Annotated in this window: 49 protein-coding genes and 1 pseudogene (1 of these 50 only partly in view); 16 read left to right on the forward strand and 34 right to left on the reverse strand. The window is 73.5% G+C overall.

Features of this window, described 5'->3' with window-relative positions; translation table 11 throughout:
- Positions 1-93: 93 nt before the first annotated feature.
- From IG64_RS34165 to IG64_RS34180, 4 genes are all read right to left on the reverse strand, one after another.
- Complete coding sequence (locus tag IG64_RS34165; protein ID WP_051813658.1) at positions 94-1,416, reverse strand: aminotransferase class V-fold PLP-dependent enzyme; 1,323 nt, start codon at positions 1,414-1,416, stop codon at positions 94-96.
- Between the two features lie 880 nt (positions 1,417-2,296).
- Positions 2,297-3,130: an NAD(P)H-binding protein gene (locus tag IG64_RS34170; protein ID WP_037863575.1), complete on the reverse strand. Its 834-nt coding sequence runs from the start codon at positions 3,128-3,130 to the stop codon at positions 2,297-2,299.
- A 211-nt stretch (positions 3,131-3,341) separates the two neighbouring features.
- Positions 3,342-5,888: an aminopeptidase N gene (pepN, locus tag IG64_RS34175; protein ID WP_051813660.1), complete on the reverse strand. Its 2,547-nt coding sequence runs from the start codon at positions 5,886-5,888 to the stop codon at positions 3,342-3,344.
- A 160-nt stretch (positions 5,889-6,048) separates the two neighbouring features.
- Positions 6,049-6,399, reverse strand: a complete 351-nt coding sequence (locus tag IG64_RS34180) for a chorismate mutase (RefSeq protein WP_037863577.1) — start codon at positions 6,397-6,399, stop codon at positions 6,049-6,051.
- A 117-nt stretch (positions 6,400-6,516) separates the two neighbouring features.
- On the opposite strand from IG64_RS34180, the gene IG64_RS34185 reads away from it, so the two are divergent.
- On the forward strand, positions 6,517-7,413 hold the full coding sequence (locus IG64_RS34185; protein WP_037863578.1) for a hypothetical protein: 897 nt from the start codon (positions 6,517-6,519) through the stop codon (positions 7,411-7,413).
- 82 nt (positions 7,414-7,495) lie between these two features.
- Here the strand turns inward: IG64_RS34185 and IG64_RS34190 are convergent, their stop codons facing one another.
- The 3 genes from IG64_RS34190 to gltB form a co-directional block, all read right to left on the reverse strand.
- Positions 7,496-8,215: a VWA domain-containing protein gene (locus tag IG64_RS34190; protein ID WP_037863580.1), complete on the reverse strand. Its 720-nt coding sequence runs from the start codon at positions 8,213-8,215 to the stop codon at positions 7,496-7,498.
- Positions 8,216-8,412: 197 nt separating this feature from the next.
- Complete coding sequence (locus IG64_RS34195; RefSeq protein ID WP_037863583.1) at positions 8,413-9,876, reverse strand: glutamate synthase subunit beta; 1,464 nt, start codon at positions 9,874-9,876, stop codon at positions 8,413-8,415.
- The gene (gene gltB, locus IG64_RS34200; RefSeq protein WP_037863585.1) at positions 9,869-14,389 is read right to left on the reverse strand and encodes a glutamate synthase large subunit; all 4,521 of its coding nucleotides are present in this window, start codon (positions 14,387-14,389) and stop codon (positions 9,869-9,871) included. Before gltB ends, IG64_RS34195 begins: the two co-directional genes overlap by 8 nt.
- A 25-nt stretch (positions 14,390-14,414) precedes the next feature.
- On the opposite strand from gltB, the gene IG64_RS41355 reads away from it, so the two are divergent.
- On the forward strand, positions 14,415-14,567 hold the full coding sequence (locus IG64_RS41355; RefSeq protein ID WP_158771722.1) for a hypothetical protein: 153 nt from the start codon (positions 14,415-14,417) through the stop codon (positions 14,565-14,567).
- A 303-nt stretch (positions 14,568-14,870) separates the two neighbouring features.
- Here IG64_RS41355 and IG64_RS34205 read toward each other — a convergent pair whose 3' ends face one another.
- A complete protein-coding gene (locus IG64_RS34205) occupies positions 14,871-15,602 on the reverse strand; it encodes a VIT1/CCC1 transporter family protein (protein WP_037863587.1) in 732 nt (243 codons plus the stop codon).
- Between the two features lie 559 nt (positions 15,603-16,161).
- Between IG64_RS34205 and IG64_RS42955 the strand changes: the two genes are divergently transcribed.
- The 6 genes from IG64_RS42955 to IG64_RS39685 are packed head-to-tail and all read left to right on the forward strand — an operon-like array spanning position 16,162 to position 23,962.
- A complete protein-coding gene (locus IG64_RS42955; protein ID WP_063758863.1) occupies positions 16,162-17,748 on the forward strand; it encodes an ADP-ribosylglycohydrolase family protein in 1,587 nt (528 codons plus the stop codon).
- Positions 17,745-18,866 (forward strand): ADP-ribosylglycohydrolase family protein, encoded by a 1,122-nt coding sequence (locus tag IG64_RS34215; RefSeq protein WP_037863589.1) that lies wholly within the window; start codon positions 17,745-17,747, stop codon positions 18,864-18,866. Before IG64_RS42955 ends, IG64_RS34215 begins: the two co-directional genes overlap by 4 nt.
- An 8-nt stretch (positions 18,867-18,874) precedes the next feature.
- On the forward strand, positions 18,875-20,056 hold the full coding sequence (locus tag IG64_RS34220; RefSeq protein ID WP_037863671.1) for an ADP-ribosylglycohydrolase family protein: 1,182 nt from the start codon (positions 18,875-18,877) through the stop codon (positions 20,054-20,056).
- Positions 20,044-21,492: an ADP-ribosylglycohydrolase family protein gene (locus IG64_RS34225; protein ID WP_037863591.1), complete on the forward strand. Its 1,449-nt coding sequence runs from the start codon at positions 20,044-20,046 to the stop codon at positions 21,490-21,492. The genes IG64_RS34220 and IG64_RS34225 overlap by 13 nt, the downstream gene beginning before the upstream one ends.
- Positions 21,489-22,832 carry a CaiB/BaiF CoA transferase family protein gene (locus IG64_RS34230; RefSeq protein ID WP_234438699.1) on the forward strand — a complete coding sequence of 448 codons (1,344 nt, stop codon included), beginning with the start codon at positions 21,489-21,491 and terminating at the stop codon, positions 22,830-22,832. Before IG64_RS34225 ends, IG64_RS34230 begins: the two co-directional genes overlap by 4 nt.
- A gap of 59 nt (positions 22,833-22,891) precedes the next feature.
- The gene (locus IG64_RS39685; RefSeq protein ID WP_420710033.1) at positions 22,892-23,962 is read left to right on the forward strand and encodes an HpcH/HpaI aldolase/citrate lyase family protein; all 1,071 of its coding nucleotides are present in this window, start codon (positions 22,892-22,894) and stop codon (positions 23,960-23,962) included.
- Positions 23,963-24,028: 66 nt separating this feature from the next.
- Here IG64_RS39685 and lgt read toward each other — a convergent pair whose 3' ends face one another.
- The 11 genes and pseudogenes from lgt to hisI all read right to left on the reverse strand — a co-directional run bounded on the left by lgt (position 24,029) and on the right by hisI (position 33,262).
- Positions 24,029-25,135, reverse strand: a complete 1,107-nt coding sequence (gene lgt, locus IG64_RS34240) for a prolipoprotein diacylglyceryl transferase (protein ID WP_051813654.1) — start codon at positions 25,133-25,135, stop codon at positions 24,029-24,031.
- Positions 25,136-25,302: 167 nt separating this feature from the next.
- Positions 25,303-26,076, reverse strand: coding sequence for a DsbA family protein (locus IG64_RS34245; protein WP_037863595.1), 774 nt, complete (start codon positions 26,074-26,076; stop codon positions 25,303-25,305).
- A 112-nt stretch (positions 26,077-26,188) separates the two neighbouring features.
- On the reverse strand, positions 26,189-27,007 hold the full coding sequence (trpA, locus tag IG64_RS34250) for a tryptophan synthase subunit alpha (protein WP_037863598.1): 819 nt from the start codon (positions 27,005-27,007) through the stop codon (positions 26,189-26,191).
- A complete protein-coding gene (gene trpB, locus IG64_RS34255; protein ID WP_037863601.1) occupies positions 27,004-28,287 on the reverse strand; it encodes a tryptophan synthase subunit beta in 1,284 nt (427 codons plus the stop codon). The genes trpA and trpB overlap by 4 nt, the downstream gene beginning before the upstream one ends.
- A 126-nt stretch (positions 28,288-28,413) precedes the next feature.
- Entirely contained in the window at positions 28,414-28,578 is a 165-nt protein-coding gene (gene trpM, locus IG64_RS41750) for a tryptophan biosynthesis modulator TrpM (protein ID WP_199811710.1), read from the reverse strand.
- Positions 28,579-28,737: 159 nt separating this feature from the next.
- Positions 28,738-29,400: pseudogene (trpC, locus tag IG64_RS34260) on the reverse strand (indole-3-glycerol phosphate synthase TrpC); the annotation flags it as partial.
- Positions 29,401-29,594: 194 nt separating this feature from the next.
- Positions 29,595-30,098 (reverse strand): DUF2752 domain-containing protein, encoded by a 504-nt coding sequence (locus IG64_RS34265; protein ID WP_078884381.1) that lies wholly within the window; start codon positions 30,096-30,098, stop codon positions 29,595-29,597.
- Between the two features lie 110 nt (positions 30,099-30,208).
- Entirely contained in the window at positions 30,209-30,457 is a 249-nt protein-coding gene (locus IG64_RS34270; protein WP_037863604.1) for an HGxxPAAW family protein, read from the reverse strand.
- A gap of 140 nt (positions 30,458-30,597) precedes the next feature.
- The gene (locus tag IG64_RS34275; RefSeq protein WP_037863606.1) at positions 30,598-31,245 is read right to left on the reverse strand and encodes a TIGR02234 family membrane protein; all 648 of its coding nucleotides are present in this window, start codon (positions 31,243-31,245) and stop codon (positions 30,598-30,600) included.
- Between the two features lie 83 nt (positions 31,246-31,328).
- Complete coding sequence (locus IG64_RS34280; RefSeq protein ID WP_037863608.1) at positions 31,329-32,828, reverse strand: anthranilate synthase component I; 1,500 nt, start codon at positions 32,826-32,828, stop codon at positions 31,329-31,331.
- 11 nt (positions 32,829-32,839) lie between these two features.
- Positions 32,840-33,262, reverse strand: a complete 423-nt coding sequence (hisI, locus tag IG64_RS34285; protein WP_037863679.1) for a phosphoribosyl-AMP cyclohydrolase — start codon at positions 33,260-33,262, stop codon at positions 32,840-32,842.
- An 83-nt stretch (positions 33,263-33,345) separates the two neighbouring features.
- Between hisI and IG64_RS34290 the strand changes: the two genes are divergently transcribed.
- Positions 33,346-33,981, forward strand: a complete 636-nt coding sequence (locus tag IG64_RS34290; protein ID WP_037863609.1) for a TIGR03085 family metal-binding protein — start codon at positions 33,346-33,348, stop codon at positions 33,979-33,981.
- 170 nt (positions 33,982-34,151) lie between these two features.
- Here IG64_RS34290 and IG64_RS34295 read toward each other — a convergent pair whose 3' ends face one another.
- From IG64_RS34295 to hisD, 10 genes are all read right to left on the reverse strand, one after another.
- The gene (locus IG64_RS34295; RefSeq protein WP_037863612.1) at positions 34,152-35,393 is read right to left on the reverse strand and encodes an MFS transporter; all 1,242 of its coding nucleotides are present in this window, start codon (positions 35,391-35,393) and stop codon (positions 34,152-34,154) included.
- Between the two features lie 71 nt (positions 35,394-35,464).
- A complete protein-coding gene (locus tag IG64_RS34300) occupies positions 35,465-36,055 on the reverse strand; it encodes an ArsR/SmtB family transcription factor (protein WP_037863615.1) in 591 nt (196 codons plus the stop codon).
- Between the two features lie 181 nt (positions 36,056-36,236).
- Positions 36,237-36,992, reverse strand: a complete 756-nt coding sequence (hisF, locus tag IG64_RS34305) for an imidazole glycerol phosphate synthase subunit HisF (protein WP_037863618.1) — start codon at positions 36,990-36,992, stop codon at positions 36,237-36,239.
- Positions 36,989-37,402 carry a RidA family protein gene (locus tag IG64_RS34310; protein WP_037863621.1) on the reverse strand — a complete coding sequence of 138 codons (414 nt, stop codon included), beginning with the start codon at positions 37,400-37,402 and terminating at the stop codon, positions 36,989-36,991. Before IG64_RS34310 ends, hisF begins: the two co-directional genes overlap by 4 nt.
- The gene (gene priA / locus IG64_RS34315) at positions 37,399-38,127 is read right to left on the reverse strand and encodes a bifunctional 1-(5-phosphoribosyl)-5-((5-phosphoribosylamino)methylideneamino)imidazole-4-carboxamide isomerase/phosphoribosylanthranilate isomerase PriA (protein WP_037863623.1); all 729 of its coding nucleotides are present in this window, start codon (positions 38,125-38,127) and stop codon (positions 37,399-37,401) included. The genes IG64_RS34310 and priA overlap by 4 nt, the downstream gene beginning before the upstream one ends.
- Complete coding sequence (gene hisH, locus IG64_RS34320; RefSeq protein ID WP_037863625.1) at positions 38,127-38,777, reverse strand: imidazole glycerol phosphate synthase subunit HisH; 651 nt, start codon at positions 38,775-38,777, stop codon at positions 38,127-38,129. The genes priA and hisH overlap by 1 nt, the downstream gene beginning before the upstream one ends.
- Complete coding sequence (locus IG64_RS41755) at positions 38,768-38,932, reverse strand: hypothetical protein (RefSeq protein WP_037863634.1); 165 nt, start codon at positions 38,930-38,932, stop codon at positions 38,768-38,770. The genes hisH and IG64_RS41755 overlap by 10 nt, the downstream gene beginning before the upstream one ends.
- A gap of 5 nt (positions 38,933-38,937) precedes the next feature.
- Positions 38,938-39,531, reverse strand: a complete 594-nt coding sequence (hisB, locus tag IG64_RS34330) for an imidazoleglycerol-phosphate dehydratase HisB (RefSeq protein WP_037863635.1) — start codon at positions 39,529-39,531, stop codon at positions 38,938-38,940.
- Complete coding sequence (locus tag IG64_RS34335; protein ID WP_037863638.1) at positions 39,528-40,646, reverse strand: histidinol-phosphate transaminase; 1,119 nt, start codon at positions 40,644-40,646, stop codon at positions 39,528-39,530. The genes hisB and IG64_RS34335 overlap by 4 nt, the downstream gene beginning before the upstream one ends.
- Positions 40,643-41,968, reverse strand: a complete 1,326-nt coding sequence (hisD, locus tag IG64_RS34340) for a histidinol dehydrogenase (RefSeq protein ID WP_037863641.1) — start codon at positions 41,966-41,968, stop codon at positions 40,643-40,645. Before hisD ends, IG64_RS34335 begins: the two co-directional genes overlap by 4 nt.
- A gap of 203 nt (positions 41,969-42,171) precedes the next feature.
- Between hisD and IG64_RS34345 the strand changes: the two genes are divergently transcribed.
- The 4 genes from IG64_RS34345 to ybaK all read left to right on the forward strand — a co-directional run bounded on the left by IG64_RS34345 (position 42,172) and on the right by ybaK (position 46,472).
- The gene (locus IG64_RS34345; RefSeq protein ID WP_037863643.1) at positions 42,172-43,749 is read left to right on the forward strand and encodes a hypothetical protein; all 1,578 of its coding nucleotides are present in this window, start codon (positions 42,172-42,174) and stop codon (positions 43,747-43,749) included.
- Positions 43,750-44,036: 287 nt separating this feature from the next.
- Positions 44,037-45,158, forward strand: coding sequence for a hypothetical protein (locus IG64_RS34350; RefSeq protein ID WP_051813656.1), 1,122 nt, complete (start codon positions 44,037-44,039; stop codon positions 45,156-45,158).
- A gap of 11 nt (positions 45,159-45,169) precedes the next feature.
- The gene (locus IG64_RS34355; RefSeq protein WP_037863644.1) at positions 45,170-45,907 is read left to right on the forward strand and encodes an LON peptidase substrate-binding domain-containing protein; all 738 of its coding nucleotides are present in this window, start codon (positions 45,170-45,172) and stop codon (positions 45,905-45,907) included.
- A 61-nt stretch (positions 45,908-45,968) separates the two neighbouring features.
- A complete protein-coding gene (gene ybaK, locus IG64_RS34360; protein WP_037863647.1) occupies positions 45,969-46,472 on the forward strand; it encodes a Cys-tRNA(Pro) deacylase in 504 nt (167 codons plus the stop codon).
- 193 nt (positions 46,473-46,665) lie between these two features.
- On the opposite strand, the gene IG64_RS34365 is transcribed toward ybaK, so the two are convergent.
- From IG64_RS34365 to IG64_RS34380, 4 genes are all read right to left on the reverse strand, one after another.
- Positions 46,666-47,433: a hypothetical protein gene (locus tag IG64_RS34365; RefSeq protein WP_199811711.1), complete on the reverse strand. Its 768-nt coding sequence runs from the start codon at positions 47,431-47,433 to the stop codon at positions 46,666-46,668.
- A 34-nt stretch (positions 47,434-47,467) separates the two neighbouring features.
- Positions 47,468-48,295, reverse strand: a complete 828-nt coding sequence (locus IG64_RS34370; RefSeq protein ID WP_037863651.1) for an ABC transporter permease — start codon at positions 48,293-48,295, stop codon at positions 47,468-47,470.
- A gap of 65 nt (positions 48,296-48,360) precedes the next feature.
- Entirely contained in the window at positions 48,361-49,335 is a 975-nt protein-coding gene (locus tag IG64_RS34375) for an ABC transporter ATP-binding protein (protein ID WP_037863682.1), read from the reverse strand.
- A gap of 128 nt (positions 49,336-49,463) precedes the next feature.
- On the reverse strand, positions 49,464-50,687 hold the full coding sequence (locus IG64_RS34380; protein ID WP_037863654.1) for an NYN domain-containing protein: 1,224 nt from the start codon (positions 50,685-50,687) through the stop codon (positions 49,464-49,466).
- Positions 50,688-50,923: 236 nt separating this feature from the next.
- Here IG64_RS34380 and IG64_RS41760 point away from each other — a divergent pair, with 236 nt between their 5' ends.
- Positions 50,924-51,097, forward strand: coding sequence for a hypothetical protein (locus tag IG64_RS41760; RefSeq protein WP_199811712.1), 174 nt, complete (start codon positions 50,924-50,926; stop codon positions 51,095-51,097).
- A 209-nt stretch (positions 51,098-51,306) separates the two neighbouring features.
- On the opposite strand, the gene dnaE is transcribed toward IG64_RS41760, so the two are convergent.
- Positions 51,307-54,846: a DNA polymerase III subunit alpha gene (dnaE, locus tag IG64_RS34385; RefSeq protein ID WP_037863656.1), complete on the reverse strand. Its 3,540-nt coding sequence runs from the start codon at positions 54,844-54,846 to the stop codon at positions 51,307-51,309.
- 248 nt (positions 54,847-55,094) lie between these two features.
- Here dnaE and IG64_RS34390 point away from each other — a divergent pair, with 248 nt between their 5' ends.
- Positions 55,095-56,444, forward strand: coding sequence for a DUF2252 domain-containing protein (locus IG64_RS34390; RefSeq protein ID WP_037863657.1), 1,350 nt, complete (start codon positions 55,095-55,097; stop codon positions 56,442-56,444).
- Between the two features lie 69 nt (positions 56,445-56,513).
- Positions 56,514-57,195: the 5' portion of a hypothetical protein gene (locus IG64_RS34395; RefSeq protein ID WP_037863658.1), read on the forward strand. Its footprint extends 41 nt past the window's final position; the window shows 682 of its 723 coding nt (coding positions 1-682); it begins with the start codon at positions 56,514-56,516; the stop codon falls past the right edge of the window.

A 57,195-nucleotide genomic window follows, 5' to 3' on the forward strand; every position in this document is an offset into this window, starting at 1 on the left:
CGAGATGCTCAGGAGTCTCGTGGGCTCGGAGATGTGTATAAGAGACAGTGGCGGGGGTGTGGCGCAGGGGCGGTGCGGGGGTGTCCGGGTGGTTCATCGGGGGGTGGTTCCTTCCACCAGTTCGAGGAGGGTGGCCAGGTCGGCGGGGCGGGTGCGGGGGTTGAGGAGGGTGGCTTTGAGCCAGAGCCGGCCGTCGAGGCGGGCGCGGCCGAGGACGGCCCGGCCGTCGGTGAGGAGCCGGCGGCGCAGGGCGGCGACGGTGTCGTCGGTGGCGTGGGCGGGCCGGAAGAGGACCGTGCTGATGGTGGGTCGGTCGTGGAGTTCGAAGCGGGGGTGGTCCTCGATCAGGTCGGCGAAGGTGCGGGCGAGGGCGCAGACCTGGTCGACGAGGGCGCCGACGCCGCTGCGGCCGAGGGTCTTCAGGGTGACGGCGATCTTGAGGATGTCGGGGCGGCGGGTGGTGCGCAGGGAGCGGCCGAGGAGGTCGGGGAGGCCGGCCTCGGTGTCGTCGCCGGCGTTGAGGTAGTCGGCGTGCTGGTGCAGGGCGGTGAGGTCGGCGGGGTCGCGGACGGCGAGGAGTCCGGCGGCGACGGGCTGCCAGCCCAGTTTGTGCAGGTCGAGGGTGACGGTGTGGGCGGCGTCGAGGCCGGTGAGGCGGTGGCGGTGGCGGTCGCTGAAGAGGAGGCCGCCGCCGTGTGCGGCGTCGATGTGCAGGCGGGCGCCGTGGCCGGCGCAGAGGGCGGCGATCTCGGGGAGCGGGTCGATGAGGCCGGCGTCGGTGGTTCCGGCGGTGGCGGCGACGAGGAGGGGGGTTCGGGGGCCGCCGAGGCCGGTGAGGGCCGCGTGGAGGGCGGCGGGGTCGAGGGTGCCGGCGGGTGCGGGGACGATCACGGGTTCGGGCAGGCCGAGGAGCCAGGCGGCGCGGGGCAGGGAGTGGTGGGCGTTGGCGCCGTACAGGAGCCGGATGCCGCCGGGGTGGGTCTCACGGGCGAGAAGGAGGGCGAGGTGGTTGGACTCGGTGCCGCCGGTGGTGACGAGGGCGTCGGCGAGTCCTGCCTGCCGGGCCAGGGCGTGGGTGACGAGGGTTTCGAGTGCGGAGGCGGCGGGGGCCTGGTCCCAGGAGTCGAGGGAGGGGTTGAGGGCGCTGGCGGCGAGGTCGGCGGCGGTGGCGACGGCGAGGGGCGGGCAGTGCAGGTGGGCGGCGCAGAGCGGGTCGGCGGGGTCGGCGGCGCCTTCGGCGAGGGCGTGCACGAGGACGCGCAGGGCGTCGGGGTCGCCGTGGTCGGGGAGGAGGTCGCCTGCCGCGGCACGGATCCGGGCGGCGACGGCGTCGGGGCCGCCGGCGGGCAGCGGGCCGCCGCGGGCGCGCCGTCCGCTGTCGAGTGCGCCGAGCACGGTGTCGAGCAGGGGCCGCAGGGCGCGGGTGCCGCCGGGACCGGAGGCGAGCGGGGCCGGCGGCGGGGGCGGGCTTTGCGGACGTCGTGAGGCTGGGTCCGGTCGTGGGGCTTGTGGGTCCGGCGAGGCTTGCGAACGTGCCGAGGCCTTTGCCTCCGGTGAGGCTTGCGGGCCTGCCGAGTCATGCGGGACTAGCGGACGTCGTGAGGCTGGATCCGGTCGTGAAGCTTGCGGGTCCGGTGAGACTTGCGAACGCGCCGAGGCCTTTGCCTCCGGTGAGGCTTGCGGGCGTGGCGCCTCTTGGGTGGTCGGCGGGGCCGCGGGTGAGGCTTGCGGGCCTGGCGGGGCTTCTGGGCCGGTCGGGGCTTCCGGGCCTTGCGGGCGTGGCGGGACCTGCGCCTCGTGCGAGCCTTGCGGACCTGCCGAGTATTGGAGGGCCGACGGGGCTTGAGGCTCCGGTGAAGCTTGCGGGCCCGCCGGGTCATGGGAGCGCGGCGGGACTTCCGGGCGTGGCAGGGCCTGTGCCTGCGCCGAGGCTTGCGGACCCGCCGGGTCATGGGGGCGCGGCGGTACTGGGGCTGCGGGCGGGTGCGGAGTACCCATGGGCTGTCCTCCGGGGTGCGCGGGGCGGGGCGCCCGGCTTGTCCGCCTGGAGTCCGTGGTGCCCGGAAAGTCCAACGACCGGAACCCGGAAGGGGTATTGCCGCGCGAGGAGCACGCGGGGCCCGGGCGGCAGGCGCTCGGCCGCGACGGCCGAGCGCCGGGCCCGCGGGGGCGCCGGGCCGTCCCTGGGGAACGCGACCCCCAAGCCCCTGAGTCCCTTACGCCCCCTAGACCCCAGCCACCCAGGCCCCCGGCGCTCCCGTCTCCACTCCCCCGGTCGCGCTCCGCCCCGAGGGGGTCAGGCGCGGAAGTCCGCCGTGTGGTCTTTCGCCCACTGGGCGAAGGTGCGGGCCGGGGTGCCGGTGATCTTCTCCACGGTGTCGGTGATCTCGGGGGTCGCGCCGACGGATTGGCGCAGGGTGTTCAGCAGGCCCTGCAACACGTGCGGCGGGACGTGCGGGAAGAGTTCGGGTCCGGCCTCCTCGGGCGGCACCTCGGTGAAGGTCAGTTCCCGGCCGAGGGCGTGGCCGATGGCCGCGACCTGGTCGGCGTTGCTGATGGCCTCGGGTCCGGTGAGGCGGTGGACAGCGCCCTCGTGGCCACCGTCCAGGAGGGCGCGTTCGGCGACGGCGGCGATGTCGTCCTCGTGGATGGGCGCGCTCCTGCCGTTCCCGAAGACTCCGCGGACGGTGTCCCCGGAGCGGATCTGCGCGGCCCACTGGAAGGCGTTGGTGGCGAAGGCGCCCGGGCGCAGGAACGTCCATTGCAGGCCGCTGTCGCGGACGGCCCGTTCCACGCCGGCGTGCATGACGTGGATGGGGTGGGTCTCGTCCGCGCCCTCGTGGATGATGGCGGAGGACAGGAACACCACGTGCCGCACGCCCGCCTCGCGCGCCGCCGCGAGGAACTCGGCGGTGCGGTCGCCGGCGGCCTGGACGTAGAGGAAGAGTCCGCTCGCCCCGGTGAACAGGGCGGCCGGGTCGTCCGGCTGGAACCGGACCACCTCGGCGTGCCCGGGCAGTCCGGCCCGCTGCGGGTCGCGGGTCAGTGCCCGCACGGGCCGGCCGGCGGCGGCGAGGCGCTCGACGAGGGCACGGCCGACGTTTCCGGTGGCGCCGGTGACTACGATCACGGTTTCCTCCGTGGCTCGGGCTGGTCTCGGGCTGATCGTCCTTCAGGCCTCCGAGCCTAGGAAGGACGATCAGCCTCCGCATCGTCGTCAGGGACCAGGTGCGTCGTACGTCCCGGGTCGTACGCCCCGGTCGTACGCCCCGGTCGTACGCCTCCGTCCGGCGCCGACGCCTGCGCCGGCTGCCGCGCCCACGCCCGCCTCCGCACCTTCCCTACGGCTGCGGCACCTGCGCCGGGGCCTGCGGCTCCCCCGTCTCCTGGGCCTGGCGGACGCGCAGCGCGCGGGCCAGGTCGTCGAGCTGGTCGGCGAGCCTGCGGCGCAGGGAGGGGATCGGGTCGCCGCCGGCCAGGCAGGCCTCGCCCAGGCGGAGGGTCTCGGCGTCGACGGCGTGCGCGGGGAAGGCCCAGCGGGCGGCGGCGTCGGCGATGGCGGGGCCGCGGCGGGCGGCCACGGCGACGGCGTCCTCGTAGTAGCGCGGTACGTACTCCTGTACGAGGTCAGCCTGTTCGGGCTGCCAGAAGCCCCTGGCGGTGGCCGTGAACAGGTAGTTGGACAGGTCGTCGGAGGTGAACATGGCGTGCCAGGCGGCGCGTTTGGCGTCCGGGTCGGGCAGGGCGGCGCGGCAGCGGGCGGCGCCTTCCTGGCCGGTGGCGGAGGGGTCGCGGTCCAGTTCGGCGGCGATGGCGGCCTCGTCGGTGGCGCCGAGGACGGCGAGCCGGGCGAGGATGCGCCAGCGCAGTTCGGGGTCGAGTTCGGGGCCGCCGGGGACGGTGCCGTCGGCGAGCCAGGCGGCGATGGTGTCGGGGTGGGCGGCGACGTCGATGAAGTGGCGTACGGCGATCAGGCGCAGGCCGGGGTTGTCGCCGTCCTCGGTGCGGCGGATGAGGTCGCGGCACAGGCCGGTGAGGGTGGCGAGCGCGGCGGGCCGCCGGCCGGGGGCGAGGTAGCGGTCGGCGATGTGGGTGCGGGCGAAGGCGAGGACGGCTTCGGCGAGGGCGAGGTCGCTCTCGTGGGGCAGGTGGGTGCGCGCGGTGTCGAGGTAGGTGGCGGCGGCCAGTTCGCCGTCGCGGACGGCGTCGCGCAGGGCGTTCCAGACGACGGCGCGGGTGAGCGGGTCGGGCAGTGCGGACAGGCCTTCGCGGACGGCGCGGAAGGATTCGGGCTCGAAGCGGATCTTGGCGTAGGTGAGGTCGCCGTCGTTGAGGACGAGCAGGGCGGGGCGTTTGCCGATGGGGTGGGGCCCGGTGTGCGGGATGTCGAGGGGGAGGCGGGTGCGCAGGGTGAGGCGTCCCTCGTCGGTGAGGTCCTGGTCGTAGAGGCCTGCGGTGATGTGGTGGGGGCGGCTGCCGTGGTGGTCGACGGTGAGGGTGCAGGTGCCGTCGGCGGCCGGGGCGACGCGGGGGGTGAGGGTGTCGACGCCGGTGGTGCGCAGCCAGGCCTGGGCCCAGGCGTGGACGTCGCGGTCGGTGGCGGAGGCGAGGGAGTCGATGAAGTCGGCGAGGGTGGCGTTGGCGAACTTGTGCCGTGCGAAGTGGGTGTTGATGCCGGCGAGGAAGTCCTTCTCGCCGAGCCAGGCGACGAGCTGGCGCAGTGCGGAGGCGCCCTTGGCGTAGGAGATGCCGTCGAAGTTGAGGAGGGCGGAGGCGGTGTCCTCGACGTTCTCGGGGGCGACGGGGTGGGTGGAGGGGCGCTGGTCGGCGTCGTAGCCCCAGGATTTGCGGGAGAGGCCGAACTCGGTCCAGGTGCCGGTGAAGCGGGTGGCTTCGGCGGTGGTCTGGTAGCCCATGTATTCGGCGAAGGACTCGTTCAGCCAGATGTCGTCCCACCACTTGAGGGTGACGAGGTCGCCGAACCACATGTGGGCCATTTCGTGGGCGATGACCATGGCGCGGGTCTGGCGTTCGGTGTCGGTGACGGCGGAGCGGTAGACGAACTCGTCGCGGAAGGTGACGAGTCCGGGGTTCTCCATGGCGCCGGCGTTGAATTCGGGGACGAAGGCCTGGTCGTAGGAGTCGAAGGGGTAGGGCTCGTCGAACTTCTCGTGGTAGCGGTCGAAGCAGGCGCGGGTGATGCCGAGGATCTCGTCGGCGTCGGCGTCGAGGTGGGGGGCGAGGGAGCGGCGGCAGTGGAGGCCGAAGGGCAGGCCGCGGTGTTCGGTGCGTACGGAGTGCCAGGGGCCGGCGGCTACGGCGACGAGGTAGGTGGAGACGGGCGGGGTGGTGGCGGCTTTCCAGGTGCCGTCGCCGGTGTGTTCGGTGATGCCGTTGGCGAGGACGGTCCAGCCGTCGGGGGCGGTGACGGTGAGGTCGAAGACGGCTTTGAGGTCGGGCTGGTCGAAGGCGGCGAAGACGCGCTGGACGTCTTCCATGAACAGCTGGGTGTAGACGTAGGTCTCGCCGTCGGAGGGGTCGGTGAAGCGGTGCATGCCCTCGCCGGTGCGGGAGTAGCGCATGAGGGCGTCGATGCGCAGTGTGTGCGCGCCGGGGGTGAGGCCGGTCAGGGGGAGGCGGTTGCCGGCGAGGGCGGTGGGGTCGAGGGGGTGTCCGTCGAGGGTGGCGGAGCGCAGTTCGGCGGGCTTCAGCTCGACGAAGGTGTCCGTGCTGCCTGTGCCGTCCGGACCGGTGCGTACGGTGAACCGGATCTCGGTGCGGGAGTCGAAGGTGTCCTCCCCGCCGGTCAGGTCGAGGTCGACGGTGTAGTGGTGGACGTCGAGGAGCTGGGCACGGGTCTGCGCTTCGTCGCGCGTGAGTACGGACATGGACGCCATGCTGCCTGATCGCGGGGGCGGGGCACGAGGGGGTCCGGGGGACGGGCTCGGGGAGGGGCGTCGCCGGGCTGTGCGGGGATGCGCCGGGGGTGCGCCGGGGGCGTGCGCGCCGGTGGGGGCCGGCGCGCGAGCAGGGCGTGCGGGGGCTCGGTCAGCTGGTGGTGGCGGGACGGTCGCCGGTGGAGTCCTCGGCGATGCGTTCGTGGTGGCGGATGACTTCGGCGATGATGAAGTTGAGGAACTTCTCGGCGAAGGCGGGGTCGAGTCTGGCGTCCTCGGCCAGGCCGCGCAGGCGGGCGATCTGGCGGGCCTCGCGGGCCGGGTCGGCGGGCGGGAGCTGGTGGGCGGCCTTGAGGTGGCCGACCTGCTGGGTGGCCTTGAAGCGTTCGGCGAGCATGTGGACGACGGCCGCGTCGATGTTGTCGATGCTGTCGCGCAGCCGTGCGAGTTCCTTGCGGACGGCGGGGTCGACGTCGCCGTTACCGGTGCTGCTGGTGGTCATGGGGGTCAACCCTACGGGGTGGGCGGGGCCGTGGCCGGGGGTGTCCGGTGGGCGGGCCGTTCAGGGGGGTGGGCCGTAGAGTGGGAAGGGGTTCAGGGCGTCTTTGGGGGTGCGGACGTGGCGGACGGCGGACCGGTCGAGCACGGCTTCCCGCATCTGGAGACGGTGCGTGCCGCGATCACGGCGCTGTACCGGCGGTTGTCGTACGAGAGGGTGCGGACGTTCGCGACGAGTGTGGCGCCGGTGGACGTGGCGTTCTGCGACAGTGACGATCTGCATCTGGGGGCGCAGCGGGTGGCCCGTGAGCTGGTGCGGCACTACGGGTTGCCGGACGCGCGGCTGATCGTGAGTTTCCGGGAGATGACGCATGCGGCGAACGTGGAGCTGACGGCGGGCCCGGAGTATTTCGTCGAGCTGAACGACCGGTTCCGTACGCATCGCAGGGACATCGGGGCGGCGCTGGCGCACGAGGTGATGCACGTCTGTCTGCACCGTCTGGACCTGTCGTTCCCGGGGACGCGGGACAACGAGATCCTGACCGACACGGCGGCGACGTACCTGGGGGCGGGCTGGCTGCTGCTGGACGCGTTCCGGGAGGACGGGGCGTCCTCGCAGAAGCTGGGCTATCTCACGCCGGAGGAGTTCGGTTACGTGCTGGGCAAGCGGGCGCTGGTCTTCGGGGAGGATCCTTCGACGTGGTTCACCAGTGCGCAGGGTTATGAGGCGTACGTCAAGGGTCTTGCGCGGGCGCGGGAGGACGGGCGGCAGCCGCCGCTGACGGCGGCGGGGTGGGCGGGGCGCCGCCGTTATGCGCGGGAGCGGCGGTACGCCCAGGAGCACGGCACGGTGTCGGGGGCGGCGGGTGTGCCGTACTCGTTCACGGCGGGTGGTTCCGGTCCGCTGCGGGTGTCGTTCCCGTGTCCGACGTGTCATCAGCGGATCAGGGTGCCGGTGCGGGGCAGGGTGCGGGCGCGGTGCGGGTTGTGCCGGACGGTGCTGGAGTGCGACACCTAGGGTCTGTCGTCCGGGATCGGGCGGGGCCGGGCGGAAGTCCTCCGAGGTCCTGGCGTGGCGTTCCGGTGGGCGGTGGTGATGTTCAGGTGACGATGCCCTGGGCGCGGGCCGCGGCCAGCCAGAGGGGGAATTCGGCGAGGAGGCTGTCGTAGAGCCGGGCGTCGGTGAGGCGCCGCGGGTCGCGGCCTGCGGGGAAGAAGCCGGCGTTGTCGACGGTCCTCTTGCCGGGTACGGCCAGGTCGTCGAGCCGGCGCAGGAAGTCGAACTGGTGGCTGCGGGCGTCGCCGAAGCCGACGAACTGCCAGAAGAGGGGGAGTTTCGCGGCCTTGCACAGGTGGCGTTCGGCGGCCGCCCTGCTGGTGGGGGCGCCGTCGGTCTGGAAGATCACCAGGGCCGGGTCGGTGGCGCCGCAGTCGAGGTAGTGGTCGATGACGGCGTCCATGGCGGCTTCGTAGTGGGTGCGGCCCATGTGGGCGAGGCCGGCGGCGATGCGCCGGATGCTGCCCCGGTGGTCGTCGAGGGAGATCTCGCTGACGGCGTCGACGTCGGTGGAGAAGAAGATCACGGGGACGCGTCCGTCGTCGTCCAGGTGGGCGGACAGGGACAGGACGCGGTCGGCGAGGGCCTGCACGCTGCCGTCGCGGTAGTAGGGGCGCATGGAGCCGGAGTGGTCGAGGACGAGGTACACGGCGGCCCGCTGTTCGTCGAGCCCGTGCTCGATGAGTGAGGTCTCGGCGCTCTTGTAGAGGCTGACCAGCGCGGGGGCGGTCTCCTCCACCTTGCTCAGACTGATCGCGGCCATCGCCTGCTCCTCCCCTGTCGTTCAGCAGGGGGACGCGGGAGCGCGGCGGATGGTTTCGGGACATGCGACGGCGCCTGCCCTGTTGTCCGGTCGGGGACGGGCGGGCAGGCGCCGGCACGGGGGGTCTGGGGGGAGATCCCCCCAGATGACCCGCCCGTACGCCGTTGTACGGGACGTCTTTGTGTGGTGGCCGCGGGTCAGACCGTCAGCGCGCGGTCCGTCGGGCGGATCGGGGCCGGCAGGTCGCTGGCACCGGTCAGGTACCGGTCGGCACCGCGGGCTGCCGAGCGGCCCTCGGCGATCGCCCACACGATGAGCGACTGGCCGCGGCCCGCGTCACCGGCGACGAACACTCCGGGCACGTTGGTCTGGAAGTCGGCGTCGCGGGCGATGTTACCGCGTTCGTCGAGTTCCAGGCCGAACTGGTCGACCATGCCGTTGGCGCGGTCGGTGCCGGTGAAGCCCATGGCGAGGGTGACCAGCTGCGCGGGGATCTTCCGCTCGGTGCCCGGCTTCTGGTGGAGCTTGCCGTCGGCGAACTCGACCTCGGCCAGGTGCAGCCACTGTACGTTGCCGTCCTCGTCGCCCTCGAAGTGGGTGGTGGAGGCGGAGTAGATCCGCTCGCCGCCCTCTTCGTGGGCCGAGGTGACCTTGTAGAGGACCGGGAAGGTCGGCCAGGGCTGGTGGGTCGGGTGCCGCTCGTCGTTCGGGCGGGGCATGATCTCCAGCTGGGTGACGGAGGCGGCGCCCTGGCGGTGGGCGGTGCCCACGCAGTCGGCGCCGGTGTCGCCGCCGCCGATGACGACGACGTGCTTGCCCTCGGCCGAGATCGGCGCGGTGACGTAGTCGCCTTCCTGGACCTTGTTGGACAGCGGCAGGTACTCCATGGCCTGGTGGATGCCGTTGAGTTCGCGGCCGGGCACGGGCAGGTCACGGGCGGTGGTGGCGCCGGCGGCGATGACGACGGCGTCGTAGCGCTTCTTCAGGTCCGTGGCCAGGATGTCGCGGCCGACCTCGACGCCGGTGCGGAAGCGGGTGCCTTCCGCGCGCATCTGCTCGATGCGGCGGTTGATGTGCCGCTTCTCCATCTTGAACTCGGGGATGCCGTACCGCAGGAGGCCTCCGATGCGGTCCGCGCGTTCGTAGACGGCGACGGTGTGGCCGGCCCGGGTGAGCTGCTGGGCGGCGGCGAGGCCGGCCGGGCCGGAGCCGATGACGGCGACGGTCTTGCCGGACAGGCGCTCGGGGATCTGCGGGGCGACGTCCCCGGTCTCCCACGCCTTGTCGATGATGGAGACCTCGACGTTCTTGATGGTGACCGGCTGCTGGTTGATGCCGAGCACGCACGCCGACTCGCAGGGGGCCGGGCAGAGGCGACCGGTGAACTCGGGGAAGTTGTTGGTCGCGTGCAGGCGTTCCTGGGCGGCGGCCCAGTCCTCGCGGTAGGCGTAGTCGTTCCACTCGGGGATGAGGTTTCCGAGCGGACAGCCGTTGTGGCAGAAGGGGATGCCGCAGTCCATGCACCGGCTGGCCTGCTTGGAGATGATCGGCAGCAGGGAGCCGGGGACGTAGACCTCGTTCCAGTCCTTCTTGCGCTCCTCGACGGGACGGGACGTGGCGACCTCGCGGCCGTGGTTCAAGAAGCCCTTCGGGTCAGCCATTGATCGCCGCCTCCATCATCTTCTCGGTGATCTCGGTCTCGGACAGACCGGCTCGCTCGGCGGCGTCCTTGGCGGCGAGCACTGCCTTGTACGTACGGGGGATGATCTTGCTGAAGCGGTCGGCGGAGGCGGACCAGTCGGCGAGCAGCTTCTCGGCGACGGTGGAGCCGGTCTCCTCGGCGTGGCGGCGCACGACGTCGTGCAGCCACTGCCGGTCCGTGTCGTCCAGGGCCTCGACGGCGTCGAGGTTGCCGGCGTTGACGTGGTCGCGGTCCAGGTCGATCACGTAGGCGATGCCGCCGGACATGCCGGCCGCGAAGTTGCGCCCGGTCTCGCCGAGGACGACGGCGTGGCCGCCGGTCATGTACTCGCAGCCGTGGTCGCCCACGCCCTCGGAGACGACGAGGGCGCCGGAGTTGCGGACGCAGAACCGTTCGCCGGTGCGGCCGCGCAGGAACATCTCGCCGCCGGTGGCGCCGTAGGCGAGGGTGTTGCCGGCGATGACGCTGTACTCGGCGAGGTGGTCGGCGGCGCGGTCGGGGCGGACGACGATGCGGCCGCCGGACAGGCCCTTGCCGACGTAGTCGTTGGCGTCGCCCTCCAGGCGCAGGGTGATGCCGCGCGGGAGGAAGGCGCCGAAGGACTGGCCGGCGGAGCCGGTGAAGGTGATGTCGATGGTGTCGTCGGGCAGGCCGGCGCCGCCGAACTTCTTCGTCACCTCGTGGCCGAGCATGGTGCCGACGGTGCGGTTGATGTTGCGGATGGCGACCTGGGCGCGCACCGGCTGGGCCTCGGTGGCGCCGGGTGCGGCGAGGGCGTCGGCGGCGAGCTTGATCAGCTCGTTGTCGAGTGCCTTCTCCAGGCCGTGGTCCTGGGTGATCACCTGGTGGCGGGCGGCGCCTTCGGGCAGCTCGGGCACGTGGAAGAGCGGTGCCAGGTCGAGGCCCTGCGCCTTCCAGTGGTCGACGGCGCGGGTGACGTCGAGGATCTCGGCGTGGCCGACGGCCTCCTCGATGGAGCGGAAGCCGAGTTCGGCGAGGAGTTCGCGGACCTCCTCGGCGATGAACTTGAAGAAGTTCACCACGTACTCGGCCTTGCCGGCGAAGCGGTCGCGCAGCACCGGGTTCTGGGTGGCGATGCCGACGGGGCAGGTGTCGAGGTGGCAGACGCGCATCATGACGCAGCCGGAGACGACGAGCGGGGCGGTGGCGAAGCCGAACTCCTCGGCGCCGAGCAGGGCGGCGATGACGACGTCGCGGCCGGTCTTGAGCTGGCCGTCGGTCTGCACGACGATCCGGTCGCGCAGCCCGTTGAGGAGCAGGGTCTGCTGGGTCTCGGCCAGGCCCAGTTCCCAGGGGCCGCCCGCGTGCTTGAGGCTCGTCAGGGGCGAGGCACCCGTGCCGCCGTCGTGACCGGAGATGAGCACGACGTCCGCGTGGGCCTTGGACACGCCGGCCGCGACCGTGCCGACGCCGACCTCGGAGACCAGCTTCACGTGGATGCGGGCGGCCGGGTTGGCGTTCTTCAGGTCGTGGATGAGCTGGGCGAGGTCCTCGATGGAGTAGATGTCGTGGTGCGGCGGCGGGGAGATCAGGCCGACGCCCGGCGTGGAGTGCCGGGTCTTCGCCACCCACGGGTAGACCTTGTGGCCGGGCAGCTGGCCGCCCTCGCCGGGCTTGGCGCCCTGGGCCATCTTGATCTGGATGTCGTCGGAGTTGACCAGGTACTCGCTGGTGACGCCGAAGCGGCCGGAGGCGACCTGCTTGATCGCGGAGCGGCGCGCCGGGTCGTACAGGCGGTCGGCGTCCTCGCCGCCCTCACCGGTGTTGGACTTGCCGCCCAGCTGGTTCATGGCGATGGCGAGGGTCTCGTGCGCCTCCTTGGAGATGGAGCCGTACGACATGGCGCCGGTGGAGAAGCGCTTGACGATCTCGGAGACCGGCTCGACCTCGTCGACGGGGATCGGGGCGCGGTCGGAGGTGAAGCCGAACAGGCCGCGCAGCGTCATCAGGCGCTCGGACTGCTCGTTCACGCGGTCGGTGTACTTCTTGAAGATGTCGTAGCGGCCCGAGCGCGTGGAGTGCTGGAGGCGGAAGACGGTCTCCGGGTCGAACAGGTGCGGTTCGCCCTCGCGGCGCCACTGGTACTCGCCGCCGATGTCCAGGGCGCGGTGCGCCGGGGCGATGCCGGAGACGGGGTAGGCCTTGGCGTGGCGTGCGGCGACCTCCTGGGCGATGACGTCGATGCCGACGCCGCCGATCTTGGTGGTGGTGCCGTCGAAGTACTTCTCGACGAAGGCGTCGTCCAGGCCGACGGCCTCGAAGACCTGGGCGCCGCGGTAGGAGGCGACCGTGGAGATGCCCATCTTGGACATGACCTTCAGGACGCCCTTGCCGAGGGCGTAGATCAGGTTGCGGATGGCCTTCTCGGGCTCGATGCCCGGCAGGAAGGTGCCGGCGCGGACCAGGTCCTCGACGGACTCCATCGCCAGGTAGGGGTTGACGGCGGCGGCGCCGTAGCCGATGAGCAGGGCGACGTGGTGGACCTCGCGGACGTCGCCGGCCTCGACGAGCAGGCCCACGTGGGTGCGCTGCTTGGTGCGGATGAGGTGGTGGTGGACGGCCGCGGTGAGCAGCAGCGAGGGGATCGGCGCGTGCTCGGCGTCGGAGTGCCGGTCGGAGAGGACGATCAGGCGGGCGCCGTTGTCGATGGCGGCGTCGGCCTCGGCGCAGATCTCCTCGATCCGCGCGGCCAGCGCCTGGCCGCCGCCGGAGACCCGGTACAGGCCGGAGAGGGTGGCGGCCTTGAAGCCGGGCATGTCGCCGTCGGCGTTGATGTGGATGAGCTTGGCCAGCTCGTCGTTGTCGATCACCGGGAAGGGCAGGACGACGCTGCGGCAGGAGGCCGCGGTGGGGTCCAGGAGGTTGCCCTGGGGCCCCAGCGAGGAGCGCAGGGAGGTGACGAGTTCTTCGCGGATGGCGTCCAGCGGCGGGTTGGTGACCTGTGCGAACAGCTGGGTGAAGTAGTCGAAGAGCAGGCGGGGCCGCTCGGAGAGGGCCGCGATGGGGCTGTCGGTGCCCATGGAGCCGATCGGCTCGGCGCCGGTCTTGGCCATCGGGGCGAGGATGACGCGCAGCTCTTCCTCGGTGTAGCCGAAGGTCTGCTGGCGGCGGGTGACCGAGGCGTGGGTGTGGACGATGTGCTCGCGCTCCGGCAGGTCGCTCAGCTCGATCTCGCCGGCCTGCAGCCACTCGGCGTACGGCTGTTCGGCGGCGAGGGACGCCTTGATCTCGTCGTCCTCGATGATGCGGTGCTGGGCGGTGTCGACGAGGAACATGCGGCCGGGCTGCAGGCGGCCCTTGCGGACGACCTTGGCGGGGTCGATGTCGAGGACGCCGACCTCGGAGCCGAGGACGACGAGGCCGTCGTCGGTGACCCAGTAGCGGCCGGGGCGCAGGCCGTTGCGGTCGAGGACGGCGCCGACCTGGGTGCCGTCGGTGAAGGTGACGCAGGCCGGGCCGTCCCAGGGCTCCATCATCGTGGAGTGGTACTCGTAGAACGCGCGGCGGGCCGAGTCCTTGATGTTCATGGACTCGTGGTTCTCCCACGCCTCCGGGATCATCATCAGCACGGAGTGCGGCAGCGAGCGTCCGCCGAGGTGCAGGAGTTCCAGGACCTCGTCGAAGGAGGCGGAGTCGGAGGCGTCCGGGGTGCAGATCGGGAAGATCCGCTCCAGGTTCCCGTCGCCGCCGAACAGCTGCGAGGCGAGCTGGGACTCGCGGGCGCGCATCCAGTTGCGGTTGCCCTTGACGGTGTTGATCTCGCCGTTGTGGGCGACGAACCGGTAGGGGTGGGCGAGCGGCCAGCTCGGGAAGGTGTTCGTGGAGAACCGGGAGTGCACGAGCGCGATCGCGGAGGCGAAGCGGCGGTCGGACAGGTCCGGGAAGAAGGGCTCGAGCTGGCCGGTGGTCAGCATGCCCTTGTAGACGATGGTGCGCGCGGACAGCGAGGGGAAGTAGACGCCCGCCTCGCGCTCGGCGCGCTTGCGCAGCACGAACGCCTTGCGGTCCAGGGCGATGCCCTCGCTCACGCCGTCGCCGACGAACAGCTGGCGGAAGGCGGGCATGGTGGAGCGGGCGGTGGTGCCGAGCAGCGCGGGGGCCACGGGGACCTCACGCCAGCCGAGGACGGTCAGGCCCTCCTCGGCGGCGATCGTCTCCGTGCGCGAGACGGCGTCCTCGGTGCCTTCCTCGGGCAGGAAGGCGATGCCGACGGCGTAGGCACCGGCGGCGGGCAGTTCGAATCCGGCCACCTCGCGCAGGAACGCGTCGGGCACCTGGGAGAGGATGCCGGCGCCGTCACCCGAGTCGGGCTCGGAGCCGGTGGCGCCGCGGTGCTCCAGGTTGCGCAGAACCGTGAGCGCCTGCTCGACCAGCGCATGGCTCGCCTCGCCGGTGAGGGTGGCCACGAATCCGACGCCGCAGGCGTCGTGCTCGTCGCGGGGGTCGTACATACCCTGCGCAGCAGGGCGAGCATCCATGAACGACCAGTTCTGGCCATTCGCGGAGTGCTGGGACGGCTGGCGCGGCGTACGCATCGGCTCTCCCGTCGTCGTCATCTGGCATGTGCTGGTGCCGAGGGACGACGTTGGCCCTCTGCGTGAAGTGCGAAATTTCGTGCAGGTTACATGATGGAGCGGTTCTCGGGAACCGGATACTCCGTTCCAGCATGCGGACACCGCGGGGTCGGCGGCGGGGGGTTTCCGCGCCCGGCGGTGGGGGTCTGTGCGGGGACCGGCGGAGGCCGGAATCGTTCGGATCCCTGGCCCTCGGCCGGGGCCCGGAAGGCGGGGTGGGCGGCGTCGCCCCCAGCCCCAGGGGTGCGCGGCGGGCCTCATTGCCCACAGTGCTTACGGCTCATGCCCCGCGGTCATACGGTCGAAACCAGCGGGTAACGGCTTACTTATGCGGTCCCTTGCATAAGTTCCAGTCACGTCATCCTACGGCCGTTCCGAACAGGGTGCCCAGGACGTACGTCACACCGGCGGCGGCACCACCCAGGACAAGCTGCCGCAAACCGCTGTACCACCAGGTGCGTGCGGTCACCCTGGCCACCACCGCGCCACAGGCGAAGAGGCCGGTCAGGGCGAGCAGCACGGCGGGCCACAGCGCACTGGCACCCAGCAGGTAGGGCAGCAGCGGCAGCAGCGCGCCCAGAGCGAAGGAGCCGAACGAGGAGACGGCCGCGACCAGCGGCGAGGGCAGGTCGCCGGGGTCGATGCCCAGCTCCTCGCGGGCGTGGATCTCCAGGGCCTGCTCCGGGTCCCTGGACAGCTGGCGGGCCACCTCCCGCGCCAGCTCGGGCTCGACGCCCCGCGCCGCGTACAGGGCGGCCAGCTCGTCCTCCTCGTCCTGCGGGTGCTTGCGCAGCTCGCGCCGCTCGACGTCCAGCTCGGCCTCGACCAGCTCCCGCTGGGAGGCGACGGAGGTGTACTCACCGGCCGCCATGGAGAAGGCGCCGGCGGCCAGGCCGGCGAGGCCGGTGAGGACGATGGTCTCCCGGCTGACGGCACCGCCCGCGACACCGGTCATCAGGGCGAGGTTGGAGACCAGGCCGTCCATCGCGCCGAAGACCGCCGGGCGCAGCCAGCCGCCGTTCACGTCACGGTGCGTGTGGTTGTCGCGGTGCGCCTCGTGCAGGGTCGCTTCGGTGTCGAGGATGGCCATGAGAGTCCCCCAGGAGCTTAGGCAAGGCTTGCTTTTGGACTGGTTCTACTTTTTGACAACCCTGAATCTACGCCGGAAATTTCGCTGCCGCCAGCAAGGAAAGGCTGAGCTAACCTGGGGCTTTACCGTTCTTTGCTCATCCGTGCATTAGTACGCACAAATGTCGTACGGGTGATGCTGAGGCGGTTGAGGCTGCGTCGGGGCCGGGACCGGGGACAGTTCCGCAGAGGAGCCCGCCGGAACCGCCGGTCCGGTCGCCCGCCGAGACCGCCGGCCTTCCGGGGCCGACGTGGACGTACCCGCGTCCGCGAGGCCGCGGGAGTCGTGCGGCCCGGTGGGCCCGCGAGGGCGCGGGTGCGTCGGCGTTCCGCGCGGGGCGCCGGGATCCGTGAAGGCCGCCGGGGCCCACCGGGACCGCCTGGCGTCCGCGCGGGGCGCCGGTGCGCCGCCGGGGTCCGCAGCGGGACCGGCCGCGTCCCGCGTGTGCCGCTGGGGACCGCACGGGACCGGCCGCGTCCCGCGCGGGTCACCGGCGGTGCTCTGGAGAGGAGAGTCCGCGATGGCATCGACCGCCTGCGCCGCACCGGCCCGCCTGCGGGACCGCGCGCGGGGCGCACTGCTCGGCCTGGCCGTCGGGGACGCGCTCGGCGCGCCCGCCGAGAACCTGAGACCCTCCGAGATCCGCGCCCGCTGGGGCCGCGTCACCGGCTACGTCACCGACCACCCGGCCGGCACCGACGACACCGAGTACGCCCTCTTCTCCGGCCTGCTGCTCGCCCGGCACGGCGCCGCCCTCACCCCCGCCGACGTGGAAGCGGCCTGGCACGAGCACATCACCGTCCGCGCCGAGGCGCCCTTCCGCGGCGCGGGCTTCAGCGAGCGGGGCACCCTGGAGAACCTGCGCCGGGGCCTGGCCGCGCCGGTCTCCGCACAGCACCGGCACGCCTGGAGCGACGGGCTGGCCATGCGGGCGGCGCCCTTCGGCGTGTTCGCCGCCGGACGCCCCGCCGAGGCGGCCCGCCTGGTGGCCGTCGACGGCTCCGTCAGCCACGAGGGCGAGGGCATCCACGGCGGCCGGGCCGTTGCGGCCGCCGTCGCCGCGGCCATGGCGGGCGCGCCGCCGGTCGCGGTCGTGGCCGCCGCGCTCGCCGTCGTCCCCGACGACTCCTGGACGGCCCGCTCGCTGCGCCGCGCCACGGCCGCCGCCCACCGCGGCGAACGCGCGGTCCGCTCGGCCGTCGTCATCGCCGGCTACCCGTGGTCCGACCTCGCCCCCGAGGCGGTCGCCCTCGCCTTCGGCGCGTACGCCGCCGCCGACGGGGACTTCCGCGACGCCGTGCTGACCGCCGTCAACATGGGCCGCGACGCCGACACCACGGCCGCGGTCGCGGGCGCCCTGGCCGGCGCGACCCAGGGGATGGCCGCCATCCCGGAGGAATGGGCGGCCCCCATCGGCCCGGCCCGGGGCAGCTGCCTGCCGTCGGTGGCCGGGCGGCACGTACTGGAGGTGGCCGACCTGCTGCTGACCCGGGCCGCCGCGGCCCCACACCCGGCCTCCCCCGCCCACCCGGCCGCGGGCCCGCCCGTACGGGACGACACGCCGGCTCCCCCGCCTCCCGGCACCCCCGCGCCCCTGACCACGACCGCAACCGCCCCCGTACCCGCGACGACCGCCGCCGCTGCCCCCGTACCCACGCCGGCGACCGCCTCCGCCACCGCCTCCGCCCCCCTCGCAACGAGCGCCCCCTGCCCCACCGCCGTATCCCCGGCCACGACCGCCCCCGCCGCCACCGCGGCGCCGGACGTCCCGCCGGCTCCCGCCCGCCCCGACGCCGCCGGGCGCCCCGGCCCCCCGGTGACCGGTCAGGCCGGACCCTTTGGCGAGCGCCGCCCGGACCCGGTCCTTCCCGCACCGGCGCTCGCCGGCGCGGCAGCGACGGCCGCGGCCCCGCCCACCCCCGTGTGTCCCCACGCCTCCTCCCCCGCCGGCGCCGGCGCCGGCGCGCACCGCCGCGGTGACGCACGACCGGCCGGCACACCCCGGCCCGACGATCCCGCCGGTCCCCCTCCGGAGCCCCGCTCCGACCCCGGACCCGACCCCACCGCCTACGTCCTCACCTGCGACGACGGCGAGGCCGGGCGGTGAGCGGGCACCGGCGGGTCGAAGGACTGCTGCTGGGGCTGGCGGCGGGGGACGCCGCCGGGTGGCCGGCCGCGCGGCACCGGGCCGCCCGCATGCCGCAGTGGACCCGGCGGCTCACCCGCGAGCTGGACGCCTTCGCCGAGGAGAACGCGACCACCACGCTGCCCGTCCCCGTCGCCCTGAACCAGTCCCCCGAGCCACTGCGCCTGGGCCCCTCCGACGACGCCGAGTGGGCGGCGTTCGCGGCGGAGGCGGTGCTGCGGGCCGGGGACGACGGCGCGCTCGGCGACCTGAGCCGGGAGCGCCGGATGCGGGCCGCGATCGACCTCACCTGGAACGCCGTGGCGAGCGAGGTCGCGGCGGCGGCCGAACGCGCCGCCGAGATCGAGTCCGCGGTGCTGCCCCTGCGGGCCCGCATCTCCGTCCGGGCGGGCCTCGGCAACCTCGCCACCGGCCTGCGCCCGCCCGCCACCGGCCACGACAACCCGCACTACTTCGACGACGCGGCCTGCGTACGGGCCTGCGCGCTGGCCGTCGCCCACCCGGGAGACCCCCGGGCCGCCGCCGGCCTCGCCGAGTTCGACGCCCGCTACACCCAGGACGGCGACGGCGTGCACGGCGCCCGCGCGATGGCGGCGGCGCTCGCCCTGGCCCTGGCCGGAGCCGGGGTCGGCGCCTGCGTCTCGGCAGCCCTCGCCGAGCTGCCCGAGGGCACCGAGATCGGCCGCAACGCGCGGCACGCGCTGGCGCTGACGGCCGACTGCGAGGACGCGTTCGAGCTGGTGCCGCTGCTGGAGCACCAGATCGTCGACCACGTCTACAGCTACGGCGTCGCCGCCGCCGAGACCGTACCGGTCGCACTCGCCCTGGCCACCGCGGCGGACGGCCGTCTCGCGCGGGCGCTGCCCGCCGCCGCCTGCCTGTCCCGGGTCGCGGACTCCGCGCCCGCCCTGACGGGCGCGCTCACCGGCGCGCTGGGCGGCGGCGCGGCGGTCCCCCCGTCCTGGCGCGACGCCTGCCGCACCCTGGCCGGCTGCGTACTGCCCCGCCTCACCGGCACCGACCTGGTGGAACTCGCCGGACTCCTGGAAGCCGCGCAGCCGGCCCCGCCAGGAGGATGATTCGGGGCATGACGCCCAGAGGAGAAGAAACCATCGGACCGGGTGCGAGTCTGGACGAACGGATCACCGGCGCCCTGGTCGGCGCGGCCGTCGGCGACGCGCTCGGCGGTCCCGTCGAGGGCTACTCCCCCGATCAGATCGTGGAGCGCCACGGCGGCCGGGTCCACGGCATCGTCGGCCCCTGGAACGGCGACGAGTGGCGCACCGCCCGCCCGATCGCGCCGTACCACAAGGGGGACGGCCACGTCACCGACGACACCCTGATGACGCACGCGCTGGTGCGGGTGTACGCGCAGGTCCGCGACCACCTCGACGCCTACGCCGTCGCGGACCGTCTCGTCCCCGACCTGATGACCGAGCCGCGCTGGATCCCGGAGCTGGAGGCGGAGGCCCTGCCGCTGCACCGCGTCTTCCTGGCCGAGAAGTGGCTCGTGGCGCGCTTGCACTACGGCCACGTCGACCCGCGGGAGGCGGGCACCGGCAACATCGTCAACTGCGGTGCCGCGATGTACATGGCCCCGGTCGGCCTGGTCAACGCGGCCGACCCCCGGGCCGCGTACGCCGAGGCCCTGGACGTCGCGGGCGCCCACCAGTCGTCGTACGGGCGGGAGGCGGCGGGCGTGCTCGCGGCCGGGGTGGCCGCGGCCTGCGCGCCGGGGGCCACCCCCGACTCGGTCGTGACGGCCTGTCTGTCCCTGGCCAAGGACGGCACCCGGGCGGCGATCGAGGACGTGTGCGAAGCGGCCCGCGACCACACCGATTTCGAGTCGGCGCTGGGCCCGCTGCGGGCGGCCGTCGCCCCGTACGACACGGTCGGCCCGGACTACCGCAGCCCCTCGCTCGGCGCCCGCCGCCCCTCCCGGCTGCACGCGATCGAGGAACTGCCCGTCGCGCTGGGGATGCTGCTGGTGGCGGGCGGCGACTACCGGCGGGCCGTCCTCGGCGCGGTGAACTACGGCCGTGACTGCGACTCCATCGCGACGATGGCCGGGGCGCTGGCGGGAGCGCTCGGCTCGCCGGTGCCGCAGGACTGGGCGAAGACGGTGGCCGAGGCCAGCCGGCTGGACCTGTGGGAGCCCGCGCGCACGCTGGCCGCGGTGGCCCGGGAGGTCTTCGAGAAGGACGTACGACGACGGCGGGCGCACGAACGGGCGTTCGCCGGGATGGGAGGTCCGGGATGCTCCGCCTGACCTGGGTCCAGCCGGAGGACCTGCTGGGCCACGAGCTGCGCCAGGCGGTGCAGGACGGCCGCGAGCCCTCCGCGGTCGCCGCCCGGTGGCGGGCCGCGGGCGGCTTCGACGCCCCGGTCCGGTCCGGCGCCTCGCCGCAGCCGGCCTCCCGCTACCTCCGCCTGCTGGCCGAGGACCTCCTGGACGAACTGGCCGAACTGCCGAGCCGGTTCGCGGAGGCGGAACCCACCGGCCTCGCGGAGATCAGGGTCCTGTGCCCCGACTGGCCCGCCCGGCAGAGCGGAGCCGGGCAGGGCAGGACCCCGGAAGGAGGAGCCGGGGAGAGCAGGATCCCGGAGAGGGCGGCCGGAAGGGACGGAGCCGGGGGCCGGCCGGCCGTGCCCGCCCCGGACCGCTTCGAAGCCGCCTGGCTGGGCCGGGCCGCGGGCTGCCTGCTGGGCAAACCCGTGGAGAAACTCCCCCTCGACGGCATCCGCCGGCTGGCCCGCGCCACCGGCAACTGGCCGCTCAGCACCTGGTTCACCGCCCGGGGCGTGCCCGAGGACCTGGCGGCCGCCCACCCCTGGAACCGCCGCTCGGCGGGCACCTGCCTGGCCGAGAACATCGACGGCATGCCCGAGGACGACGACCTCGACCACCCACTGCTGGCGCTGCTCCTCCTGCGCCGCCACGGCCGCGGCTTCACCACCGCCGACCTGGCCCGCCTCTGGCTGGACGAACTGCCCGCGGGCCGCACCTTCACCGCCGAACGCGTCGCCTACCGCAACCTCCTGCTCGGCATCGAACCACCGCGCACCGCCCGCCACCGCAACCCGTTCCGCGAGTGGATCGGCGCCCTCATCCGCGCCGACGCGCACGGCTGGACCAACCCGGGCGATCCGGCCGCCGCGGCCGGACAGGCGTACCGCGACGCCGTCCTCAGCCACACCGCGAACGGCGTCTACGCCGCCATGTTCGCCGCCGCCGTGATCGCCGCCGCGGCGACCGGCACCCATGACGTGCACGCCTGCCTGGCCACCGGGCTGAAGGTCGTACCGCCCGGCTCCCGGCTCGCCCGCGCGGTCCGCCACGCGGTCCGACTCGCCGCCGCGCACGAGGACTTCGACACGGTCGTGGACGAACTGCACGCCGCGCACGCCGGATACCACTGGGTGCACGCCGTGCCGAACACCGCCCTGATCGCCGCCGCCCTCACCCACGCCGACGGCGACTTCACGGCCTCCATCTGCCGGGTGGTGTCGGGCGGCTGGGACACCGACTCCAACGGCGCCACCGCCGGATCCGTCGCCGGTCTCCTCGCCGGCTCGCCCGCCGCGCTCCCCGACCGGTGGACCGCGCCGCTCAAGAACCGGCTCGCCACGACCGTCGGCGACTTCGACGGCACCGGCTTCGACGCCCTGGCCCGCCTCACCCACCAGGAGGCGTCCCGCCCATGACCCCGCACCCGCACGGCCCGGCCCCCGGCCCGTACGCACACGGCCCCGCGCCAGGCCCGCACACCCAGGGCTCCACTCCCGGCCCGCACGCGCAGGATCCTTCCACCGATCCGCACGCGCACGCCCCCGCGCCGGGCCCGGACGCGCCGCAGGCCGCGCCGCCGCTCGCCGGGCTGCGGGTCCTGGACCTGGCCACCCTGTTCGCCGGGCCGATCGCCGCCATGATGCTCGGTGACTTCGGTGCCGAGGTCATCAAGGTCGAGCACCCGGCCCGGCCCGACCCCGCCCGGGGCCACGGTCCGTCGAAGAACGGCGTCGGGCTGTGGTGGAAGCTCCTCGGCCGCAACAAGCGCGCCATCACCCTGGACCTGTCCCGGCCCGGCGGCCGCGCCACCCTGCTCAGGCTGGCCGCGACCGCCGACGTGATCGTGGAGAACTTCCGCCCCGGCACCCTGGAGCGGTGGGAACTGGGCTGGCCGGAACTGTCCGCGGCCAACCCGCGCCTGGTCCTCGCCCGGGTCACCGGCTTCGGCCAGTTCGGCCCGTACGCCTCCCGGCCCGGGTTCGGCACCCTCGCGGAGGCGATGAGCGGCTTCGCCGCGATCACCGGCGAGCCCGACGCACCGCCGACCCTGCCGCCCTTCGGGCTCGCCGACTCGATCGCGGGCCTGGCCACGGCGTACGCCGTGATGACCGCCCTCGCCGCCCGGGAACGCACCGGAGCGGGACAGATCGTCGACATGGCGATCATCGAACCCATCCTGACCGTCCTCGGGCCGCAGCCCCTCTGGTACGACCAGCTCGGCTACGTCCAGCCCCGCACCGGCAACCGCACCCAGAACAACGCCCCGCGCAACACCTACCGCACCGCGGACGGCACCTGGGTCGCCGTGTCCGCCTCGGCGCAGTCGGTGGCGGAACGCGTGCTGCGGCTGGTGGGGCGCCCCGAGCTGATCGGCGAACCGTGGTTCGCGACCGGCGCCGGGCGGGCGGCCCACGCCGACGTCCTCGACGAGGCGGTCGGCGGCTGGATCGCCCGGCACACCCGCACCGAGGTCATGGCCGCCTTCGAGAAGGCCCAGGCGGCGATCGCCCCGATCCAGGACGTCCGGGACGTGGTCGCGGACCCGCAGTACCAGGCCCTGGGCAGCCTGACCACGCTGTACGACCCGGAGCTGGGCCGGATGCGGATGCAGAACGTCCTCTTCCGGCTGTCCGCCACTCCGGGCGCGATCCGCTGGGCGGGCCGCCCGCACGGCGCGGACACCGAGGCGGTGCTGACCGAACTCGGTCTGACCCCCGAGGAGCTGGCGGCGCTGCGCGCGGAGGGCGCCCTGTGACGGCCACCGCTCCCTTCCCGCTCACCTGGCTCTACGTCCCCGGCGACCGCCCGCACGTCGTGACCAAGGCCCTCGCCTCCGGCGCGGACGTGGTAGTGATCGACCTGGAGGACGCGGTCGCGCCGGACCGCAAGGAGTACGCCCGTGCCGCCACGGCCGAACTCCTGACGGAACCGCCGCCGGTCCCGGTCCACGTGCGCGTCAACGCGCTGGACGGACCGCTGGTGGCGGCGGACCTCGCGGCCGTGGTCCCGCGCGTGGGTCTGGCCGGACTGCGGCTGCCGAAGGTGACGTCGGCCGGGCAGGTGATCCGGATCGCGGAGCGCACGGAGCCCGGCGGCTCCCGGGTGCGGCTCGCGGGGTGCGCGGCGCACGGGGGGCGCGGCGCGCACCGGGAGGGCGGCGGGGGCGGGCACGGGGGCGAGGAGGCCGTGGAGCCGGCCGGGACGCGCGGGCGCGACGGGGCCGGGGCGAGCCGGTGCGCGGCCCGGGGACAGGGACCCTGCCGGACCCCGGCGACCGGAACATGCGGGTGTGCCGCGGACGGGGAGCGGGGGCCGGCCTCCGGGTCCGGGTACCCCCTGCCGGGAGAGTCCTCCGGGGCCGGGCACGCCCTGTCCGGAGAGGCGGTCCACGGCTCGGGACCGCCGCTGTACGCCCTGCTGGAGAACGCCCTTGCCGTCGAGCAGGCCTATGCCATCGCCTCCGCGCACCCGTCCCTGCGGGGTGTCTCGATCGGCGAGGCCGATCTCCGCGCCGACCTCGGAGTGCGCCAGGACGCCGGTCTCGACTGGTGCCGTGCGCGGGTCGTCGTGGCGGCCCGTGCGGCGGGACTCGCCCCGCCCGCCCAGTCCGTCCACCCCGACATCCGTGACCTGGAGGGACTGGCGGCCTCCTGCGCGCACGGCCGCGCCCTGGGGTTCCTCGGCCGGGCGGCCATCCACCCCCGGCAGTTGCCGATCATCGAACGCGCCTACCTGCCGACCGACCGCGAGCTGGAGGAGGCCGAGACGGTCGTCAAGGCGGCCACCGTGGACCGGGGCGCCCACGCCCTGCCCGACGGCCGATTCATCGACGCGGCGGTGGTCGCGGCGGCCCGGCGGACCCTGGCGCTGGCCCGCAGGTACTGACCCCGCACGCGTGGAGGGCGCCTCCCGGACCGGGGGCGCCCTCCACGCACGTACGACCGCCCGCGGTCAGCCCTTCTTGGCCGAGCCCGCCTCGTCCTTCACACCGGCCGCCTCCGAGGCGCCGCCGCCGGTGCCGGCGTCGTCCCCGTCACCGGGAGCCGCATCGGTGGCCTTGGTGCCGGTGACCTTGGTGCCGGCAGTCTCGGTGGCGCTCGCCTTGGTGACGCTCACCTTCGGGGCGTCCGCCTTGCCGGCGGCGGGCTGCGGGACCGAGTCCGCGGGGGCGGCGGTGGCCTTGCCCTCCGGGGCCTGTGCCGCCTCCGCTCCGTCCGGTCCGGTGCCCTCCGCGTCGGCGGACACGCCCCGCTCGACCTGGTCCTCCCGGCCCGGCCGCTTCTTCGCCGAGATCCAGATGTAGGCCACCGCGAGGAGGAAGACCACGAGGGCCGTCCAGTCGTTCAGACGCAGGCCGAGGATGTGGTGCGCGTCGTCGACGCGCATGTACTCGATCCAGCCGCGGCCCACGCAGTACGCCGCCACGTACAGGGCGAACGCCCGGCCGTGGCCCAGCCTGAAGCGGCGGTCGGCCCAGATGACCAGGACGCCGACGCCGATGCACCACAGGGACTCGTAGAGGAAGGTCGGGTGGTAGTACCCCGGCACCCGGCCGTCCGCCGACGAGGTGATGTGCAGCGCCCAGGGGACGTGCGTCTCCCGCCCGTACAGCTCCTGGTTGAACCAGTTGCCCCAGCGGCCGAGGGCCTGCGCGAAGGCGATGCCCGGGGCGACCGCGTCCGCGTAGGCGGGCATCGGGACGCCCCGGCGGCGGGCACCGATCCACGCGCCCAGCGCGCCGAGCGCGATCGCGCCCCAGATGCCGAGTCCGCCCTGCCACACCTTGAAGGCGTCCACCCAGTCGCGGCCCTCGCTGAAGTACAGCTCGTAGTCCGTGATCACGTGGTAGAGCCGGCCGCCCACCAGACCGAACGGCACGGCCCAGACCGCGATGTCGGCCACCGTGCCGGCCCGTCCGCCGCGGGCGACCCAGCGCTTGTTGCCGAGCCAGACGGCGACGAAGACGCCGATGATGATGCAGAACGCGTAGCCGCGCAGCGGAATGGGACCGAGGTACACCACTCCGTGCGACGGGCTGGGAATGTAGGCAAGTTCCATGGCAGGGTCGACGCTACCGCAGCCGGAGCGGGCCCAGGACGGGCATCCCGGCTACGGGTCCATAACGGGCACCCGCCCGGGGGCGACGCGGCCCGCAGGCGCGCGCACCCCTTACCGGCCCCTTACTCATCCCCGGTCACCTTCTCCCGCCGTCCGTCCCTTTGGGCTCATCCCTTGTCGGCCGCCTCCACCTGCTGCTTGAGCTTGGCCGGGGTCATCGAGCGGTCCTCGATGATGTTCTTGCCGTTCAGCAGGACCGTCGGGGTGCCCGAGAAGCCGCCGGCCTGGAAGGCCTGGTGGGACTTGTCGACCCAGCTGTCGTGCGTGCCGTTCTTGACGCAGCTCTGGAAGACCGGCGTGTCCAGGCCCGGCACCTTGCGGGCCAGCTGGATCAGCTTGGCGTTGTCCGCGTAGGCGTCGTCCGTCTCCTTGGGCTGGTTGTCGTACAGCACGTCGTGGAAGGCGGGGAACCTGCCCGCGTCCTGGGCGCAGGCCGCAGCGTTGGCCGCGCGCAGCGAGCCGCTGCCGCCGAGGTTGCCGTCGATCAGCCGGACCAGGTGGTACTCGACCCTGAGCTTGCCGGCGGCGGTCAGCTCGTGGACGGTCGGCCGGTACGCCGCCTCGAAGGCCTGGCAGGCCGGGCAGCGGAAGTCCTCCCACACGGTGAGCGTCGACCTGGCGCTGTCCTTGCCGACCGGGATCGCGAGACTGTCCTTGCCCTGCGCGCCCGAGGGCGCCGCGACGGGGCCCGTACCGGTGCTCTTCTTCTTGCCGGAGTTCGCGGCGAGCACGCCGATCACCGTCGCCAGGGCCAGCACGCAGACCACGCTGGCGGCCACGATCAGCGTGCGGCGCCGCCGCTCCGAGGCCTTCTGCTTCTCGCGCTCGGCCGCCAGCCGCCGGCGGGCAGTGCGCTTTCCGTCATGGTTCTTCTCGCTCACACCACCAGAACGAACCGGGGAGGCGCATTGCGCCTCCCCGGTCCCAGGTCCACCCGTTCGAGTGACCGAATATCCGGTGTTGTCCGGCTATGCCTGTCCGGGCGTCCGTCCGCTACGCCTGTCCGCGCACTCCGCGGGCCAGCTCCCCGGCGAGCGTCCGGACCGCCTCGACACCGGCCGCGGCGTCCGGGGCGTCCAGCATCCGCTTGACGAACGCCGAGCCGACGATCACCCCGTCCGCGAAGCCTGCGACCTCCGCGGCCTGGGCCGGGGTGGAGACGCCCAGGCCGACGCAGACGGGCAGGCCGGTGCCGGTTGCGCGGGTGCGCTCCACCAGAGTCTGCGCCTGCGCGCCCACCGACTCGCGGGTGCCGGTGACGCCCATCAGCGAGGCGGCGTAGACGAAGCCGGAACCGGCCGCGGTGATCTCGGCCAGCCGTGCGTCCTTGCTGCTGGGCGCCACGACGAAGACGGTGGCCAGGCCGTGCTTCTCGGCGTGCTCGCGCCACAGGCCGGACTCCTGGACGGGCAGGTCGGGCAGGATGCACCCGGCGCCGCCCGCCTCGGCCAGTTCGGCGGTGAACCGCTCGACGCCGTAGCGGTCGATGGGGTTCCAGTACGTCATGACCAGGACCGGCTTGCCGGTGGCCGCGTGCGCCTCGCGGACGGTGCGCATCACGTCGGCGATCCGGACCCCGCCGCGCAGGGCGATGTCGTCGGCGGTCTGGATGACCGGCCCGTCGAGCACCGGGTCGCTGTGCGGCAGGCCCACCTCGACGACGTCGGCGCCGCCGTCGAAGACGGCCTTGATCGCCTCGATGCCGCCGTCCACGGTGGGGAAGCCCGCCGGGAGGTAGGCGATGAGTGCCGAGCGGCCCTCCGCGCGCGCGGCGGCGAGGGTGTCCGACAGAAGCTGGATGGTGCCGCTCACTTGGCGTCCCCCTCGATCTCGGCGGTGTCGGCGGCGTCGGCGGCCACCTCGGCGTCGGTGTCGTACAGGCCGAAGTAGCGGGCCGCGGTGTCCATGTCCTTGTCGCCGCGGCCGGAGAGGTTGACCACGAGCAGGCCGTCCGGGCCCAGCTCGCGGCCGACCTCCAGGGCGCCGGCCAGCGCGTGGGCGCTCTCGATGGCCGGGATGATGCCCTCGGTGCGCGACAGCAGGCGCAGCGCCTGCATGGCGGCGTCGTCGGTGACGGCGCGGTACTCGCCGCGCCCCGAGTCCTTGAGGTAGGAGTGCTCGGGGCCGATGCCCGGGTAGTCCAGACCGGCGGAGATGGAGTACGGCTCGGTGATCTGGCCCTCGTCGTCCTGGAGGACGTAGGAGCGGGAGCCGTGCAGGATGCCGGGCTCGCCCGCGGTCAGGGTCGCCGCGTGCTCGCCGCTCTCCACGCCGTGTCCGGCGGGCTCGCAGCCGATCAGGCGGACGCCCTCGTCGGGGATGAAGGCGTGGAAGAGGCCGATGGCGTTGGAGCCGCCGCCGACGCAGGCGACCGCGGCGTCGGGCAGCCGTCCGGCGCGTTCGAGGAGCTGGCGGCGGGCCTCGACGCCGATGACCCGGTGGAAGTCGCGGACCATGGCCGGGAACGGGTGGGGGCCGGCGACGGTGCCGAACAGGTAGTGGGTGCGGTCGACGTTGGCGACCCAGTCCCGGAACGCCTCGTTGATGGCGTCCTTCAGGGTGCGGCTGCCGGACTTCACGGCCACGACCTCGGCGCCGAGCATGCGCATCCGGGCCACGTTGAGCGCCTGGCGCCGCGTGTCGATCTCGCCCATGTAGATCGTGCAGTCGAGGCCGAACAGGGCACAGGCGGTGGCGGTGGCGACGCCGTGCTGGCCGGCGCCGGTCTCCGCGATCACACGGGTCTTGCCCATGCGCTTGGTGAGCAGGGCCTGGCCGAGCACGTTGTTGATCTTGTGGGAGCCGGTGTGGTTGAGGTCCTCGCGCTTGAGGAACACCCGGGCGCCGCCGGCGTGCTCGGCGAAGCGGGGCACCTCGGTCAGGGCGCTGGGCCGTCCGGTGTAGTGGACGAGCAGGTCGTCCAGCTCGCGGGCGAAGGCGGGGTCGGCCTTCGCCTTGTCGTACTCGACGGCGACCTCGTCCACGGCGGCGACGAGCGCCTCCGGGATGAACTTGCCGCCGTAGACGCCGAAGTAGCCCTCGGCAGTGGGGACCTGACCCTCCGGGTCAGGGAAGAAGAAATCGCTGGGCATGCCAGAACCTCACGGTGAGTGCGTGGAAGAACACTGTTCGCCGTGGGGGCGGGGGTCTCCTCCCGGCCGCGGTCTACTCCTCGCCGCGGACCGGACGTGATCGCTCGCGCAGTTCCCCGCGCCCCTTCAGGGACGCTGCCATCGGCGCCCGTTGACCTGCCCCGGTTCGTCACCGATGACGTACCGGACGCGGCGGCCGTGCACGCGCCGCGCCGGGGCACGGCAGCCCCGGGGGCGGCAGCCGCGCGCCAGGCGGGCGTGCCGGTCGACGGTCGTCACGGTGAGAGTCATCGGGCCCAGCCTACCGGCGCCTCAGAGCTGCGAACAAAAGGGGAGCCCGGCTCGCGACGCCCGGCACGCACGCTCGCGGCGTTGCCGAAAGGCCCTGGTAGCTCCGCTACAAGGACCTTCCGGCGCCTTGCGATCGCACGCACCGGACGCCGCGAGCTGGCCGCGGACGCCGGACTCGGCGACCTTGACGATGTGGTCGGGGATCTCCGGGGCGATCTGCTCGAAGGTGTCGCGGTCGACCTCGAGGGTCTTCAGGTTGCGGGCGTTGACGCCGATCACCTTGGCACCGGCGTCGACCGCGCGTTCGACCTCTTCCTCGTCGTGGACCTCGACGAGCGGGGTGAGGCCGATGGACACGGCGCGCTCGATCAGCGACTCCAGGGCCGGCTGGTCGAGGGCGGCGACGATCAGCAGGGCGAGGTCGGCGCCGTAGGCACGGGCCTCCCACAGCTGGTACGACGTGACGATGAAGTCCTTGCGCAGCACCGGGATGTCCACGCGGGCGCGGACGGCCTCCAGGTCGGCGAGCGAGCCGCCGAAGCGGCGCTGCTCGGTCAGGACCGAGATGACGGAGGCGCCGCCGGCCTCGTAGTCCGCGGCGAGTCCGGCCGGGTCGGCGATCGCGGCCAGCGCGCCCTTGGACGGGCTGGAGCGCTTGACCTCGCAGATCACCTTGACGCCGTCGCCGCGCAGCGCGGCCACGCCGTCCTTGGCGGCCGGCGCCTTCGCCGCGCGCTCCTTGAGCTCGTCGAGGCTGACGCGCGCCTGCCGCTCCGAAAGGTCGGCACGGACTCCGTCGATGATCTCGTCGAGCACACTCACGCGAGCGGCCCCCTTCCAGACGGTGGGATATTCCAGCGGATCGAGCGGCCTCCGGCGGACCGCTTGAGGCGGATCGGGCGGATCGGGCGGATCAAGCGGGCGGAACCGGTGGTCACTGCGATGGTATCCGCAGGAGGGGCGAGGCCTCGCATCCGGCCGACCCCGGTCCCATTACCTGGACAGACGTCCGTGGATCAAGGGTGGAGCCAGCCTCCGAAGGGCAGGTTCCGGACAACAGTGAAGGCCGCGACCAGGACGCCCAGCGTCCACAGGTGCACCGGGCGCGGTTCGATCCGCAGGGGCCGCCCACGGATCGAGCGGACCGCCCAGAGCGTCCACAGCACGGCGAAGGCCAGGTAGCCGGCGACGGCGGGCGCGTTGTCCCGCAGGGCCGCGAGGAGGTCGCCGTGGACGAAGGCGTGGGCGCTGCGCAGTCCGCCGCAGCCGGGGCAGTACAGGCCGGTGCAGGCCAGCAGGGGGCAGGCGGGGTAGTGCCCCGGCCGGCCGGGGTCGACCGCCCCGACGTACGCGAAGGCGCCGGCGACGGCGGCCAGGACCGCGCCCGGGACGGCGAGCCGCCCGTACACGGCCCGGACGCCCCGCGCCGGCGCCGCCCTGTCCTCGGGCGTGCACCTCGGGGCGGGAACGGGCAGCCGCCCGTGCGCCACCCGCTGCCTGTCAGCGTTCACCCCAGGCATTCTGCCCGCAAGGGGCCGCCCGCGCGCGGGGAGAGGCCGGCACGGCACGCGTGAGGGGCGGCACCGGGCCGCCCCTCCACGTCGTCTCGTACGGGTCCGCCGTGGCGGTGTCAGCCCTTGGCGCCGGCCGGTGCGCCCTTGGCCGCGACCTGGTGCACCGGGTGCTCGTTCTTCTGGCCCATGCCCATGATGCGCATGATGCCGCCGACGACACCGCCGAGCAGCACGACACCCATGCCGACCCAGAAGCCGACCGGCTGGGCCATCACCATGAAGGCGCCCGCGACCAGGAAACCGATGAAGGCGATGATGACACCGGTCCAGGCGGCCGGGGTGTGACCGTGGCTGCTGCCCGCCATGACTTGCTCCTCGTTGCTTGTACGTGTCTGAGCCGGACGCTCGGATCCATTGTCCCGTACGCGTGCGCGGGACGTGAGCGGGGGTGGCGCCTCGCGTACCCGGTTCATCACAACGGGAAGCGGACCTGGCCGGGCGGCGGTCAGGCCGGGCCGGCGCCGGTCGGGTCCTCGCCGCGGTCCAGGGCCTTCCAGAGGTCCTCGGGGCGGTCGGGGTCCAGCGGCTTGGCCGCGCGGGGGCGGGGCGCCCCGGAACGCTCGTAGCGGCCCGACATGGCGGGCCACAGCCGGCCGTAGCGCAGGGCCAGCAGCCCGGCCAGCAGGAGCAGGACGCCTCCGGCGGCGGCGACGTAGGGCCAGGCGGTGTGGCTGAGCGAGGCGGCGGTGGCGGCCGTGACGCCGGAGGTCTGCGCGGCCTTCTCGTCGAGCACCCCGCCGTCGGAGGCGCCGGAGAGGGCCGCGGCGACGGTGCCCGCGCCGGAGAGCGCGAGGAGGGCGGCGACCAGCAGCCGGCCGGAGCGGCGCACGGCGAAGACGGCGACGAGCGCGGCCAGGCCCACTATGGCGAGCGCCGCGGGCACGCCCGTGACCTCGCTGCCCTTGGCGGTCAGGGGGAAGACGCCGCCGGCGACCGTCGTGGTGCCCTCCGCCCAGCGCTGCCGGGAGGCCAGCAGCGCCACGGCCGCGCCGAGCGCCCCGCACATAAGGGCGACGGCGAGGCTGCGGCGGCCGGAGCGGGCGGACGCGGCGGCTTGGGTACGGGGGTGAGGAACAGCAGTCACGTACTCCACTATCGCGTGAAGCCGGGGCGAACCGTCACCCGGGGTTCCGTGAGATGCACCCCATCGGCCCGCCCCGCTCCGGCGCAGCCGCCCTACGGCGCCAGCCGGTTGGCGGTGTGCACCGCCCGCAGCACCGCGGCGGCCTTGTTGCGGCACTCGGTGTCCTCGGCCACCGGATCGGAGTCCGCGACGATCCCGGCGCCCGCCTGGACGTACGCCGTGCCCTCGCGCAGCAGGGCGGTGCGGATGGCGATGGCGGTGTCGGAGTCGCCCGCGAAGTCGAGGTATCCGACGCAGCCGCCGTACAACCCGCGCCGGGACGGCTCGAGTTCGTCGATGATCTGCATCGCGCGGGGCTTGGGCGCGCCGGAGAGGGTGCCCGCCGGGAAGCAGGCGGTGAGGACGTCGAAGGCGGTGCGGCCGGCGGCGACCCGTCCGGTCACCGTCGAGACGATGTGCATGACGTGCGAGTACCGCTCGACGGACATGAAGTCGACGACCTCGACGGAGCCGGGCTCGCAGACCCGGCCGAGGTCGTTGCGGCCGAGGTCGACGAGCATCAGGTGCTCGGCGCGCTCCTTGGGGTCGGCGAGGAGTTCGTCGGCGAGGGCCTGGTCCTGCTGCGGGGTGGCTCCGCGGGGCCGGGTGCCGGCGATGGGGTGGACCATGGCCCGCCCGTCCTCGACCTTCACCAGAGCCTCGGGCGAGGAGCCGACGACGTCGAAGCCGTCGAAGCGGAACAGGTACATGTACGGCGAGGGGTTGGTGGCCCGCAGCACCCGGTAGACGTCCAGCGCGCTCGCCGTGCACGGCGTCTCGAAGCGCTGGGAGGGGACGACCTGGAAGGCCTCGCCCGCGCGGATGCGCTCCTTGACGTCCTCGACGGCCGCCCGGAAGTCGGCACCGCCCCACAGGGCGGTGTACTCGGGCAGTTCGGAGGGCGGCAGGGCGGCCGGGGGCTGGGCGACGGGCCGGGACAGGTCGGCCTCCATCGCGTCCAGCCGGGCGACGGCGTCGGCGTGGGCCTCGTCGACGCCGGTGTCGAGGTCGTTGTGGTTGATCGCGTTGGCGATCAGCAGGACCGTGCCGTCCCAGTGGTCGAGGACGGCGAGGTCGGAGGTGAGCAGCATGGTCAGCTCGGGGAGCTTCAGGTCGTCCCGTTCGCCGGGGCCGATCTTCTCCAGGCGGCGCACGACGTCGTAGCCGAGGTAGCCGACCATGCCGCCGGTGAAGGGCGGCAGGCCCAGGTCGTGGGCGAGGTCGCGCGGGGTGTGCAGGGCCTCGACGGTGGCCCGCAGCGCGGCGAGCGGGTCGCCCTCGACGGGGACGCCGACCGGCGGGGTGCCCAGCCAGTGGGCGCGGCCGTCCTCCTCGGTGAGGGTGGCCGAGCTGCGGACGCCGATGAAGGAGTAGCGAGACCACTGGAACGCGGTGCGGCCGTTCTCCGCGGACTCCAGCAGGAACGTGCCGGGGCGCTCGGCGGCCAGCTTGCGGTAGAGCGCGACGGGGGTGTCGCCGTCGGCGAGGAGCTTGCGGGTGACCGGGATGACGCGGCGGTCGCCGGCCAGTTTGCGGAAGGTCTCGAGGTCCATGGCGGCCGACCTTACTGATCCGCGGCGGGCGCGCCGGAATCGGCGGCGGTCCGGGCGGTGCCGCCGTCCTCCAGCAGCACGTCGGCGTCGAAGCAGGTGCGGTCGCCGGTGTGGCAGGCGGCGCCGACCTGGTCGACCTTGACCAGCACGGTGTCCGCGTCGCAGTCGAGCGCGACGGACTTGACCCGTTGGAAGTGGCCGGAGGTGTCGCCCTTGACCCAGTACTCCCGGCGGCTGCGCGACCAGTAGGTGCAGCGGCCGGTGGTCAGGGTGCGGTGCAGCGCCTCCTCGTCCATCCAGCCGAGCATGAGCACCTCGCCGGTGTCGTACTGCTGGGCGATGGCGGGGACGAGCCCGTCGGCGCCGCGCTTGAGGCGGGCGGCGATCTCCGGGTCGAGGCTGCTGGGCCGGGGGGTGCCGGGCGTGCTGGTCATGGATGCCATTGTGCCGCGCGCGGCCGGTGGCCAGGGGCGGCCGTCCAGTGGGCGGACCCGGCCCGGAGTCGTAGGCTGAGCCCATGTCGACCTTTGCCAAGCGTGAACGGCTCCTGCTCGCCGACCTCTTGGAGACCGCCGGCCCGGACGCGCCCACCCTCTGCGAGGGCTGGCGCACCCGTGACCTCGCCGCGCACGTGGTGGTGCGCGAGCGGCGCCCGGACGCGGCGGGGGGTGCACTGATCAAGCCGCTGGCGTCCCGGCTGGAGAAGGTTCTGGAGGAGTACGCGGCGAAGCCGTACGAGGAGCTGATCCAGCTGATCAGGACCGGTCCGCCGCGGTTTTCACCCTTCCAGCTCAAGCAGGTCGACGAGGCGGCCAACACCGTCGAGTTCTACGTGCACGCGGAGGACGTGCGGCGGGCTCAGCCGGACTGGTCGCCGCGCGAACTCGACCCGGTCTTCCAGGAGGCCCTGTGGTCGCGCCTGGAGCGCACCGCCCGGCTGCTGGGCCGGGGCATCCCGACGGGCCTGGTGCTGCGCCGCCCGAACGGCGAGACGGCCGTCGCCCACCGCGGCACGCCCGTCGTCACGGCCACCGGCGAACCGGCGGAGCTGCTGCTGTTCGCCTTCGGCCGGCAGAACGCGGCCCGGGTGGAGCTGGAGGGCGAGCAGGACGCCATCGCGAAGGTGTCGGAGACCAAGCAGCTGGGGTTCTGAACGCCGGGCGGGAGCGGGGCGGCAGCACCGCCCGCCCCCGGGGGGCCGGCCGGGAACAGGGCCGGCCCCTGCCCCCGGCCGGCCCTGCGCGGCGCCGGTCCCGAGGGGCGGCGTGGTGCGGGGCCGGGGAGCCGGGGTGAAGGCTCCGCCGAGGCGGGGAGCCGGAGGAGTCAGGGGAGTTCGGCGCGGCGCAGGTCGGGGACGACCAGGACGACGAGTCCCCCCAGAGCGCTCACCGCGGCGCAGACCGCGAACACCGGCCCGGTCCCCCACAGGGCGACGGCCCCGCCGACCAGCGGGAAGGTGAGGGGTGCGACGCCGAAGCTCACCAGGGTGGAGACCGAGGTCACCCGGCCGATGCAGGCCGCGCCGGCCCGGACCTGGACCAGTGCCCCGCACAGCGCTCCGGCGAGACCGGCGCTCACGCCGATGAGCACCGCCACGACGGCCGCGGCGGGCACGGACGGCACCTGGGCGAGGGCCGCGACGGCGACGGCGGACAGCAGGCCGGCGGCCGCGGCCACCGCCGCGGCGTGCGGCACCCGGCCCCGCCAGGTGAGCAGGAGCGAGGCCGCTCCGGCCCCGGTGCCGAACCCGGCCAGCACCCAGCCCATGCCGGCCGAGCCCCAGTCGCGCTGCTGCGCGAGGAGGGTGAGTCCGAGGTTCATCGGCCCGACGAAGCCGAGGTCGCTGAGGGCGACGGCGAGGACGAGGGGGCGCAGTACGGGGTCCTGCCGGATGTGCCGCAGACCGTCCCGCAGCTCGGTCAGGACCGGGCGTCTGCCGGGCCCGTCGGCAGGGCCCGGCCGTCCGGCCCGGACGGACAGCAGGAGCGGCAGGGACAGACCGACCAGGAGGGCGGCCAGGCCGAACGCGCCCGCGGTGCCGCCCACCGCGACGCCGAGGCCGCCGAGGGGGCCGCCGAGGACGTTGGCGAGCCGGGTGGCCAGGCCGCGCATGCCCTGGACCCTGGCGAGCTGGGAGCGGGCGGCTATCCGCGCGGGCAGGGCGCCCGCGGCCGGCAGGAAGACGGCGTCGACGATCCCGAAGAGCACGGCGACCGCGCCCAGCGCCCACAGACCGGGACCGGTCACGAGGAGCAGGACGGCTGCGGTCAGGACGAGGGCGCCGCGCGCGGCGGTGCTGCCGAGGACGACACGGCGCGGTCCGTAGCGGTCGGCGACCACTCCCCCGCCCAGCATCAGCAGGGCGCGCGGCAGCGCACTTGCCGCGGTGACGAGTCCGGCCTGCGCGGGGGTGCCGGCCTGGACGGCCGCCCAGGACAGGGCGATGTAGTAGACGTTGTCCCCGACCGCGGACGAGGCGTAGCCGCCGAGCCAGCGCAGGACGTTGGGGTCACGGTGGGCCGGTCTGCGGCGCAGGTCTGCCGCAGGCGCGAGTGTGCTGGTCACGGCGGTACGTCCTCTCGGGCGCGAGGTCGGGCACCGGCCGCCGGGGGCGGGGCCGGAGGCGGTCGGAGCCGTCAGGTGCGGAACGGGAAGCCGTACGTGTGGACCGCCACGTTCTCGCGGTTGTCCGTGTCGCCCGCGGCGGTGGCCGCGCGCCCGCGTTCCTCGTACTCGCGGACGAGGTCGTACATGCGCCGGGACAACTCGGTCAGTTCGTCCGGGGTGAGCTTGAGCAGCCATTCCGAGGAGTCGGACGCCTTCGTCCACACCTCGGGCCAGTGGGCGCGTTCGTCCAGGAAGCGCCGGTACAGGTCGGCGCGCTGCTCGAAGAAGAGGCGGCTGGCGGCGGTGTGCGCGGCGGCCTTCTCGGGCGCGTCGGAGAAGTCCTCGTCGCGGATGCTGACGCCGTCGCTGGCGGGCTGCCACCAGCGTTCCCGTCCGTCGGTGGTCTGCGGTTCGGCCTCCTCGACGAGGCCGTGCTCGGCCAGTTTGCGCAGGTGGTAGCTGACGAGGGAGACGGCCTCGTCGACCTGTTCGGCGAGCTGGGAGGCGGTCGCGGTGCGGGCGACGGTCAGTGCCCGGTACAGATTCATCCGCAGGGGGTGGGCGATCGCCTTGAGCGTGCCCAGGTCCTTGATCCGGCGGTCTCGTTCCCTGTCCGACATACCTCCACGCTAGATGCGCAAGGAAAGTTGCACAACTTATTTTGCGCAACTTTTCTTGCGTAACTCTTCTCGCGCAGTTGCTCCCGCGTGGTCCTCCTCGCGTCCGCGCGCACGAGAGGGCCCCGGCCGCCCGCAGGCGGCCGGGGCCCTGCCCGAACCGGTCGGACGGGTCGGGCGGCCGTCAACGCACCGGGTGCCCGGCCTCCCGCAGCGTCTCCTTGACCTGGCCGATGCGCAGATCACCGAAGTGGAACACCGATGCCGCCAGGACGGCGTCCGCGCCCGCCGCGATCGCCGGCGGGAAGTCGGCGAGCCGCCCGGCACCGCCCGAAGCGATCACCGGGACGGTGACGTGCTTGCGGACGGCCGCGATCATCTCCAGGTCGTAGCCGTCCTTCGTGCCGTCCGCGTCCATGGAGTTCAGCAGGATCTCCCCCGCGCCCAGCTCGGCGGCCCGGTGCGCCCACTCCACCGCGTCGATGCCGGTGCCGCGGCGCCCGCCGTGGGTGGTCACCTCGAAGGACCCGGCCGCGGTGCGGCGCGCGTCGACCGACAGCACCAGCACCTGGCGGCCGAACCGCTCGGCGATCTCCCGGATGAGGTCCGGGCGGGCGATGGCGGCCGTGTTGACGCCCACCTTGTCGGCGCCCGCCCGCAGCAGCCGGTCCACGTCCTCGGCGGTGCGCACGCCGCCGCCGACCGTGAGCGGGATGAACACCTGCTCGGCGGTGCGGCGCACCACGTCGTACGTCGTCTCGCGGTCGCCCGAGGACGCGGTGATGTCCAGGAACGTCAGCTCGTCGGCGCCCTCGGCGTCGTACACCTTGGCCATCTCGACGGGGTCGCCCGCGTCGCGCAGGTTCTGGAAGTTGACGCCCTTGACGACCCGGCCGTTGTCCACGTCCAGGCAGGGGATCACTCGGACCGCCAGGGTCATGAATCGGGCTCCTTCGATGTTCCTCTGAATGCTTCGACTTCCACCGACACCAGGATGCGCGGGTCGACGAAGCCCTCCACGACGAGCAGGGTCGACGCCGGGCGCACCGGGCCGAACAGCTCCTTGTGGGCGCGGCCCACGTCGTCCACGTCCCGGGCATGGCTGAGATACATGCGCGTGAGGACCACGGACTCGGGGCCGAGCCCGAACTCGCCGATCGCCTCCAGTGCGCTGGTGAAGGCGACCTTCGCCTGTTCGTACGGGTCGCCCTCGCCGTAGAGCACGTCGCCCCGGAAGGCGGTGGTGCCCGCCACCAGGACGCGGTCCCCCGCCGCGACGGCCCGTGCGAATCCGAACGTCTCTTCCCAGGGAACTCCGCTCTGCACGCGCCGTACGGCATCGGACGTCATGACGACACTTCCTCCAGGGCCTCTTCGAGCGTGAACGCCTTCGCGTACAGGGCCTTCCCGACGATGGCGCCCTCGACACCGAGCGGCACCAGAGAGGCGAGCGCGCGCAGGTCGGCGAGCGAGGAGACGCCGCCGGAGGCGACCACCGGGCGGTCGGTCGCCGCGCAGACGTTCTTCAGCAGCTCCAGGTTGGGGCCCTGCAGGGTGCCGTCCTTGGCGATGTCGGTGACGACGTAGCGGGCGCAGCCCTCCTTGTCCAGGCGGGCCAGCGTCTCGTAGAGGTCGCCGCCGTCACGGGTCCAGCCGCGCCCGCGCAGGGTGGTGCCGCGTACGTCCAGGCCGACGGCGATCTTGTCGCCGTGCTCGGCGATGACCTTGGCGACCCACTCGGGGGTCTCCAGGGCGGCGGTGCCGAGGTTGACGCGGGTGCAGCCGGTGGCGAGGGCGGCGGCGAGGGTGTCGTCGTCGCGGATGCCGCCGGACAGTTCGACCTTGATGTCCATGGCGCGGGCCACCTCGGCGATCAGCTCGCGGTTGTCGCCGGTGCCGAAGGCGGCGTCGAGGTCGACCAGGTGCAGCCACTCGGCGCCGGAGCGCTGCCAGGAGAGGGCGGCCTCCAGCGGGGAGCCGTAGGAGGTCTCGGTCCCGGACTCGCCGTGGACGAGGCGGACGGCCTGGCCGTCGCGGACGTCGACGGCGGGCAGGAGTTCGAGCTTCGAAGCCATCACAGGGTTCCGATCCAGTTGTTCAGCAGCTGCGCTCCGGCGTCGCCGGACTTCTCGGGGTGGAACTGGGTGGCCCACAGGGCGCCGTTCTCCACGGCGGCCACGAACGGCTTGCCGTGGGTGGCCCAGGTGACCTTGGGGGCGTGCATCGCCGGGTTGTGCGCCTCCAGCTGCCAGTCCTGGACGGCGTAGGAGTGCACGAAGTAGAAGCGGGCGCCGGCGTCGAGGCCGGCGAACAGCTCGGAGCCGGCGGGTGCCTCGACGGTGTTCCAGCCCATGTGCGGGACGACGTCGGCCTCCAGCGGCGCGACCGTGCCGGGCCACTCGTCCAGGCCCTCGGCCTCGACGCCGTGCTCGATGCCGCGGGCGAAGAGGATCTGCATGCCCACGCAGATGCCCATGACCGGGCGCCCGCCGGACAGCCGGCGGTCGATGATCCAGTCGCCGCGGGCCTCCTTCAGGCCGCGCATGCAGGCGGCGAAGGCACCGACGCCGGGCACGAGCAGGCCGTCGGCGTTCATCGCCGCGTCGAAGTCACGGGTGATCTCGACCTCGGCGCCGGTGCGGGCGAGCGCCCGCTCGGCGGAGCGGACGTTGCCGAAGCCGTAGTCGAAGACGACGACCTTCTTGGCGGGACCGGTCAATTCCACACCTCCAGCCGCAGGACGCCGGTGAAGATGCACATCGCGGCGCCGATGGACAGCAGCACGATCAGGCTGGTGGGCATCTTCTGCTTGACGAAGGAGTAGACACCGCCGCCCAGGAAGAGGCCGAGGACGATCAGGATGGTGGAGAAACTGTTCATGGCGGTTACAGGGCGCCCTTCGTCGAGGGCAGGATGCCGGCCGCGCGCGGGTCGCGCTCGCTGGCGTAGCGCAGGGCGCGGGCCAGCGCCTTGAACTGGCACTCCACGATGTGGTGGGCGTTGCGCCCGTAGGGCACGTGCACGTGCAGGGCGACCTGGGCCTGGGCGACGAAGGACTCCAGGATGTGCCGGGTCATCGTGGTGTCGTACTCGCCGATCATCGGCGCCATGTTCTCGGGCTCGGTGTGCACGAGGTAGGGGCGGCCGGAGAGGTCGACGGTGACCTGGGCGAGGGACTCGTCCAGCGGGACCGTGCAGTTGCCGAAGCGGTAGATGCCCACCTTGTCGCCGAGGGCCTGCCGGAAGGCGGCGCCGAGCGCGAGGGCGGTGTCCTCGATGGTGTGGTGGGAGTCGATGTGCAGGTCGCCGTCGGTCTTCACGGTCAGGTCGAACAGCCCGTGCCGGCCGAGCTGGTCGAGCATGTGGTCGTAGAAGCCGACGCCGGTGGCGATGTCGGTCTTCCCGGTGCCGTCGAGGTCGATCTCGACCAGGACGGAGGTCTCCTTGGTGGTGCGCTCCACGCGCCCGACGCGGTTCATCCGCTCTGCTCCTGTTCCTTCTTGAGATCGCGCACCGCATCGAGGAACGCGTCGTTCTCCGCCGGGGTCCCGGCCGTCACCCGCAGCCGTCCCGGTACGCCGTTGTCCCGGACCAGGACGCCCCGGTCGAGGATCTTCCGCCAGGCGGTGTGGGAGTCGGCGAACCGCCCGAACTGGACGAAGTTGGCGTCCGACTCGGTGACGTCGTAGCCGAGCGCCCGCAGTTCGGCGACCAGCCGGTCGCGCTCGCCCTTCAGCTGCTCGACGTACTTCAGCAGCGTGTCGGTGTGCTCCAGCGCGGCCAGCGCGGTGACCTGGGTGATCGCCGAGAGGTGGTACGGCAGCCGGACCAGTTGCAGGGCGTCGACGACGGCCGGGTCCGCGGCCAGGTAGCCGAGGCGCAGCCCGGCGGCGCCGAACGCCTTGGACATGGTGCGGGAGACGACCAGGTGCGGCCGGCCCTCCAGGAGCCGCAGCAGCGAGCTGCCGTGGCTGAACTCCACGTACGCCTCGTCGACGACCACCATGGACGGCTTCGCCGCCTGCGCGGCGTCGTACAGCGCGACGACCGTCTCGGGCGCCACCGCGTTGCCGGTGGGGTTGTTGGGGGTGGTGACGAAGACGACGTCGGGCCGGTGCTCGGCGATCGCCCGCCGGGCGGCGGCGGGGTCGATGGTGAAGTCCTCGCGGCGCGGACCGGAGATCCAGCCGGTCCCGGTGCCGCGCGCGATGAGCGCGTGCATCGAGTACGACGGCTCGAAGCCGATCGCGGTGCGGCCGGGGCCGCCGAAGGCCTGCAGGAGCTGCTGGATGACCTCGTTGGAGCCGTTGGCCGCCCAGACGTTCTCGGTGGCCACCCGGTGGCCGCCGGTGCGGGTCAGGTACCGGGCGAGTTCGGTGCGCAGCTCGACCGCGTCCCGGTCCGGGTAGCGGTTCAGGCCGCGGGCCGCCTCGCGTACCCGCTCGGCGATCCGCTCGACGAGCGGCTCCGGCAGCGGGTAGGGGTTCTCGTTCGTGTTCAGCCGTACGGGGACGTCCAGCTGGGGGGCGCCGTAGGGGGACTTGCCGCGCAGCTCGTCCCGTACGGGAAGATCGTCGATCCTCACGTCGCTCACTTGCTCTCGGGTACCTTCCAGCCGAACCTGGCCTTGACCGCCGCGCCGTGCGCGGGCAGGTCCTCCGCCTCCGCCAGCGTCACCACGTGGTGGGCGACCTCGGCGAGGGCGTCGCGGGTGTAGTCGACGATGTGGATGCCGCGCAGGAAGGACTGCACGGACAGGCCCGAGGAGTGGCAGGCGCAGCCGCCGGTGGGCAGCACGTGGTTGGAGCCGGCCGCGTAGTCGCCGAGGGAGACGGGCGCCCAGGGGCCGATGAAGACCGCGCCGGCGTTGCGCACGCGGTCGGCGACGGCGGCGGCGTCGGCCGTCTGGATCTCCAGGTGCTCGGCGCCGTAGGCGTCGACCACCTTCAGGCCCTCCTCCAGGCCGTCGACCAGGACGATCGCGGACTGCCGGCCGGCGAGCGCCGGGCGGATGCGGTCCTCGATGTGCTTGGTGGCCGCGACCTGGGGCTCCAGTTCCTTCTCCACGGCGTCCGCGAGGTCGGTGGAGTCGGTGACCAGGACGGCGGCGGCCAGCGGGTCGTGCTCGGCCTGGCTGATCAGGTCGGAGGCGACGTGCACCGGGTCGGCGGTGGCGTCGGCGAGGACGGCGATCTCGGTCGGGCCCGCCTCGGCGTCGATGCCGATCCGGCCGGTGAAGTAGCGCTTGGCGGCGGCGACCCAGATGTTGCCGGGGCCGGTGACCATGTTCGCGGCCGGGCAGGACTCGGTGCCGTAGGCGAACATCGCGACGGCGGTGGCGCCGCCCGCGGCGTACACCTCGTCGACGCCGAGCAGGGCGCAGGCGGCGAGGATCGTGGGGTGCGGCAGGCCGCCGAAGTCCGCCTGGGCGGGCGAGGCGAGCGCGATCGACTCGACGCCGGCCTCCTGGGCGGGTACGGCGTTCATGATCACGGAGGACGGGTAGACCGAACGGCCGCCGGGCGCGTAGAGCCCGACACGCTGGACCGGGACCCACTTCTCGGTGACCGAGCCACCGGGGACGACCTGGGTGGTGTGCGTGGTGCGGCGCTGCTCGCGGTGGACGAGGCGGGCCCGGCGGATGGACTCCTCCAGGGCGGCGCGCACGGCCGGGTCCAGCTGCTCCAGGGCGTCCTTGATCGCCTGGGCCGGAACGCGTACCGATTCCAGTCGGACCCCGTCGAACTTCTCGGCGAAGTCGATCAGTGCCGCGTCGCCACGATGATGCACGGCCTCGCAGATCGGACGCACCTTCTCCAGGGCGGCCGTGACGTCGAAGTCGGCTCGGGGCAGCAGGTCACGCAGGGCGGGGCCCTCGGGGAGGGCGTCGCCGCGCAGATCGATTCGGGAGATCACGTCTCCAATTCTCTCAGACCGCGCTCGGGCACCGTCCGCCCGTATCAATGGCTGATACAGAACCCGGGAGCGCACGGTTCCGGCCTTCCGGCACAAGTCGGAAGATCAGCTTCACATTCCGCGTTCAGACCGTCACACAACGGGCATCACCGGTTGTACAAAACGACAGAACTGGCGAGTAGCTGGGAAAGAAGGGGAGAACCGTGACCGAGGGGACCGGCAGGCACGCCGGGGACCTGCCGGACGACCTGACCGATGTCGAGGCCGGGATGTGGCAGGCCTTCCGCGACGGCAGCGTGTACGACCTGCGCAGCGGGGACGCGGCGGTGGACGATCCGCACGGGCCGAGCCCCTGGGGGCCGGGGCGGAGCGTGCGCGCGCGGGTGGTCTGCTGGCTGCTGCTGGACGGGCCGCCCGCGCTCGCCGGGCGGGTGTCGTCCCTGAAGCTGACCGGGCTGCGGATCACGGGCACCCTGGACCTCGCCGGGGGCACGGTGGTCCCGTACGTGGAGCTGAAGGGCTGCCGCTTCGAGAACGACGTGCTGCTGCCGGAGGCCCGGTTCACGACCGTGCGCCTGGTGGACTGCGCGGTGCCGCGCCTGGAGGCCGCCCGGGTGCACACCGAGGGCGACCTGCACCTGCCCCGGTGCCGCTTCCTGGCGGGGGTGCGGCTCACCGACGCCCGGATCGGCACGGACCTGCTGCTCAACCAGGCCAACGTGCACCACGACCGCACGGGGCGCTCGATCGCCGCCGACGGGCTGACCGTCGGCCAGGACCTCCAGGCCGAGCTGCTGCGGGCGCACGGCGAGATCAGCCTGCGCAGCGCCAAGATCGGCGCCTCGCTGAGCCTGCGCGGCGCGAAGGTCACCAGCCCGTACACGCGCTTCGCGCTGAACGCGCCCCAGCTGACCGTCGGCCGCACGCTCTACCTGACCCCGGCCGCCCTCGGCTCGCCGCTGCTGAGCGGGGTGACCCCCGCGCGCGGGACGCGGATCCAGCCCTTCGAGTGCCAGGGCGGGCTGCGGCTGGACGACGGGCGCTTCGGGGAGGCGGTCGACCTGGAAGGGGCCCGGTTCGCCTTCACCGACGAGCAGGCGCTGACCCTGCGCCGGGTGCAGGCACCGGAACTGCGTTTCCTCGGCGAGCGTCCGCCGCGCGGCCAGGTGGTGCTCTCCGGTGCGCGGATCGCCACCCTCGTCGACCGGGCGGCGGGCTGGCCGGGGCCCGGCTGTCTGCACATGGGCGGCTTCGTCTACGAGAACCTGGTGCCGCGCGGCCCGTTCCCGCTGGCCGAGCGCCTGGACTGGGTGGCGGCGGCGACCGCCGAGTTCAATCCGGAGCCGTACGAGCGGCTGGCCGCGGTGCTGCGCGAGGCCGGTGAGGACGAGGACGCGCGCGAGGTGCTGCTCGCCAAGCACCGCCGCCGCCGCGAGACCCTGCCGCCCGCGGCCAAGCTGTGGGGGTACGTGCAGGACGGGGCCGTCGCCTACGGGTACCGGCCGGGCCGGGCGGCGGTGTGGATGGCGGTGCTGTGGGCGGCCGGCTCGCTCGCCTTCGCGCACGCCGGCCGCCCCGAGCCCGGCCCCGGCGCCCACCAGCAGTGGAACCCCGCCCTGTACGCCCTCGACCTGCTGCTGCCGGTCGTCGACTTCGGGCAGGCCAGCCAGTGGCAGCTGGACGGTCCCTGGCAGTGGGTCGCGGCGGCGATGGTGCTGCTGGGCTGGACCCTGGCCACCACCGTGGCGGCGGGCGCGACCCGCATGCTCCGCCGCAGCTGAGGCCGGCGGCACGGCCGCGCCTGCGGGGGCGGAACCGGCACGACAGAGCCGGCACGGCGGCACCCCGGGGCCGGCGCGGCGGCACCCCGGGGCCGGCGCGGCGGACGGATCGCGCGCGACGGACGGGTGGCGCCGGACACGCGTGCCGGGCGGGTCGCGGCGGACACACGTGCCGCGTCCGAACAATTGTTGAACAGTCACCTTTTTACTGGACCTTGACCGGTTGCCGTACAACTTTCTCCCGCTTGCCCCGGCCCTCTGGCGCCGCTTCGACCTGCGGACTTTCAATGGTCGACACCATGGCTCCGCTGCCCCCCTTCATCCGCTCCACCCGGATGGCCAGAACCCCGGTCGGCGCCGTCGCGCGCCCCCTGCCCGGGCTGCCCGCCGACGACGAGGTGCTCCTCGACGCGCCCGACGACCGGCTGGGCCCGGCCCTGGTCGCCGCCGCCGGGGACGACTGGGAGCCCGCCGCACGGCTCCTCGCCGGCACCCGGCAACGGGCCGAGTGGGAGGACCGCGACCGGTACGCGCACCGCCTGGCCGCGTTCGCGCGCTCCCGCGGCGCATGGCTGGACGCCTGGCGCGCCGCCGCTCCCGACGACCCGGACGTGCTGCTGCTCACCGCCCAGCTCGCCGTGGACCGCGCCTGGCCCTCCCCGGCCAGGGCCGAACTGCTGCGCGAGGTCAGCCCCCTCATCACGGCCGCCGCCCGCGCCGACGACCGCGACCCGGTGCCCTGGCGCGTCGCGCTGGACCACGCCCGCGGCAGCCGCGCCGGGCACCGCTACTTCGAGGAGCTGTGGGAGGCCGCGGTGCGCCGCGCCCCGCACCACCACGGCTGCCACGTGGCCGCCCTGCGGTACCTGGCCGGCTCCTGCCGCGTCCCGGCGCAGGACACGCACGGCCCGCGCGCCCCGCACACCCCGGGCGCCCGGCACGACTCGCTGCGCGCCTGCTTCGACTTCGCCGACCGGGCGGCCCAGGACGCCCCCGCGGACGCCCTCGTGCAGGGCCTGCCCGTGCGGGCCGCCTTCGCCTGCCTGACCGGGGACGGGTCCGGGGTGGAGCGGGCCGGGGTGGCACGGTCCCGGCTGGACGCCGCCGCCGACCGGGCGATGGCGCTGTCCGCCCGGTGCCCGGCGGCGACCCCCCGGTACGCGGAGCTGCGCAACCTGCTGACGTACGTCCTGGTCCGGCTGGACCGCCACCGGGACGCGCTGGCCCAGTTGCGGCTGATCGGCCCGTACGCCACCTCCTACCCCTGGGACCGGATGTCCGACGACCCGCTCGGGCTGTTCCTGGAACTGCGCGCCGACGTCCGCTCCGTACGGCTCGGCCCCGTCCCGGGCGCCCCTGACTCCGGCGAAACCGGGCGCGGCCGACGTGCCGGGACGCGCGGCCATTAGGCTTTTGCGCCGTGACCACCGTCCGGCTCCCGCTCTTTCCCCTGAACTCGGTGCTCTTCCCGGGACTGGTGCTGCCTCTGAACGTGTTCGAGGAGCGCTACCGCGCCATGCTGCGCGCCCTGCTGAAGACCCCCGAGGACGAACCGCGCCGGTTCGCCGTCGTGGCGATCCGTGACGGCCACGAGGTGGCCCCGACCGCTCCGGGCCTGCCCGACCCGACCGCGCTGCCCGAACTCGGCCCGGCGGCCGGCTTCGGCCCCGACCCCGTCCGGGCCTTCCACGGGGTGGGCTGCGTGGCGGACGCGGCGACGATACGGGAGCGGGCCGACGGGACCTTCGAGGTGCTGGCGACCGGCACCACCCGGGTGCGGCTGCTGTCGGTGGACGCCTCCGGGCCGTTCCTCACCGCGGAGCTGGAGGAGCTGCCCGAGGAACCGGGCGACGAGGCGGGCCCGCTGGCCCAGGGGGTGCTGCGGTCCTTCCGGCAGTACCAGAAGCGGCTGGCCGGCGCGCGGGAGCGGTCGCTGACCGGCGCGGAACTGCCGGACGAGCCGAGCGTGGTGTCGTACCTGGTGGCCGCCGCGATGGTGCTGGACACCCCGACGAAGCAGCGGCTGCTCCAGGCGCCGGACACCTCCTCGCGGCTGCGCGACGAGCTGCGGCTGCTGCGCTCGGAGACGGCGATCATCCGCAGCCTGCCCTCGTTGCCGTCCCCGGACCTGACACGGGGGCCCACCAGCTTCAACTGAGGTGGCGCGGGGCGGACGAACGGGCAGGCGAACGACGAGCGCAGGGAGAGATCGGGGCCGCATGGCGAAGAAGACGAAGAAGCAGCAGCAGTCCGGGGGGACCCCCGCCACGGTGGCCCTGACCGCGGCGGGCGTGCGCCACGCCGTCCACTCCTACGAGCACGACCCGGCCCATCCCTCCTACGGCGAGGAGGCGGCCGAGGCGATGGGCGTCTCGCCGGACCGGGTGTTCAAGACGCTGGTCGCGGACGTCGACGGCGCCCTGACGGTGGCCGTCGTGCCGGTGGCGGGCTCCCTCGACCTGAAGGCCCTGGCGTCGGCGGTCGGCGGCAAGCGCGCGGCGATGGCGGACCCCGCCCTGGCCGAACGCACCACGGGTTACGTCCGCGGCGGCATCAGCCCGCTGGGCCAGCGCAAGAAGCTCCCCACCGTCCTGGACGCCTCGGCGACGGCCCATGCCACGATCTGCGTCTCGGCGGGCCGCAGAGGCCTGGAGGTCGAACTCTCCCCCGCCGACCTGGCCCGCCTGACCAGCGCGGTACTGGCCCCCATCGGCCGAGCCTGACGCCCTGGGACCGCTTCCCCCCCTTCCCGCGCTCCCGGGGCGGCGCTGGCGAGCGGCGGGCCCCGGGCGGTACCCCTGCGAGCGGCGGGCCCCCGGCCCGGGCCCCGGCCGGCGCAGGCCGCCTAGCGCCCGGCGCGCTTCGGCGGACCGGCGCCACGGGGCCGGCCCGGGCCCGTGGGCCCCGGCCGTTCGGTCACGCCGGTGAGGGGCCCTCGTGGGACTCCTGGGTGTACGGGTCCGGGTCGCGGGGCCCGAAGAGGGCCGTCACCGCCAGGTGGACCACCAGGGCGGCCAGCGGCCACGCCAGCAGCGCACCCTTGGCGCCCAGCCGGAGGGGGGCGGGGAAGGTCTTGCCCTCGCCCACGGACCTGGCGTGCGCGACGACGTCCTGCTGGGGGCCGAGCCACACGCCGAGCCGCCAGGCCAGCAGCGAGCCGAGGAGCGCGCCCGCGCACAGGGCCACCACCAGGGGCACTCCCCCGCGCCGGCGCAGCAGGAAGACGACCGCCGCGCTCAGCACCCCGAAGCCGACGGCCAGCAGCGTGAACGTTCCGTCGACGCCGATCGCCTGCTCGCCCTCGGTGTCCTTCAGGTAGACGACCCAGCTGTTCCCGGTGACGTTCCCGACCAGGGGCACCCGCGGCGCCAGCCACAGCCACAGGAGCCCCAGCAGGACACCGCCGAGCGCCACGGCCACCGTGACCACGGCGGCCTCCCGGAGTTCGGTCCTCATCCCGGGGCCGTCCTGTCCGTACACCGAACCCTCCGTCCCACCGCCGCCGACGGGTGCCTGCCCGGGCTGCCCCGGGGCGCTCCCGGCGGGCGGCTGCGCCGGGGGCTGCGCGGACCCGGCGGGCCGGGCGGACCCGGACGCCTGGGCGGGCTCGGACGACTGGGCGGGCTCGGACGACTGGGCGGGCCGCCGGTTCGGCGGCGTAGGGGGAGTCAACGGAGCGGTCACCCTGTCATCGTGCCAGGTGACTGCACCGGCCGCGTCACCGGACGGCCGCCCGGCGGTAGGCCCAGGTGGCCACGGCCAGCGAGACGACCCCGACCCCGGCGCAGACCGCCATGTCGATCCCCACCCAGGCCCAGTCGGGACGGCCCGCGAAGCTGCGTGCGTAGGCCTCCACGCCGTAGGTCGAGGGCAGCAGGTCGCGCGCGAGGCGGATGACCTCCGGCATCCGTTCGGGCGGCAGCACCCCCAGGAGCAGCGCGGCCGACATGCCCAACTGGCCCAGCAGCGTGGCGATTTCCGGCCGGGGGGCGAGCAGCCCGCAGGCGGCGCCCAGTCCGGAGAGGGCCGCGCCCGCGAGCGGGATCACCGCCACGAGCACCCACAGGTTGCCCAGCGGCAGCCCGAACAGCACGCAGCCGAAGACCGCGGTCACGAGTGTTCCGGGCACCGTGAAGGAGGCGTACGCCGCCGCCGCGCCCAGCACCACGGCCGCCGGCGGCACGGGCAGCGTCGCGTAGTGGTCGAGCCCGCCGCTGGACCGCAGCTGGCCGAAGTACTGCGCGAGCAGGTTGAGCGCGACGTAGGCGACGACGACGACCGACGCGCCGGCCACCACGGACTCGGCCTCGCCGCCGCCGCTGACCACGCCCCGCATCATGATCATGATGCCGACGGACTGGAAGGTCGCCACGAACAGCAGGGGGATGCGCGCCACCCGCGCCCGGGACAGCTGGGCCCGGTACACGGCCGCCAGGGACGGCCACAGCCGCGCCCGCGGCCCGAGTGCGGCGACCGCCGGCCGTGCGGGGCCGGTGTCCTGCGCGGCCGTCGCGCCGGCCAGCACGTCGGCGGGTACGACACTCACGTCGAACTGCTCCTCTGCTCCACTGCCTGCCCCAGGCCCTGTCCACGGCGTAGTCCGGGCACCGCTCACGCCTTCACCAGCCCCTGCCGGGCGGCGCCGCCCAGCGCCAGGTACACGTCCTCCAGGCTGGGCGTGGTGAGGGTGAAGTCGTCCAGGGCGGCGAAGGCGGCTCCGCCGGTGACCGTGGCGACGACGGCGCGGGCCTCCTCCGGGGCGAGCCGCAGCGTCCAGCGCCGCCCGGACCGGGCGGCCCGCTCCTGGAGCGCGGCGACCTCCGGGACGTCCAGGGGCGCGCGCTCGCGCCACACCAGCTCGACCCGGACCTCGCCGGAGACCCGCTCCTTGAGGCCGGCCGGGGTGTCGCAGGCGATGACCCGCCCCCGGTCGAGGACGGCGACCCGGTCGAGGACGGTCTCGGCCTCGATGACGTTGTGGGTGACCAGCAGGACGGTGGTGCCGTGCTCGGCACGGCGCCGGTCCACGGCGGACCACACGGCCCGCCGCGCCACCGGGTCCATGCCGGTGGTGGGCTCGTCGAGCACGAGCAGCGGGCGCTCGCCGACCAGCGCGGCGGCGAAGCAGGCCAGCCGGCGCTGGCCGCCGGAGAGCTTCTTCAGCGGGCGTCCGGCGATCGGCGCGAGGCCGAGTTCGTCGAGGACGGCGTCGCGCTCGGCCCGGGCCGAACGCACGTCGAGGCCGCGCAGCCGGCCGGTGGTCTCGGCGGCGAGCGAGACGGTCAGCTCGTCCAGGGCGCTGGACTCCTGCCCGAGGTAGGCGAGGAGGCGGGCGGCCCGCTCGGGGTGGGCCACGATGTCGTGGCCGAGGATCTCGACGGTGCCGCGGTCGGGGCGCATCAGTCCGGTGAGCTGCCGCACCAGGGTGGACTTCCCGGCGCCGTTCGGGCCGAGCAGTCCGAAGATCTCACCGCGCCCGACGTCCAGCTCCACCTCGTCGGTGGCCCGCACCTCGGGGGTGCCGGGCGTGCCGCGCCGGCCGCGGGCGGCGGGATAGGTCTTGGTCAGTCCGCGCACCGCGCACACGACGTCGTCGGTGTGCCGAAGTCCCGGTGCCGTGCGCTCACTCACAAGGGACGAGAGTACGGGGTCCGCGGCCTTTACTCGTCCTTGGGGCGACCTCTCCCCGTTCCTCCGGGGTTCCCGGGCCGGGGTCAGTCGCCCGCCGGGGCGTGCCCGGCCGCCGTGCGGACGTCGATCTCCCGCCAGAACCCGGCCCGGATCGCGTACCGGTCGTGCTCGTCGATCTGGTCGTCCTTGTGCGCGAGCAGCCCGAACCGGGCGGCGTAGCGCAGCAGCTCCCCGTCGATGCGGTGCGGCACGCGGGGGTACATCGACGACAGTTTCTGCAGGTGGGACTGGTCACCGAGGCGTTCCATCCAGCGCCTGGCGAACACCTGTCCGACCTCGTACGGGTCACCGCCGACGGTCGTGATGTCCTCCTCGCGGTCCGCCCAGCGCTGCTCGGCCGTGGTGAGCTGGGCGAGGGTCGGCATGGAGGCGGCGTCGGGCGGCTCGGCGGCCACGCCGGGCCGGTCCACCCAGCCCTTGTCCGAGGACCAGCGCAGGGTGGCGGTGGCCGGCTGCCGGTCGGCCGGCTGGGCGCCGGGGGCGCGCAGGGCGGCGAGGTCCTTGGGGGTGGGGACGCCCTTGGCGGTGACCGGCAGCCGCTCCTCGGTGCCGCTGCGCGCCCCGGCGGCCACGGTGTGCCGAGGCTCCTCGGCGGGGCGCTCCCGGGTGGCGGACAGGCCGGACTCGGGCAGCGGCGCGGAGAGGATCGCCGCGATCTCGGGGCGGGGCGCGGGGGGCGGGGCGCAGACGCCGCCGAGTTCCTTGGCGCGGACGGCCTTCGTGATCCAGGTGCGGTCCAGGACGCGGCGCTCGTCGGCCTCGGCGACCAGGTCCTCGGACTGGTTGTAGTCGCCGTCGGCGGCCTGCACGGCCCACAGGTGGACGGCGACGCCGTGCTCCTTGGCGGCCATCATGCCGGGCAGCAGATCGCCGTCGCCGGTGACGAGGACGACATCGGAGCAGGCGCGGTTGCGGGCCAGTTCGGTCAGTTCGGCGTGCATCGCGGCGTCCACGCCCTTCTGCGCCCAGCGTCCGTCGCTGCGGGTGAGCGCGCCGAGCCGGACGGTGACCCGGGGCATCACGCGCAGCCTGCGGTGCTCGGGCTGGGGCACGCGGTCGGGGGCGCCGTCGAACCAGTAGATGCGCAGCAGCGGCCGCTCGGTCTCGGACTCGGCCTGTTCGCGCAGCCCCTGGATGAGCGCGGTGTGGTCGACGGTGATCCGGGACCGTGACGGCTCGCCGGCGAGGAGGCTCGCGGCGGCCCCCAGCAGGTACCCGGCGTCCACCAGGACGATGCAGCGGTCCACGCGATCCACCCTCTTTCCGGGGAGGTTGCTCAGGGAGGTGCTTCGGGCTTCTTTCGAGTCTGCCCGACGGCGCCGGGGTTAACGGCCCGAACTCGATCTTCGGCGTGGCGTTTCGGGAGTCCGTGGTCCGATGAGCCTTGTTACATACGGTAATTATCCGACATGCGTTCATTGTCGGCGTATGTGAATCTGGTCGCGGCCCTGGCCCCGAGATCCCCCACAGGAGGTTGATCACCATGGCCAAGAACCGCAAGCAGGACCGCAGCCGGCAGAAGGCGACCGTGGCCGCGAACGGCCCGCGCGAGACGGAGCACTCCGTGTCGGAACCGCAGCCCGAGCACCACGGGCCGCAGCTCAGTCCCACGGACGTGGCCCGCAAGGGCCGGCAGAAGCGCTTCGGCCACAACTGAGGCCGCGGCGAGGGCCGTCGAGCCGGCCACGGCACCTTCGAGGGGCGTACCCGATGCGCACGGGGACGCCCCTCTCCCTTTTCTGAGACCCGGTTCGCCCCCGGCGCGCCCGAGCCGGCGCCGGGAGCACGACCGCGCAGGCCCGACGGGTCGAGCGCGGTCGTGCTCCCGACGCCGGCGCGTCCCTTCGGCTCACTCGCCGTGGCTGGTCAGCCCGCCAGGCAGGACGGGCCGAGCAGCACCTTGAGGTCACCGAAGAGGGCGGGGTCGGGCTTGACCCGGTGCCGATCCAGGCGCAGCACCGTCGTCCTGGACGGGCCCTGGAGCTTGATCCGGACCTCGCTGTCGCCCTTGTGGTGGGTGAGGATCTCGCCGAGGCGGCTGACCATGGGCGGGGTGACGCGGGTGGCCGGGATGGTGAGGACCACGGGCGCGTTGGTGCCCGCGTTCGACAGGTCGGGGACCTGGAGTTCCATGGCGACCAGGCGCGGCACGTCCTCCCGCTTGTCGAGGCGTCCCTTGACGAACACCACGGCGTCCTCGACGAGTTGGGTGGACACCAGCTGGTAGGTGGCGGGGAAGAACATGCACTCGATGGAGCCGGCCAGGTCCTCGACGGTGGCGATCGCCCAGGCGTTGCCCTGCTTGGTCATCTTGCGCTGGAGGCCGGAGATGATGCCGCCGATGGTGACGACCGCGCCGTCGGCGTGCTCGCCGCCGGTCAGCTGGGCGATGCCCGCGTCGGCCTTGTCGGAGAGCACGTGCTCCAGGCCGAAGAGCGGGTGGTCGGAGACGTAGAGACCGAGCATCTCGCGTTCCTGGGCGAGCAGGTAGGTCTTGTCCCACTCCTCGGTGGTGAACTCCACGTCGAGGCCGAAGCCGGGCTCGCTGCTGGACTCCTCGCCCATCCCGCCGAAGAGGTCGAACTGGCCCTCGGCCTCCTTGCGCTTGACCGCGACCACGTTGTCGATCATCGGCTCGTACTGCGCGGTGAGGCCCTTGCGGGTGTGCCCCATGGTGTCGAAGGCGCCGGCCTTGATCAGCGACTCGGTGGTGCGCTTGTTGCAGACGACGGCCTCGACCTTGTCGAGGTAGTCGGGGAAGGAGGAGTACTTCCCCTTGGCCTTGCGGCTCCTGATGATCGACTCGACGACGTTCGTGCCGACGTTGCGGACGGCGGAGAGGCCGAAGAGGATCACGTCGTCGCCCTGGGCGGCGAAGTTCGCCTCCGACTCGTTGACGTTGGGCGGGAGCACCTTGATGCCCATGCGGCGGCACTCGTTGAGGTAGACCGCCGACTTGTCCTTGTCGTCCTTGACGGAGGTCAGCAGCGCCGCCATGTACTCGGCGGGGTGGTTGGCCTTCAGGTAGGCGGTCCAGTAGGACACCAGGCCGTACGCCGCCGAGTGCGCCTTGTTGAACGCGTAGCCGGCGAACGGGACCAGGACGTCCCACAGGGCCTGGATGGCCTCGTCGCTGTAGCCGTTCTTCTTCGCGCCGGCCTGGAAGATGGTGAAGTTCTTCGCCAGCTCGTCGGGCTTCTTCTTGCCCATCACGCGGCGCAGGATGTCGGCCTCGCCGAGCGAGTAGCCGGCGATGATCTGGGCGGCCTTCTGCACCTGCTCCTGGTAGACGATCAGGCCGTAGGTGACGTCCAGGACCTCCTTCAGGGGCTCTTCCAGCTCCTTGTGGATCGGGGTGATCTCCTGGAGGCCGTTCTTGCGCAGCGCGTAGTTGGTGTGCGAGTCCATGCCCATGGGGCCCGGCCGGTACAGCGCGGAGACGGCGGAGATGTCCTCGAAGTTGTCGGGCTTCATCAGGCGCAGCAGGGAGCGCATGGGGCCGCCGTCGAACTGGAAGACGCCGAGGGTGTCGCCGCGCTGGAGGAGGTCGAAGGTGGTCGGGTCGTCCAGCGGGAGGCTCAGGAGATCGATGTCGATCCCCTTGTTGGACTTCACCATCTTGACGGCGTCGTCCATGATCGTCAGGTTGCGCAGGCCGAGGAAGTCCATCTTCAGCAGGCCGAGCGACTCGCAGCTCGGGTAGTCCCACTGGGTGATGGTCACGCCGTCGGTGTGCCGGACCCAGACGGGGACGTGCTCGGTGATGGTCTCGCTGGACATGATCACGCCGGCGGCGTGCACGCCCATCTGCCGCACCAGGCCCTCGACGCCCTTGGCGGTGTCGATGACCTTCTTCACGTCCGGCTCGTTCTCGTACATCGAGCGGACCTCGCCGGCCTCCGAGTAGCGGGGGTGCGAGGGGTCGGTGATGCCGTTGAGGTCGATGCCCTTGCCGAGGACGTCGGCGGGCATCGCCTTGGTGATGCGGTCGCCCATCGCGTACGGGTAGCCCAGCACGCGCGCGGAGTCCTTGATCGCGTTCTTCGCCTTGATCTTGCCGTACGTGCCGATCATGGCGACCTTGTCGGCGCCGTACTTCTCCGTGACGTACCTGATCACCTCGACGCGCCTGCGCTCGTCGAAGTCGATGTCGACGTCGGGCATGGAGACGCGCTCGGGGTTGAGGAACCGCTCGAAGATCAGGCCGTGCGGGATCGGGTCGAGGTCGGTGATGCCCATGGCGTAGGCGACGATCGAGCCGGCCGCCGAGCCACGGCCGGGGCCGACCGCGATGCCGTTGTTCTTGGCCCACATGATGAAGTCGGCGACGACGAGGAAGTAGCCCGGGAACCCCATCTGGATGATGACGTCCATCTCGTACTCGACCTGCTTCTGGCGGTCCTCGGGGATGCCGCCGGGGAAGCGGCGCTCCATGCCGCGCCGGACCTCCTCCTTGAACCAGGTGACCTCGGTGTAGCCCTCGGGGATGTCGAACTTGGGCATGAGGTCGCGCTTCTCGAACATGCCCGTGGTGTCGACCATCTCCGCGACCAGGAGCGTGTTGGCGCAGCCCTCCTGCCAGGCGTCCGAGGAGTCGATGGCGTACATCTCGTCCGTGGACTTCAGGTAGTAGCCGGTGCCGTCGAACTTGAAGCGGTCGGGGTCGGAGAGGTTCTTGCCGGTCTGGATGCACAGCAGGGCGTCGTGGGCGCCGGCCTCGTGCGCGTACGTGTAGTGCGAGTCGTTGGTGACCAGCGGGGGGATGCCGAGCTTCTTGCCGATGTCCAGCAGGCCGTCGCGGACCCGGTGCTCGATGTCGATGCCGTGGTCCATCAGCTCCAGGAAGTAGCGGTCCTTGCCGAAGATGTCCTGGTAGTCGGCGGCGGCCTTCAGCGCCTCGTCGTACTGGCCGAGCCGCAGCCGGGTCTGCACCTCGCCCGAGGGGCAGCCGGTGGAGGCGACGATGCCCTTGGACCACTGGGCGATGGTCTCCTTGTCCATGCGGGGCCACTTCTGCAGCCAGCCCTCGGCATAGGCGTCGGAGGAGAGGCGGAAGAGATTGTGCAGGCCCTCCCGGTCCACCGCCCACATCGTCTTGTGGGTGTAACCGCCGGAACCGGAGACGTCGTCCCGCTTCTGGTGCGGCTGGCCCCAGCGGATCTTGCGCTTGTTGCGCCGGGACTCGGGGGCGACGTAGGCCTCGATGCCGATGATCGGGGTGACCCCGGCCTTCTTCGCGGAGTGGAAGAAGTCGTACGCGCCGTGCAGGTTGCCGTGGTCGGACATGGCGATGTGCGTCATGCCCATCTCGTTGCACGCGTCGAACATGTCCTTCAGCCGCGCGGCACCGTCCAGCATCGAGTACTGGGTGTGGACGTGCAGGTGCGTGAACGGCGGCTTCGACACGGTGCGGCCTCCTGGGGAACGGATCGGCGACGGGCTGCGGACGGTCTGGGGGTCAGCGTCGAAGTCTATGCCCCGGCACCGACACCCGGCGGCCCGCCGGGTGTACCTTCACCGGGATCCGTGACACTGCCGGGGTCCGTGACGCCGGACACGAGAACCGGGCACTCGGCCGTGACGTCGGACGTTGGTGGAAGGGGAGATCCGTCCCCTCATGTCACGCACCACCCCGTACCAGGAGGCACCCCGCGATGTCGGTCCCCCAGCTCAGCGACGAGCAGCGCGGCGAGGAGATCCTCTCCGTCTTCGACACCGCCTTCGGCGAGCTGCTGGCGGCCGACCCGGCCGCGTTCCGCGTGAAGTTCCGGAAGATGGCGTCCTCCGCCTTCGCGTTCTACCGGGGCACGGCGTGCCTCTTCTACCACGACCTGGCCCGGGGGAAGGCGGGGCCGGACGGCGCGCGGACGGCCGGCGGCCCCTACCTGGACGAGCGCACCTCGCGCGTGTGGATCCACGGTGACCTGCACGCGGAGAACTTCGGCACCTACATGGATTCGAACGGCCGTCTGGTCTTCAACGTCAACGACTTCGACGAGGCCTACGTCGGCCCCTTCACCTGGGACGTCAAGCGCTTCGCCGCCTCCATCGCCCTGGTGGGGTACGCGAAGGCGCTCAGCGACCGGCAGATCACGGAACTGGTCACCGTCTACGCGAGCGCCTACCGCGAGCGGATCCACGCCCTGGCCACCGGCGCCAAGAGCGACGAGGTGCCGCCCTTCACCCTGGACACCGCCGAGGGCCCGCTGCTGGACGCGCTGCGCGACGCCCGCTCGCTCACCCGGTTCTCCCTGCTGGAGTCGATGACCGAGATCCGCGACTTCGAGCGCCGCTTCGCGCCCGGCGGCGGCTCCATCGAGCTGGACGCCGCCACCCGCTACAAGGTGCTCGCCGCCTTCGACGGCTACCTGGAGACGCTCCCGGAGTCGTCGCTGGCCCGCCCGGACTCCTACCGGGTGAAGGACGTCGTGGGCCGCCGGGGCATCGGGATCGGCTCGGCCGGACTGCCCTCCTACAACATCCTGCTGGAGGGCAACAGCGACGCCCTGGAGAACGACGTCGTGATCTACATCAAGCAGGCCCAGACCCCGGCCGTCTCGCGGCACGTCACGGACCGGGCGATCCGGGACTACTTCCAGCACGAGGGCCACCGCACGGTGATCTCCCAGCGCGCCCTGCAGGCGCACGCCGACCCGTGGCTGGGCTGGACCGAGCTGGACGGCGCGGGCCAGCTGGTGGCGGAGGTCTCGCCGTACGCCGTCGACCTGGACTGGGACGACATCGACGACCCGGAGGAGATCGCGCAGGTCGTCGCCGACCTCGGCCGGGCCACGGCCACCATGCACGCGGCGGCCGACGACCAGTCCGGCGAGTCCCTGGTGCCGTTCTCCACCGAGCGGGCGATCGACGCGGCGATCGCCGCCGACGAGGAGGGCTTCGCCCCGCTCCTCGTCGACTTCGCGCACGCCTACGGGGCACGCGCGCGCGGGGACCACCAGATCTTCGTCGACCTGTTCCGCAACGGCCGGATCCCGGGTCTGTGACGGGAAGGCCGCTCACAGGGACCCTTTAGGAGCCCCTTACCGGCGGACGTGCCACACTCTCCTTCTGCTATGGACATATCCGGGACCCGACTCAGAGCCGTGCGCGCGGCGCTGTTCACGGCGGTGGTCGTGACGCTCAGCACCGCGTCGCACGTCCTGCTGTCCCGGGTCCCGCTGCCGCTGAACACGGTGGCCTCGGTCGCGGGCGCCGTGTTCGTGCTCGCCTACGCCCTGGCCGGCCGCGAGCGCGGCTTCGGGCGGATCGCCGCCCTGCTGATCCCGCTGGAGCTGGCGGCCGACACCGTCTTCACCACCGGCCAGCACGTCTGCTACGGCGCAGCAGGCGGCCCGCTCGCCGGCCCGCTGCGCTCGGTCGGCTGGGACGTCCTGTGCGGCAACGGCACGCACGTCGGCACCCCGCTGGCCCGGATGACCGGCACCGGCACCGACCGGCTCGCGATGCTGCTCTCCCACGCCGACCCGGCGACCGCCTGGCTGCTGCTCGGCGCGCACGTCGGCGTGGGACTCCTCGCCGCCGGCTGGCTGCACCGCGGCGAGCGGGCGCTGGCCCAGCTGCTGCGCGCGGTGGCCGCCACCACCTTCCGGCCCCTGCTGATCGCGGTCGCGGTGACCGAGGTCGGCCGCGGTCCCGCGGCGCACCGGCCCACGCGCCCCGCGCCGCACCGCACCGCCCTGCGCACCCGCCTGCTCGTGCACTCCCTGGGACGACGCGGACCACCGCGCCCGACCG

The sequence above is a fragment of the Streptomyces sp. NRRL S-340 genome (genome assembly GCF_000720185.1).
Lineage (GTDB): Bacteria > Actinomycetota > Actinomycetes > Streptomycetales > Streptomycetaceae > Streptomyces.

Coding starts and splice junctions, on each gene's coding strand:
- pepN (WP_051813660.1), bottom strand. CDS start 5,888: ATGTCCGTACTCACGCGCGACGAAGCGCAGACCCGTGCCCAGCTCCTC.
- IG64_RS34180 (WP_037863577.1), bottom strand. CDS start 6,399: ATGACCACCAGCAGCACCGGTAACGGCGACGTCGACCCCGCCGTCCGC.
- IG64_RS34190 (WP_037863580.1), bottom strand. CDS start 8,215: ATGGCCGCGATCAGTCTGAGCAAGGTGGAGGAGACCGCCCCCGCGCTG.
- IG64_RS34195 (WP_037863583.1), bottom strand. CDS start 9,876: ATGGCTGACCCGAAGGGCTTCTTGAACCACGGCCGCGAGGTCGCCACG.
- gltB (WP_037863585.1), bottom strand. CDS start 14,389: ATGTACGACCCCCGCGACGAGCACGACGCCTGCGGCGTCGGATTCGTG.
- IG64_RS41355 (WP_158771722.1), top strand. CDS start 14,415: ATGAACGACCAGTTCTGGCCATTCGCGGAGTGCTGGGACGGCTGGCGC.
- IG64_RS34205 (WP_037863587.1), bottom strand. CDS start 15,602: ATGGCCATCCTCGACACCGAAGCGACCCTGCACGAGGCGCACCGCGAC.
- IG64_RS42955 (WP_063758863.1), top strand. CDS start 16,162: ATGGCATCGACCGCCTGCGCCGCACCGGCCCGCCTGCGGGACCGCGCG.
- IG64_RS34220 (WP_037863671.1), top strand. CDS start 18,875: ATGACGCCCAGAGGAGAAGAAACCATCGGACCGGGTGCGAGTCTGGAC.
- IG64_RS34225 (WP_037863591.1), top strand. CDS start 20,044: ATGCTCCGCCTGACCTGGGTCCAGCCGGAGGACCTGCTGGGCCACGAG.
- IG64_RS34230 (WP_234438699.1), top strand. CDS start 21,489: ATGACCCCGCACCCGCACGGCCCGGCCCCCGGCCCGTACGCACACGGC.
- lgt (WP_051813654.1), bottom strand. CDS start 25,135: ATGGAACTTGCCTACATTCCCAGCCCGTCGCACGGAGTGGTGTACCTC.
- trpB (WP_037863601.1), bottom strand. CDS start 28,287: ATGCCCAGCGATTTCTTCTTCCCTGACCCGGAGGGTCAGGTCCCCACT.
- trpM (WP_199811710.1), bottom strand. CDS start 28,578: ATGACTCTCACCGTGACGACCGTCGACCGGCACGCCCGCCTGGCGCGC.
- IG64_RS34265 (WP_078884381.1), bottom strand. CDS start 30,098: ATGCCTGGGGTGAACGCTGACAGGCAGCGGGTGGCGCACGGGCGGCTG.
- IG64_RS34270 (WP_037863604.1), bottom strand. CDS start 30,457: ATGGCGGGCAGCAGCCACGGTCACACCCCGGCCGCCTGGACCGGTGTC.
- IG64_RS34280 (WP_037863608.1), bottom strand. CDS start 32,828: ATGGACCTCGAGACCTTCCGCAAACTGGCCGGCGACCGCCGCGTCATC.
- hisI (WP_037863679.1), bottom strand. CDS start 33,262: ATGACCAGCACGCCCGGCACCCCCCGGCCCAGCAGCCTCGACCCGGAG.
- IG64_RS34290 (WP_037863609.1), top strand. CDS start 33,346: ATGTCGACCTTTGCCAAGCGTGAACGGCTCCTGCTCGCCGACCTCTTG.
- IG64_RS34300 (WP_037863615.1), bottom strand. CDS start 36,055: ATGTCGGACAGGGAACGAGACCGCCGGATCAAGGACCTGGGCACGCTC.
- hisF (WP_037863618.1), bottom strand. CDS start 36,992: ATGACCCTGGCGGTCCGAGTGATCCCCTGCCTGGACGTGGACAACGGC.
- IG64_RS34310 (WP_037863621.1), bottom strand. CDS start 37,402: ATGACGTCCGATGCCGTACGGCGCGTGCAGAGCGGAGTTCCCTGGGAA.
- priA (WP_037863623.1), bottom strand. CDS start 38,127: ATGGCTTCGAAGCTCGAACTCCTGCCCGCCGTCGACGTCCGCGACGGC.
- IG64_RS41755 (WP_037863634.1), bottom strand. CDS start 38,932: ATGAACAGTTTCTCCACCATCCTGATCGTCCTCGGCCTCTTCCTGGGC.
- hisB (WP_037863635.1), bottom strand. CDS start 39,531: ATGAACCGCGTCGGGCGCGTGGAGCGCACCACCAAGGAGACCTCCGTC.
- IG64_RS34350 (WP_051813656.1), top strand. CDS start 44,037: ATGGTCGACACCATGGCTCCGCTGCCCCCCTTCATCCGCTCCACCCGG.
- ybaK (WP_037863647.1), top strand. CDS start 45,969: ATGGCGAAGAAGACGAAGAAGCAGCAGCAGTCCGGGGGGACCCCCGCC.
- IG64_RS41760 (WP_199811712.1), top strand. CDS start 50,924: ATGGCCAAGAACCGCAAGCAGGACCGCAGCCGGCAGAAGGCGACCGTG.
- IG64_RS34390 (WP_037863657.1), top strand. CDS start 55,095: ATGTCGGTCCCCCAGCTCAGCGACGAGCAGCGCGGCGAGGAGATCCTC.